Consider the following 56,077-nt stretch of genomic DNA (forward strand, 5'->3'; position numbering starts at 1 on the left):
CGCGCGGCTGCGGCGGGTGACGGCAGGACGCCCGCGGCCGCCGCGGGTCAGCGCCAGCCCAGGCCCGGCGCGACGTGGACCAGGATGGACTCGATGACGTGCGCGCAGTAGTCCACGCCGAGTTGGTTGGGCACGGTCAACAGCAAGGTGTCCGCTTCGGCGATGGCCTCGTCCTTGGCGAGCTGCTCGATCAGCATGTCGGGCTCGGCGGCATAGTTGCGGCCGAAGATCGCGCGCGTATTGCCTTCGAGGTAGCCGATCTGGTCCCGCTCCTGGCCGCCCTGGCCGAAGTAGAGCCGGTCCTGGTCGTCGACCAGCGCGAAGATGCTGCGGCTGACCGACACGCGCGGGGTGCCGCCGTGGCCGGCCTGCTTCCAGGCCTCGCGATAGGCGCGGATCTGCTCAGCCTGCTGGATGTGGAAGGGGCGGCCGTCCTCGTCGTTCTTGAGCGTCGAGCTCTGCAGGTGCATGCCCAGCTTCGCGGCCCAGACCGCGGTCGCGTTGGAACCCGCGCCCCACCAGATGCGATCGCGCAGGCCCGGCGAATGCGGCTCGAGCCGGAGCAGGCCCGGCGGATTGGGGAACATCGGCTGCGGGTTGGGCTCGGCGAAGCCCTCGCCTTCCAGCGCCTGCAGCAGCACTTCGGCGTGGCGCCGCGCCATGTCGGCGTCGCTCTCGCCTTCGGCCGGCACGTAGCCGAAGTAGCGCCAGCCCTCGATCACCTGTTCGGGCGAGCCGCGGCTGATGCCCAGCTGCAGGCGTCCTCCCGAGATCAGGTCGGCCGCGCCGGCGTCCTCGGCCATGTACAGCGGGTTCTCGTAGCGCATGTCGATCACCGCCGTGCCGATCTCGATGCGCCGGGTCTTCGCGCCGATCGCCGCGAGCAGCGGGAACGGCGAGCCCAGCTGGCGCGCGAAGTGGTGCACCCGGAAGAACGCGCCGTCGGCGCCGAGCGCCTCGGCGGCCACGGCCAGTTCGATGGATTGCAGCAGGGCGTCGGAGGCCGAGCGCGTCTGCGACTGCTGCGACGGCGCCCAATGGCCGAAGGAAAGGAATCCGATCTTCTTCATGCGTGGCCCTGGCGGCGCCGGCTGGCGTTGGATGCCGCGATTGTAGGGCGGGCACGGAGAGGTGGCCGTTTCCCGGGCCGCCGGAACGGATTCCGAATGCCCGGCGGCCGCGTGCCGCGCCGCCGGGACGCGCCCTAGGCCTCCTCGCCGAAGCCGCGGCTCGACTGCGCCGCCGGTGCGGCCACGGCCGGGCCGGGCGCGCCCCCGGCCAGCGCGTCGCCGTGGGGCGGCGTGGTTTCGCGCCGGTCGACGCTGGCCGGCGCGGGCTGCGCTCCGGCCTGGCGCCGCTGCCAGGCCTTGTAGGCGAACACGCCGGCGGCGCCCACGGCCGCCCATTTGAGGATGCTCATCGCGGTACTCCTTCGTCGGTCCGGACCGGCACCGTAGGACGCGGCGGGTTAGCCGCGCGTGCGGCGCGCATCAACGCGCCGTGGGAATGCACATGCCCGCCACATTTCCTGGCGACGGCATTAACGCGGGCGCATGGACAGTGGACGTCCCTTCCCCCGCCAGGAGTCGCGCATGCTGGCCCTGAACTACCACGGCGCCCGGGACGTCCGGGTCGAACGCGTCCCCGACCCCGTCCTGGTCGACGCCGACGACATCATCCTGCGCGTGACCGCCACCGCGATCTGCGGCTCGGACCTGCACCTGTACCACGGCAAGATCCCGGCGCTGAAGCAGGGCGACATCCTGGGCCACGAATTCATGGGCATCGTCGAGGAGACCGGGCCGGCGGTCACCCGCGTGCGCCGCGGCGACCGCGTGGTCGTCCCGTTCGTGATCGCGTGCGGGCAATGCTTCCACTGCCTGCTGCAGGAATACTCGGCCTGCGAGACCACCAACCCGGACCGGGGCGCCACGCTCAACCGCAAGGGCCTGCGCCCGCCGGCCGCGCTGTTCGGCTACAGCCACCTGTATGGCGGCGTTTCCGGCGGGCAGGCCGAGTTCGTGCGCGTGCCCAAGGCCAACGTCGGGCCGCTGGCGATACCGGACGCGCTGCCCGACGAACAGGTGCTGTTCCTGTCGGACATCCTGCCGACCGGCTACCAGGCGGTCGTGGATGCCGGGGTCGGGCCCCGTTCCAGCGTGGCCATCTACGGCGCCGGCCCGGTCGGCCTGATGGCCGCGGCGTGCTGCCGCATGCTGGGCGCGGGCCGCATCTTCATGGTGGATCGCCATGCCTACCGCCTGGAGTACGCAGTGCAGGCCTACGACGCGATCCCGATCGACGCCGGCCAGGTCGACGACCCGGCCGACATCATCGTCGCGGAAACCGACGGGCGCGGCGTGGACGCGGCGATCGATGCGGTGGGTTTCGAGGCCGAGGGCAGCGCCATCGAGACCGCGATGACCACGCTGAAGCTCGAAGGCAGCAGCGGCGTGGTGCTGCGCCAGTGCATCGCCGCGGTTCGACGCGGGGGCACGGTGAGCGTGCCGGGCGTGTACGCCGGCTTCATCCATGCCTTCATGTTCGGCGACGCCTTCGACAAGGGCGTGACCTTCAAGATGGGGCAGACCCACGTGCAAAGGCACATGGCCCACCTGCTGGAGCGCATTGGCGACGGCGAGCTCAACCCGGCCTCGATCATCACCCATCGCCTGCCGCTGTCCGAAGCCGCGCGCGGCTACGAGATCTTCGACCGCAAGGAAGAGGACTGCCGCAAGGTGGTGCTGGTGCCGTAGCGGAGCCGGTCGCGCCGGCTCCGCCATGGCCATGCTGCTACTGCACCACCGGCCAGCCGCTGCCGTCGTAGCCGAGCCGGTTGATGCCCAGCCGCTCGGTGCCGGCGTCGTCGTAGTAGTGGTAGACGAGGATGTCGCCGTCGGCATCGGCGATCACCGACTGCCCGCCCGGCCCGTGCATGCTGCCCTGGCTGGAATGGATCACGGTGCCGCCGCCGGAACGCATGTCCACGCCGGACCTGTCCAGGTACGGGCCGGTGATCTGGCTCGCCCGGCCGACCGCGATCTTGTACGTGCTGGACGCGCCCTGGCAGCAGGCATCGAAGGAGACGAACAGGTAGTACCAGCCGTTGGCGCGATGGATGAACGGCGCTTCCACCGCGCCGGGGCTCGGGCGCGAGGCCAGGCTGTAGCGGGTGGTGTTGCCGGCGAGCTGCTTGCCGGTGGACGGATCGATCTGGATCAGCTTGATGCCGGTCCAGTAGGAACCGAACGCCAGCCACCAGCGGTTGGATGCGTCCACGACGAGGTTGCCGTCGATGGCGTTGAAGTCGTTGCTGGTGGTGGAGCTGTAGACGATGCCCTGGTCGGTCCAGGAGCCCGGCGCGCCGGTGCTGCTGGTGGCCAGCGCGATCGCCGACTTGTTCGAGCCGAAGCTGGAGGCGGTGTAGTACATCAGGTACTTGCCGCCGCGGTAGGACACGTCCGGCGCCCAGATGTCGCCGTCGCTGTTGTAGTTGTAGACCCAGCCGGGAATGCTGGAGAACGCCGCGCCGGCGTTGCTGAAGGCGGTGCGGTCGGTGCTGGTGAGGGTGACGTTGTGCGAGCCGTAGACGTAGTAGCGGCCATCGCCGCGCTTGATCATCGAGGGATCGTGGACGCGGGTCTCGCCGGTGACCACGCCCGGTCCGACCGCGAAGGCGGTGCCCGGGCCGAGCAGCAGTGCGGCCAGCCAGGCCAGCCTCAGGCGATGCTTGCTTGTAGCGCGTGTTGCCATTGGTTTCCTCCCATGTAGGTCCCGGTCGGGACGTGTCGTGCTTCGTGCGGGCGCGCGCCGGGCCGCCCGGCGGGAACGCGCGTGGCGTCGCCGGGTGTTCGATCGGCTGGATGGAACGGGGGGATGCCATCCGCACCGCGGTGCGGTCCGTCCGCGGCATTCCCCCGACGGCCCCGCGCCGCGAGGCGCATATCACGCTCTAACGGCGCGGCCTGACCCCGACCGCGGTCGCACTTCGCAAGAAACGCCGCGAGGGATGCCTTAATGGTTATCGCGCACGCGTTCCATGCGGCCTTGTATGATGCGGACCGCCAGCGGGCGTCGCCGCCGCCATCGCGTCGCGGCACTCTTCCTTCCCGTTCGGAGTCCTCGCGTGTCTTCCCAACCGTTGTCGCCGGTCGGCCGGCTGTTCGCCGTGGCCGCGTTCCTCGAAGCCTTGACCTGGGCAGGCCTGCTGGCCGGCATGTGGCTCAAGTACGGCCTGCAGACCACCGAGCTGGGCGTATGGCTGTTCGGCCGCCTGCACGGCGCGGCGTTCCTGTTCTACGTCGCGGCCAGCCTGGTGGCCGCGGTGCGGCTGCGCTGGCCGTGGTGGGCATGGGTGCTGGGCCTGCTCGCGGCGCTGCCGCCGCTGGTTACGGTGCCGGTGGAAATGGGCTTCCGGCGCGCCGGCTTGCTCGGGCGCGCGCCCGCGCGCTGAGCCCCGCCGGCGCCGTCACTTCGCCATGCAGCGTTTCCAGCGCTCGTCCACGCGCCCGGCGAACCAGGCCGTGGTGAGATTGCGGGTGATCTTGGGGCTCTCCAGCCTGATGCCCGGGAGCACCGCACGTGGCAAGGCGCGTCCGGCATCGCGTTCGGCCAGCGCGAACACCTGCCGGTAGAGGTCGGTGCGCTCGAAATCGAGCGTGTCGCCTTGCGCGAGCGCCTGGCGGATGGCGCGGTCGTCCAGGCCGAGCACGCCGCCGAGGCTGCGTGCGGCGCGCTCGGTCGCCCCGGGGGCATCCAGCGCGGCGCCGGGCACCAGCAGGTCCCCGTCGAGGGCGAGCGCGATGCCGCTGGCCTTCGACAACGCCGCCTGGAACGCCGCATTGCGGCTGGCATACCAGCCGGCGTTGAAATCGGCGAAGCGATAGCGCGGCGCATCGTAGCGGGCGGGATAGCCGAGCAGGTGGCGCGTGCCGAACCACACGCCGCCGCGCCGCGTGAAGACCTCGTTCCGGATCGAGCCGGACGGCGTGTAGGGATAGCCGTCGTCGTGGGCTTCGGCGAAGGCGATGCTCACCTGCATCGGCCCAGCGGTATGCACCGGGTTGAGGCGGCCGAACAGGGTCTTGCCGAGCGGCACGCTGCCGATGAAATCCTCGAAGACGTCGCTGAGTTCCTTCTCGGTGCGCGCCCTGGCGATGCGGTCGCGATAGGACACGCCGTCCGGCGACTTGAGCTTCAGTGCGGTGTCCACCACGAACGCCGGCACGTGGCGGGCGCCCGCGCGCCGGACGATCTCCTCGTGCGCGATCCTGCCCAGGTTCGGCACCGGCGGGTTGGCCTGGTAGGTGGATTCCTGCTCGATCACGGCCAGCACCGCGCAGATGTTCTCGGCGCTGGTCTCGAGCCGCTGCGAGGCCAGCGCCACGTAGACGTCGTTCGCCCAGCCGCTGCGATCGCCGATGCCGGCCGGGATGCGCCGCGCGATGTCCGCCTTGACGTCGGCGGGCGTGCGCTCCGGCATGCGGGGGGCGGAGGTCGCGCAGGCGCCGAGCAGCAGCGCGAGGCCGGACGGAAGCAGCCAGCGGGCGCGGGCGCCGGTGCGGATGGCGGTGGACGGGCATGTAGGCATGCGCCATCAATACCGCGCCCGCGCGACGGCAACAAGCCGAGCCCCGGCATCGGTGGCGTGGCCGGGACGGGGGCACGCGACGATACGCCGGCTATGGGCTCCGACAAATTTCCGACCTTCCGTAGCCGGCGCTGACTGAGCGGCGGCGGCGGGATATGGGCTGCGATTTTTTTCGGCTAGTGTCTGCGCGGCCTGTTTTCACGCCCCCCCCACCATGTCCAATCCAGGTTCCGCGTCGCGGCACGCGTGCTGCGTCTGTTTGCTGTTGCTGTTGTTCGCCGGCGGCTGTTCCTCGCCCAAGCAGGTCGCCCCGGGACCGGTGCGGGTCGGCACGATCACGCTGGCGGCGCGATCGATGCCGGTGGAGCGCACGCTGTCGGGCCGCACGGTCGCCTACGAGATCTCGGAAGTCCGTCCGCAAGTGGGCGGGGTGCTGCGCAAGCGGCTGTTCGAGGAAGGCCAGGAGGTGCAGCAGGGCCAGCCGCTATACGAGATCGACCCGGCGCCGTACCAGGCGGCCTACGACACGGCCAGGGGCCAGCTCGCGCAGGCCGAGGCCGCGGTGATCTCCGCGCGGCCCAAGGCCGAGCGCTATCGCACGCTGGTAGGCCAGGACGCGGCGAGCAAGCAGGACGCCGACGATGCGGAATCGGCGCTCAAGCAGGCCGAGGCCGCGGTGGTGGCGGCGCGCGCGGCGGTACGGTCCGCGCGCATCAACCTGGACTACACGCGCATCGTCGCGCCGATCGCCGGCCACATCGGCACCTCGGCGTTCACCGCCGGCGCGCTGGTCACCGCCGAGCAGGACGCGGCGCTCACCACCATCCAGCGCCTGGACCCGATCTACCTCGACGTGAGCCAGACCAGCGCGCAGGCGCTGGCGCTGCGCAAGGCGCTGGCCTCGGGCCGGATCAAGGCGGTGGACGGCAAGGCGCAGCTGCGCGTGCAGCTGGAGGACGGCACGCCCTACGACCATCCGGGCACGCTGGAGTTCGTCGGCACCTCGGTGGATGCCGGCACAGGCAACCTCACGCTGCGCGCGGTGATCCCCAATCCCGAGCACCTGCTGATGCCGGGCATGTACCTGCGCGCGGTGCTGCCGGTGGCGGTGGACGAGGCGGCGATCCTGGTGCCGCAGCAGGCGGTCACGCGCGATTCCAAGGGCCAGCCGCGGGTGCAGGTGGTGGGCGCGGACGACAAGGTCGTCGAGCGCCGCATCCGCACCGGCGACGTGGTCGGCCACGACTGGGTGGTGACCGCCGGGCTGAAGCCCGGCGAACGGGTCGTGGTGCTCAACGGCAGCGGCCTGGAAGTCGGGCAGAAGGTGCAGCCGTACCCCGTCTCGGAGGCGCAGCTGGCGACGCCGGCCTTGAGCAGCGCCGCGGACGGCGACGACGCCGGCGACGCCGGCGACCAGGCGAACTGAGGACCTGCCATGCTGTCTCGGTTCTTCGTCCACCGCCCGATCTTCGCCTGGGTGATCGCGATCGTGATCGTGCTGATGGGCACGCTCGCGATCTGGGTGCTGCCGGTGGAGCGCTATCCCGACATCGCCCCGCCCACGATCACGGTGCGCGCGACCTATACCGGCGCCTCGGCCGAGACGGTGGAGGACTCGGTCACCCAGGTGATCGAGCAGTCCCAGCAAAGCCTGGACCACCTGCTGTACATGACCTCCACCAGCGCGTCCGACGGTTCCTCGCAGGTCAACCTGGTGTTCAAGACCGGCACCGACCCGGACACCGCGCAGGTGCAGGTGCAGAACCAGTTGCAGGCGGCGATGGCCACGCTGCCGCAATCGGTGCAGCAGAACGGCCTGACCATCACCAAGTCCAGCGGCTCGGTGTTCGAGGTGATCGCCTTCACCTCCGACGACGGCAGCATGGACAACTTCGACGTCGCCAACTACATGGAGTCCAACATCGACGACCAGATCAGCCGGGTCAGCGGTGTCGGCAACATCCAGCCGATGGGCTCGGAGTACGCGATGCGCATCTGGCTGGACCCGGAGAAGATGCGCAAGTTCGGGCTGATGCCCTCGGACGTGGAGACGGCGCTGCAGGCGCAGAACGCCGACGTGTCCGCCGGCGAACTGGGCGGGCAGCCGGCGGTGCGCGGCCAGCGCCTCGACGCCACCGTCACCGCGCGCAGCCGCCTGCAGACGCCGGAGCAGTTCGGCCGCGTGGTGCTCAAGAGCGACGCCGGCGGCGCCTCGGTGCACCTGTCCGATGTCGCCCGGATCGGGCTGGGGCCGGAGACCTACGACAGCATCACCAACTTCAACGGCAAGCCTTCGGCCTCGCTGGGCATCGAGCTGAACTCCGGCGCCAACGCGGTGGCGGTATCCACCGCGATCGACGCGCGCCTGCGCGAGCTGCGCCAGTACTGGCCGCACGGGTTCGACTACCACGTCGCCTTCAGCACCACGCCGTTCGTGAAGGTGTCGATCAAGGAAGTGGCGATCACCCTGCTCGAGGCGATCGCGCTGGTGGTGGCGGTGATGTACCTGTTCCTGCAGAACTGGCGCGCCACGCTGATCCCGACCATCGCGGTGCCGGTGGTGCTGATGGGCACGTTCGGCGTGCTGGCGGCGTTCGGCTATTCGATCAACACGCTGTCGATGTTCGCGATGGTGCTGGCGATCGGCCTGCTGGTGGACGATGCGATCGTGGTGGTGGAGAACGTCGAGCGCGTGATGGGCCAGGAGGGACTGGATCCCAGGCAGGCCACGCTGCGGTCGATGGAGCAGATCTCCGGCGCGCTGGTCGGCATCGTGATGGTGCTGACCGCGGTATTCGTGCCGATGGCGTTCTTCGACGGCGTGACCGGCGTGATCTACCGCCAGTTCTCGGTGACGATCGCCGCCTCGATGATCCTGTCGGTGCTGGTGGCGATGACGATCACCCCGGCACTGTGCGCGACCATGCTCAAGCCGATCCACAAGGGCGATTCCCCCGCGGGATCGAGCGGTTGGGTGGCGTGGTTCTTCGTCTGGTTCAACCGCCGCTTCTACCACCTGTCCAACCGCTACCGCGGCCTGGTGGAGCGGGTGCTGGGCCGGCGCGCGCTGGGCATGGCGGCGTACGCGGCGATCGTGGTGGCCACCGCGTTGCTGATGATGCGCCTGCCGGAGGCGTTCCTGCCCGACGAGGACCAGGGCATGCTCAACGCGCTGATCAAGCTGCCGGCCGGCGCGACCCTGGAGCAGACCGCCGCGGTGACCGACCGGCTGACCCGGGCGGCCCTGAAGGACCCGGGCGTGGCGTCGATCCTCACTTCGGCCGGCTTCAGCGTGACCGGCAGCGGCCAGAACGTGGGCATGGCCTACATCCGCCTGAAGGACTGGGACGAGCGCAAGGACGATGCCGAGACCATCGCCGCGCACCTCACCCGGGCGCTGGCCGACGTCCCGGACGCGCGCATCTTCATCACCTCGCCGCCGGCGATCACCGGCCTCGGCGACGGCAACGGTTTCACCTTCGAGCTGCAGGACTACGGCGGCGCCGGCCACGTGGCGCTGGCGGCCGCGCGCGACAGGCTGCTCAAGCTGGCGGCGCAGGACCCGCGGCTGGCCAACGTGCGCTATGCCAGCCTCGAGGACGCGCCGGTGTACGCGCTCAGGATCGACGACGACAAGGCCAAGGCGCAGGGCGTCGATCCGGGCGACATCAACGACACGCTCAACATCGCGCTGGGCGGCGATTTCGTCAACAACTTCATCTACAAGGGCCGCATCAAGAAGGTCTACGTGCAGGGCACGGCCGGCGCGCGCATGGCGCCGGAGGACCTGGAGCGCTGGACCGTGCGCAACGGCAACGGCGACATGGTGCCGCTGCCGTCGCTCGCGTCCGCGAAATGGTCGAGCGCGCCGGCGGCGCTGGAGCGCTACGACGGCGTGTCGGCGATGGAGATCACCGGCCAGGCGGCGCCGGGCGTCAGCTCGGGCGCGGCGATGGACGAGATGGCCAAGCTGAGCGCGCAGTTGCCGCACGGCTTCGGCTACTCGTGGTCGGACATGGCCTACCAGGAACAAATGTCGGGCCACCAGGCGCCGATGCTGTACGCGATCTCGCTGCTGTTCGTGTTCCTGTGCCTGGCGGCGCTGTACGAGAGCTGGTCGGTGCCGTTCGCGGTGATGCTGGCGGTGCCGGTCGGCGTGTTCGGCTCGGCGCTGCTGATGAACCTGCGCGGGTTGAGCAACGACGTGTACTTCCAGGTCGGCCTGTTGACCACGGTCGGCCTGGCGGCCAAGAACGGCGTGCTGATCGTGGAGTTCGCGCGCGAGCTGGAACAGCGCGGCGAGGGCGTGATGGAGGCGATCCTGCATGCGGCGCAGCTGCGGCTGCGGCCGATCCTGATGACCTCGCTGGCGTTCCTGCTCGGCGTGTTCCCGCTGCTGGTCGGCAGCGGCGCCGGCTCGGCCGCGCATCATTCGCTCGGCACCGCGGTGACCGGCGGCACGCTGGCCTCGATCACGCTGGGCATCTTCTTCGTGCCGCTGTTCTACGTGGCGGTGCGCAGGCTGTTCCCGCGCCAGCCGGCCGTGGCTGGGCAGGAGGTGCAGGCATGAGCAGGCGATGGAACGCGCGCCGCGCGCTGGCGGCGGCGAGCCTGGCGGCGTTGGCCGGCTGCACGATGATGCCGCACTACGTGCGGCCGCAAGCGCCGGTGCCGGCCAGCCTGGGCGCCGACGCCAACACGGCCCAGGCCACGCCGGTGCTGATGCCGGACTGGCCGCAGGTATTCCTCGATCCCAAGCTGCGCCAGGTGATCGACCTGGCACTGGCCAACAACCGCGACCTGCGCGTGGCGATGCTCGATATCGACAAGGCGCGCGCGCAATTCCGCATCCAGCGCGCCGCCTTGCTGCCGTCGGTGGATGCCAGCGCCAGCCTCGATCGCGAGCGCGTCGCGCGCCAGGACGTGAACGCCGGGCAATCGCCGGTGGACACCGACCACAACCTGCAAGTGGGCCTGAGCAGCTGGGAACTGGACCTGTTCGGCCGGTTGCGCAGCCTGAAGAAGGAAGCGCTGGAGAACTGGCTGTCCACCGCCGAGACGCAGCGCAGCGTGCGCCTGAGCCTGGTCGGCGAAGTCGCCGCCGACTGGCTGGCCGTCGCCGCCGACCAGCAGCTGCTGGAGCTGGCCCGGCAGACGGCGGCGAGTCGCGAGCAGACGCTCGAGCGCATCGCCCGCCGGCACGACCAGGGCCTCGCTTCGGGCCTGGACCTGGCGCAGGCGCAAGGCGACGTGGAGGCGGCGCGGGTGGACGCGGCGCGCTATGCCACGCAACTGGCGCAGGCCAGGGACGCGCTGCAGCTGGTGGCCGGTGCGCCGGTGAGCGACGCGTTGATGCCGGATGCCGGTGCGATGGAACAGGGCGTGGTGCTGGCGCCGCTGCCGGCACGACTGGACTCGAGCGTGCTGCTGCAACGACCGGACGTACTGTCCGCCGAGCATGCGTTGATGGCGGCCAACGCCGATATCGGCGCGGCACGCGCGGCGTTCTTCCCGACCTTGGCGCTGACCGCCTCCACCGGCCGCAGCAGCGATGCGCTGTCGTCGCTGTTCGCCGCCGGTTCGCGCACGTGGTCGTTCGTGCCGAGCATCACCCTGCCGATCTTCCACGCCGGTGCGCTGAAGGCGTCGCTGGACGTCTCGAAGATAAGCAAGGACATCGCGGTGGCGCAGTACGAGAAGGCGATCCAGGCCGCGTTCGCGGAGACGGCGGATGCGCTGGCCGAGCGGGACCACCTGGGGGAGCAGATGGCCGCGCAGCAGGCGCGGGTGGATGCGGCGCAACGCACCTACACGTTGGCGGATGCGCGCTATCGGGCGGGAACGGACGATTTCCTGCAGGTGCTGGATGCGCAGCGGTCGTTGTATTCGGCGCGGCAGGATCTGATTTCGCTGCGACTGGAGGATGCGGGCAATCGGGTGACGTTGTACAAGGTGTTGGGGGGTGGGGCGGATGCGCAGGCGGATGAGTGAGGGGCTTGGTTTTGCGGCATGGGTGTGCCCGCCATCCGTCGGATCTCCGCTAACCCACTACCGTCATCCCCGCGAAGGCGGGAAACGCTTCTCGGCAGCCGAATGGCTGATCATCCAGCGACTTTTCCGCCCTCTATCCGACCCACGTTATCTTTCTACCGTCGTCCCCGTGCAGGCGGGGACCCAGTGTCTTTCCCACTCCGTATCCGGCCAACGCTATCTCTCTATCGTCATTCCCGCGAAAGCGGGAGGCGCTTTTCAGCAGCCGAACGGCTGATCATCTATGGACGTTGCTGTTGGGGCTTCTCGCAATAGCAATAAAGGCAAAAGCTTTCGCCTTTGGCGAGTTACTTTTCTTTGCTTGTGCAAAGAAAAGTAACCAAAAGAAGCGCTTCACAGCAGCCGAATGGCTGATCAAGCACACCCCGCCTTCGCGCCCGCAGCTGCGCTGCGGGTCCGCGGAGCCGGCGGATTTTTCGACGCGACATCCTGTCGCGGCGAAAAACGACGTGCTCGTCCGCTACGCGGCCGAGTCCGGGGCATTCGCCGCGCGGCGAATGCCCGCCCGCCGGGGCGAAGCAGTGCTTCGCCCCGGCGAGCCCATGCACGTCGCCCTTCGGGTGTTTCCCGCCGGCTCCGCCGCTTCGGAGGGGGCCGCGCCGCAGTGACATTCGTAGGCCATAGTGGTTGGCGCGCCGCCGCGCGAGGAAGTGTTGCCCAATCCAGAGCAAAATCACGAGCAACAGCAACAGCAACAGCAACAGCAACAGCAACAGCAGCAATTGCGGTGATTACCGCTGCCTCACGACCATTCAATCCTTCGGCATCGGCTTCATCGCGTAGTCGCGCGGTGGCACGGCACCCATCAGGTGTTGGACGAAGTAGTCCCAGCGGCGCCGGGTGACGTAGGGGGCGTATTCCTCGCCGTAGGCGTGGCGGGCGTTCGGCAGCATCAGCATGTCGAAGTCCTTGTTCGCCTTGATCAGCGCCTGCGCCATCAGCAGGGTGTGGTCCGGGGGGACGTTGTCGTCGAGGGTACCGTGCACCAGCATCAGGCGGCCCTTGAGCCGGTCCGCCAGCGCCGGGTTGGACTGGTTGTCGTAGTTGGTCTTGCCGTCCCTGTCCGTGGTCAGCAGGCCCTGGTATTTCTCGCCCCAGGCGTCTTCGTAGAGGCGGTTGTCGTGGTTGCCGCTCTCGGACCAGGCGACCTTGAAGAAGTCCGGGTAGCGCAGCATCGCGGTGGTCGAGGCGTTGCCGCCGCCGGAATGGCCCCAGATGCCGACCCGCGTCAGGTCGATCCACGGATGGCGCCGGCCCAGTTCCTTCAGCCCGGCGACCTGGTCGGGCAGGGTGTTGTCGCCCATGTCGCCGTACCAGGTGTCGTGGAACGACTTGGAGCGCCATGGCGTGCCCATGCCGTCGATCGCGACCACGATGAAGCCCAGCTCGGCCAGCGCCTGGTTGCCGCTGTGGTCGACCAGGAAACCGCGGCCGCGCACCGAGCCGGTCTGCGGGCCGGGATAGATGTAGTCGACGATCGGGTACTTCTTCGACGGATCGAAATGGGAAGGCTTGAACAGCGTGCCGTACAGGTCGGTCTTGCCGTCGCGCGCCTTCACCGTGATCGGTTCCGGCGGCACCCAGCCGATCGCCTTCAGCCGGCCGATGTCGGCCTTGGCCACGGTGGCGAGGGTGCGGCCGTCGTCGGCGGCGCGCAGCACCGCGACCGGCGGGGCGGCGTTGGTCGAGTAGCTGTCGACGAAGTGCGTGCCGTCCGGCGACAGGCTGATGACGTGGTCGGCCGGCTCCGGCGAGAGCAGCACCGGCGCGCCGCCGTCCAGTCCCACCTTCCACAGCTGCTGGTAATAGGGATCCAACCCCGGCGTGCGGCCGACGGCGCGGAACCAGGCGGTGCGCGTGGCCGGGTCCACCCGCAGCAGCTCGGTGACGTTGCCTTCGCCGGTGGTGATGGCGTGCTTGGGCTTGCCGGTGTCCAGGTCGTACAGGTACAGCTGGCCCCAGTCGCTGCGCTCGGAGAACCAGATCGCCTCGCGGCTCTCGGGCAGGTAGGCCCAGTTGGCGCCGACCTGGCCGCTCTCGTAGTAGGTCGGCACGGTCTCGTCGAACACGGTGCGCACCGCGCCGGTGGCCGCGTCGGCGATGCGGAACCAGGCCCGCTTGTAGTCGCGTGACACCGACACGAAGGCAAAGCTGGCGCCGTCGCCGGCCCACTTCACGTCGGTCAGCACGCCGTCCGGCGCGCAGGCCAGGTCGTCGCAGAGCGTGGAGCGGCGCTGGTCGGGATCCATCCGCAAGCGCACTACCTTGCGCGCAGGCACGTCGACCACCACGCGCTCGATCGTCGCCACGTGCTCGTCGCCGGCCAGCGGGTACTTCCACGCTTCCAGTTCCGGATGGCCGAGCCTGCTCTTGACCATGTACATGTCGCCGACCTGGCGCTGGTCCTGGCGATAGGTGGCGATCTTCCGCGAATCCGGCGACCACGCGACGATGGCCTTGTCGCTGTGCGACCAGCCGGCGTTGTCGGTCGCGTAGCCGTGGTTCTCGGTGCCATCGGTGGTGAGCTGCGTTTCCCGGCCGGTGGCGAGTTCGCGCACCCACAGGTTCCAGTCGCGCACGAAGGCTTCCAGGCGCCCGTCCGGCGAGGGCGTGCCGGGTTCCGGCTTGTCCTTGGCGTAGACCTTGGCGCAACGCGCCCGGGTGTCGCAGAACACCGCAGTGCCGCGCACGCTGAACCGGTAGCGGCCGTCGGCCGCCCGGCGGATGCCGCGGATCGGCAGCCTGTCCGGGTCCAGCGGCCGCTCGCCGGTGCGGAGCAGCCGGTCGAGCGTCCTGGCCAGCGCCTTCTGGTCGAACAAGGGCGTGGCCCGGCCGGTGGCGACGTCCATGCGCATGAGGCGATCGCCGCCGGCATCGTGGTCGATGTAGGCGAAATGGCCGGCGTCGAGCCAATCGACCCGGGTCACCGCGTGGTCCACCAGCGGTTGCGCCAGGTAGCCGAGCATCCGCTCGGCGCGGGCGTAGTCGGCTTCGCCGATGGCGGGGGGCTGGGCGGCGGCCAGCGCCGGCAGCACGGCGAAGGCGAGGGCACCGAGCAGGCGGTGCATGACGGAGGATGCGGGCATCGATGGTTCCAGGAGCGAAGGGCGCCGCGCTCGCGCGCGAGCGCCCGATGCTACCGGCTGCCGGGGTGCCGATACCCTGCCGGAAGTCGTGGCGCGGCCGCTCAGCGCAGGTGCGCGGCGAAACCTTCGACGCCGGGGGCGAGGTCGTCGCGCAGGGTCAGCGCCGGGATCGCGTAGTCGCCACCGTTCTGGCGCCGGAACGGGATGGGCGCCGTGGTCGCCAGCGTGTCCAGGCGCTGGCCGAGTTCGTCCTTCACCTGCGCCAGCCGCTGCGCGTCCATGCGGCCGCTGCGATAGACCACGTACGGCGGCAGCACGTCGAAGCCGGGGTAGTAGAGGATGCCGTGCTGGATCGGGAACAGCAGGTCGTCGATCGGGCCGTTGATGCCGCGCGCGGCGTAGTGCGATGGCCAGCCGCCGGCGGTGACGAGCAGCATCGCGCGCTTGCCCGCCAGCATGCCCTCGCCGTAGCGGTCGCCCCAATGCGTGTCCGAATGCTCGCCCACGCCGTAGGCGAAGCCATAGGCATACACGCGCTCGACCCAGCCCTTGAGGATCGCCGGCATCGAGAACCACCACAGCGGGAACTGCAGGATCACCGCATCGGCCCAGCGCAGCTTGTCCTGCTCGGCGGCGATGTCCGGGCTCTGGCGGCCGTGCAGGAACGCGTGCTGCGAGTCCAGCGAGGGATGGAAGTGCGCGCCGACCGGCGGGTCGAGGCTGTCGGCGGCGTCGAGCGTGGCCTTCCAGCCCATCGCATAGAGATCGGACACCTGCACCGCATGGCCGTTGCGGCGCAGCCGTTCGACGGCGAAGTCGCGCAACGTGCCGTTCAGCGAATGGGGCTCGGGATGGGCATGGACCAACAGGACGTTCATGGGGGCGTTCTCGTGGAGGGAGGCGCCCAGCCTGCGCACCACGGCACTATAGTGGAAATGAATTCTCGAAATTGCAGCCATTGCCATGGTTAATTTCAGGCGGCTCGACCTCAACCTGCTGCTGACGCTGGACACCTTGCTGGAGGAGCGCAACGTCACCCGCGCGGCCGAGCGCCTGCACCTGTCGCAGCCCTCGGTCAGCGTGCAGCTGGCCAAGCTGCGCGATGCGCTCGGCGACCCGCTGTTGCTGCCGGGACCGCGCGGCATGCGCCCCACCGCGCGCGCCGAGCAGTTGCGGGCGCCGCTGCGCGAGGCGCTGGATGCGTTGCAGCAGGCGGTGGCGGCGGAGGCTCCGTTCGATCCCGCGCGCGCGAAGGACACCTGGCGGGTGGCCGCGACCGACTACGGCGCATCGACCATCGTGCAGCCGGCATTGCAGCGGTTGCGCCACGCCGCGCCCGGTACGCGCCTGGCGGTGGTGGACATGGTGCCGGCGCGGATCGCGCGGCAGGCCGAGCAGGGCGAGATCGAGCTGGCGTTCCACATCGCCAGCGACGCGCCGCCGACGCTGCGCAGCCGCAGCCTGTTCACCGAGCGCTACGTGCTGGCCGGGCGCGCCGGCCATCCGCGGCTGCGGCGCAGGCCGACATTGGCGCAGTTCTGCCGGCTGGAACACGCGATCGTCTCGCCCGACGGCGGCGGCTTCCGGGGGGCGACCGACGAGGCGCTGGCCGCGCTCGGGTTGGCGCGCGAGGTGGTGCTGTCGGGGCCGCACTTCCTGTTCCTGGTGGATGCGCTGGCGGGCAGCGACCTGGTGGCGATGCTGCCGGAGCGGCTGGTGCGGGGCAGCCGTCGTTGAAGGCGGTCGAGGCGCCGCTGGAGGTGGCGGGATTCGAGATGGTGATGTTGTGGCCCGAGCGGGTGCACCGCGATCCGGCGCACCGTTGGTTGCGCGAGTGCATTGCGTCCTCGGTCTAGGCGGTTCTGCCTTCCTCGCTCGGATAGAAGCTTTCGCCTTCGGCGAGCCGATGTGGCCAGCACGGAATCGCGAGCAACGGCAGGGCGCCGGGATCGGGTGGGCTCAACGGCGAACGGCCAGCACGCCATCTAGTGCGAGCTGTGCCTTGAAGCCTGCCTTTTCCAGCCGTCGCGCCACTTCGCGCGGGACGTCGCGGCCGCTGGTGAGCTTGTTGGGGCTGCCGGTGTAGTGGAACAGGCGGCCGCCCTTGCGCAGGACGCGGGCGAGGTGGTCGTAGAAGACCTGCGAGTACAGTTCGCCGGCGATGCCGAAGCGGGGCGGGTCGTGCAGCACGGTGTCCACGGAGGCGTCGGCCAGCCGCGCGATCGCCTGCGAGACGTCGGCGTGCTGCAGGTGCAGGCGCCCGCCGCTCGCGGGGGCCTCAGGGTCCGGTGACCAGGGGTTGAGGGTGCGCAGCCACAGCACGTCGGCGTTCTTCTCGAACGACTGGATCCGCGCCGTGCCGGCCTCCAGGCAGCAGGCGGCGAAATAGCCCAGCCCGCCGCAGGTGTCCAGCACCGTCCTGCCGCGCGGCTCGACCAGCGCGACCTTGCGGCGGGCGTCCTCGAGCGGGGATTCCTTCATCGTCGGCAGCATCTTGATGCCGTCGATCTCGAAGGTCGGGGCTCCCCATTCTGTCGGCACCAGCTTGATCAGCGAGCCGGAGAAGCGCGAGACCGGGCTGAAGTCCTCCCCGTCCCAGTAGTGGATCGTGCGGTCCCTGAGCTTGCCCGGGTAGGGATAGGGCTGGCCTTGCCACGTCCATCGTTCCGCCCCGAGCAGGGCGGTACCGGTCGAGCGGCCGAGGTCGAGCGAGCCCTGCCAGTCGGGGGCGCCGCCGTCGCGGGCGGCATGCAGGGCGTCGGCGAGCGGCCGGGTCAGCAACGGGCCGGTGTAGTGGGGCACGTGGTCGGGCCTGGGCGGGAGGGGGCGCATCGTAACCGACCGACCCGTCCGGGGGCTGTACCTGAGACGCCTCCGGCCGGGGAGGGCAGGGCCGAAAGTCTTGTCCAGCGGTTGTCCGGCCGGGGTCGTACCAGGTCCCGGAAGCGCCCGGGTGCTTGCATTCCATGGTCCAGATGTTGTTCATTTGACTGAACGCTACATGCTGCGGACGGAAAAGTTCAGATCGGATTCACCCCGAAAAATCAAGAATTTGCCTCGCATTTCAGGGTCTGCGGCAGTTTCGGGAGCCCCTGCGTTTCACGACTTTTGAACCACCCTGAACACTCCGCTAGGATTTCCGGCTGTGACCCATCCCATCCACCGTCTTCGCATCGTCACCGTGGCCGCCGCCCTGGCGTCCGCCGTGGCGGTGCCGGCGTGGGCGCAGGATCCGGGCCTCCCCCCGGAGGCGCGGCCGATCATGCCGCAGGCCGCGCGCAGCGACGGCGGCCGTTCGCTGTCGGAGGCGATCCGGCGGGTGCAGCGTTCGACCGGCGGGCAGATCCTGGGCGCCGAGCGGGTACCGTTCGACGGCCGCAGCATCAATCGCGTGAAGTACCTGGACGATCGCGGTCGCGTCCGCTACATGGACGACCCCACGCCGGAGCGCCCGGCACCGCGCGCGCCGCGTCCTTCGGAGATGCCGGACGTCCGGCTGCCACTACGCGGCGATAACCGGTGAATGCCGATAGTCTGCCGTTACCGACACATCCCAGGCCTGACGGCCACCAACGTAACTAGGGAGAGTTCATGCGTATCCTTCTGGTCGAAGACGAAGCCCCGCTGCGCGAGACCCTGGCCGCGCGCCTGAAGCGTGAAGGCTTTGCGGTCGACGCCGCGCAGGACGGCGAGGAAGGCCTCTACATGGGCCGCGAAGTACCGTTCGACGTCGGCATCATCGACCTGGGCCTGCCCAAGATGTCGGGCATGGAACTGATCAAGGCCCTGCGCGACGAGGGCAAGAAGTTCCCGGTGCTGATCCTGACCGCGCGTTCGAGCTGGCAGGACAAGGTCGAGGGCCTCAAGCAGGGCGCCGACGACTACCTGGTCAAGCCGTTCCACGTCGAGGAGCTGCTGGCCCGCGTCAACGCGCTGCTGCGCCGCGCCGCCGGCTGGAGCAAGCCCACCCTCGAGTGCGGCCCGGTCGCGCTGGACCTGGCGGCGCAGACCGTCAGCGTGGGCGGCAGCAACGTCGACCTGACCAGCTACGAGTACAAGGTGCTCGAGTACCTGATGATGCATGCCGGCGAGCTGGTCTCGAAGGCCGACCTGACCGAGCACATCTACCAGCAGGACTTCGACCGCGACTCCAACGTGCTGGAAGTCTTCATCGGCCGCCTGCGCAAGAAGCTCGACCCGGACGGCGAGCTGAAGCCGATCGAGACCGTGCGCGGCCGCGGCTACCGTTTCGCGATCCCGCGCAACGAAGGCTGACCCTGGCGGCAGGACAGGACACAACGTGGTCGCCCGTTTCTGGTCCGTCCGGCGCTGGCGGCCGCGCTCGCTGCAGGCGCGCCAGCTGCTGGCCGCCAGCCTCAGCCTGCTCGCCTTCCTGGCCCTGGCCGGCTACGCGCTGGACGCGGTGTTCGCCGACACCGCCGAGAGCAACCTGCGCGAGCGGCTGAAGAACTACGCCACCAGCTACGTCAAGAGCATCGAGTTCGTCCGCGACGGCTCGCTCTACATCGGCGAGCAGCCGCCGGATCCGCGCTTCGACGTGCCCGGCGGCGGCGTGTACGCCGAAGTGGTGCGCCCCAGCGAGCGCTGGACCTCGATGTCGGCCGAGGGGCCGGTGCTGCCGCAGAGCGGCGGCATGCTGCGCCCGCGCGAGGAGCGCTTCGAGGGCCCGCTGCCGATGCTGCAGATCGACGGCAGCCAGGGCGAGGTGTACCGCTACGGCATGGGCGTGAGCTACGTCGAGCGCGAGCACGGCAACGAGATCCCCTACACGATCTACGTGATGGAGGACGCGCGCGGCCTCGGCGCGCAGCTGCGCCGGTTCCGCGGCAGCGTGTGGTTCTGGCTCGGCAGCGCCGGCGTGGTGCTGCTGCTGCTGCAGGCCTTCATCCTGCAGTGGAGCCTGCGCCCGCTGCGGCGCGTGGTGAACGAGCTGACCAAGGTCCAGCGCGGCATGGCCCAGCGCATGAGCGAGAACCACCCGCGCGAGCTGGAGCCGCTGACCGACAGTATCAACGCCTTCATCGAGAGCGAGCGCGAGAACCTGGACCGGCAGCGCAACACGCTGGCCGACCTGGCGCACAGCCTGAAGACGCCGCTGGCGGTGCTGCGCACCCAGCTCGACAGCGGCGGGCCCGAGAAGGAGCTGCGCGAGGAACTGGACGTGCAGCTGCGGCGCATGAACAACCTCGTCTCCTACCAGCTGGCGCGGGCCGCCTCGAGCGGGCACACGCTGTTCGCCGCGCCGCTGCCGATCGAGTCCAACGCCGAGGAGATCGTGCGCGGCCTGGAGAAGGTCTACGCCGCCAAGGGCGTGCTGTGCGAGTTCGACATCGACGAGGACGCGCGCTTCCACGGCGAGCCGGGCGACCTGCAGGAACTGCTCGGCAACCTGCTGGAGAACGCCTTCAAGTGGGCGCGCCATCGCGTGCTGCTGACCGCGCGCGTGACCGGCTCCAGCGGCACGCGCCGGGCCGGCCTGGTGCTGGCGGTGGACGACGACGGCCCCGGCATCGCGCCGGAGGACGTGGCCAAGATCCTGCAGCGCGGCGTGCGCGGCGACGAGCGCGTGCAGGGCCACGGCATCGGCCTGTCGATCGTGCAGGACCTGGTCAAGGGCTATCGCGGCGAGCTGCAGGTCAAGCGCTCGGAAGAGCTCGGTGGCGCGCGCTTCGAGGTCACGCTGCCGCCGGGGCTGTGACCCGGCGCCTGCTCCTGCGCGATTGCCCCGAAGTCCGCGAAGCTTCCGGCATCCATTCGATGCGGCCGCGTAGGCGCCGAGGATACGCGCACGTTGTCCGCGTTCCGATCGAGATGGCCATGCAGCTATCCGTTGGAAACCGTGCGCAGTCCTCGGCCGTTGTGAGGGACCTCGGCTGCTGAAAAGCGCTTCCCGCGTTCGCGGAAATGGCGTCGGCAAGGATCCTGGGCTTCGCTCGCGTCCTCGTCCGCCCTGCGGGCACCTTCTTCCGTATACGGGGGAAGGAAACGGCTGCTGCTCAAACAAGACCGGCAAAGCCCGTCGGGATCGAAGTCCTTCCCGCAGAATCCCTCCCGCAAAGTCCTCCCTGCAAAGGACGATCCGCTTCGCAGACAGCCACGCTCAAGCGAACGGCGAAGGACCGTAGAAACGCTCCAGGTGCGCCGCCACGTCCGGCATCTCCTCGCGCAACAACCCCGGCGCCGAAAAATGGTATTCGCTGGCGACGGCGAAGAACTCCTCCGGCGCCTCGGCCGCATAGGCGTCGATCGACGTATCGCGGCCGGCGTCCACCCGTCTGCAGAACGCGTCGTAGCTGCGCTGGAAATCGCGCGCCCACTCGCGCTGCCACTCGCGCGGCAGCAGCGGCGTGCCGTCGAGCACCCCATCGAGCGCATCGAGCTTGTGCGCCATCTCGTGCACCACCACGTTGTAGCCGGCGTTCGGGTCGGCGATGTCGGCGCGCACGTCGGCCCACGATACGATCAACGGTCCCTGCTCCCAGGCCTCGCCGATCAGCTCGTCCTCCCACTCGTGCAGCACGCCCGCCGCATCGACATGGCTGCGATGCACGCGGAACGCGTCCGGATAGACGATCAGCTGCGACCAGCCGCGCCAGCCGCCCGGTCCGAGTTCCAGCAGCGGCAGGCAGCAGGTCGCGGCCAGCAACACCCGGTCGGCGTCCTCCAGCACGAGCCCGCCGATCGGCGAGAGGGTCTTTTCGCGGAGGAAGGCGGCGGTGAGCGCGCGCAGGCGTTCGGCGCGCGCCTCGTCGAGCGCGTGCAGCCACGCGCAACCTTCGCGGGCCGCGCGCCAGAGGGTCTCGTCGATCGTCGCCGGCCTGCGCCGGAACCAGCCGAACACGCCTTGGACTCAGCGCAACACGCCCTGGCTCAGCGGAACATGCCCGGCAGGAAGCTGTGCCAGCGCGGCATGCGCATGCGCGGCACGACCAGGTCGCCGTCGTTGCCGCCGCCCTGGGTGGTGGAGCTGCGCGAGCGCGTGCCGTTGGCGTGCGCCGGCGGGGCGGAGTCGGTGTCGGGAGCGGCGCCGCGCGCGGCCGAGTGCGGTGCGTCCACGCAGGGGCCACGGTCGGGATCGGCATAGCTGCCCGACGCCGCCCAAGCCAGCGTCGGGGCCAGCAACAGGATCAAGCAGGGAGCAACTCGGCGCATCGCGGACATCCGGGTGGCAGGTAAGCGCCCGATTCTAGCGCGGTTTTCGCCCCTGGCGGCAAGCCGGTCGGGGCGGATCGGGGCCTGCGGTCCGCCAGGGCGGCCGCATCGCGCATAATTTCCCGATTCATCTGTGGATAGAACGCCTAGTGGACGATCGCGCACTGCTGGCAAGACTCGCCGCCGGACGCACGTCGGGGGACGCGCTCGCGCGCGAGTTCGGGCTGACCCGGGCCGCGGTCTGGAAGCGGATCCAGAACCTGCGGGCGGCCGGGGTCGAGATCGAGGGCCGGGCCGGGGACGGCTACGGCCTGGCGCATCCGCTCGAACTGCTGGATGCGCAGGCCATCACCGCCCGGTTGCCGGCCGCCGCGCGGGCCTCGCTGGCCGGGCTGGAGATCGCCTGGACGCTGGAGTCGACCAATACCGAGCTGTTGCGCCGGCCGGTACCGGCGCAGGGCGCGCAGGTGCTGCTGGCCGAGCGCCAGACCGGCGGCCGGGGGCGCCGGGGCCGCCAATGGGCGTCGCCGCTGGCTTCGCACATCTACCTCTCGCTGTCGCGGGGCTTCGCCGGCGGCCTGGCGCAGCTGGCCGGGCTCAGCCTGGCGGTGGGCGTGGCCGCGGCCGAGGCGCTGCGCGCGGCGGGGTTCGCCCAGGTCGGGCTGAAGTGGCCCAACGACCTGCTCGCCGGGGGCGCCAAGCTGGGCGGGCTGCTGGTCGAGGGCGGCGGCGAGGTGGCCGGGCCGGCGCGGGCGGTGATCGGGCTGGGCCTCAACGTGCACATGCCGGCGGCGTTCGCGACCGGGATCGGCCAGGCCTGGACCGACCTGGACACGCTGGCCGGGCAAGCGGTGTCGCGCAACCGCATCGTCGCCATGCTGCTGGCGGCCTTGCTGCCGGCGCTGGACGAGTTCGACGCCGGGGGACTGGCCCCGTTCCTGCCGCGCTATGCGGCGCTGGACCTGCTGGCCGGGCGAGCCGTGCGCATCGAGGAAGCGGGCGCGCTGTCCGAGGGCATCGCGCGCGGCCTGGCCGACGATGGCGCGTTGCGCATCGAGACGCCCGGTGGCATGCGCCACGTCCATGCCGGCGAAGTCAGCGTGAGGGCGCAATGAGCCAGTGGTTGTTCGACCTGGGGAATTCCCGTTTCAAGTTCGCGCCGCTGCAGGGCGATCGCGCCGGCGACGTGCAGGCGTGGGCGCACGGTGCCGAGGCGATGGACGCCGGCCTGCTCGCGGCGCTGCCGACCGGCGAGGTGGCGTACGTCGCCAGCGTGGCCTCGGCCGCGCTCACGGCGCGCATGCTGCAGGTGCTCGGCGAGCGCTTCGGCGAAGTGCGCGTGGCGCGCACCGCCGCCGAATGCGCCGGGGTGCGCATCGCCTACGCCGAGCCTGCGCGCTTCGGCGTGGACCGTTTCCTGGCGCTGCTGGGCGTGCGTGGCGAAGGCCCGGTGCTGGTGGCCGGCGTCGGCACCGCGCTGACGATCGACGTGCTGGATGCCGACGGGCTGCATCGCGGCGGTCGCATTTCCGCCTCGCCCACGACGATGCGCGAAGCCCTGCACGCGCGCGCGGCGCAGTTGCCGGCGCAGGGCGGCGAGTACGCCGAGTTCGCCAACGACACGGCCGACGCGCTGGCGTCGGGGTGCGACGGCGCGGCGGTCGCGCTGGTCGAGCGCAGCCTGGCGCAAGCCGAGGCGCTGCTGCAGGCGCCGGTGCGGCTGGTGCTGCACGGCGGCGGCGCGCCGGCGCTGCTGCCGTTGCTGCCGCAGGCCATGCATCGCCCGCCGCTGGTACTGGACGGACTGGCGACCTGGGCGGGCTACCACCCTGCGCCACGCGGCTAGCGGCCGGTATCCGCGCCCCAAGGTCCCGCAACACGCTCTAGAATCCGCCGATGCTCGTACGCGCCCTCATCGTCGTTCTGGCCATCCTCAACCTGGGCGTGGCGCTGTGGTGGTTGTCGCGCCCGGACGCTGCGCCGGCCGTGCCGCCGGTCGCAGGCCATCCCGCCGGCGTGGCGACGCTGGAGCTTGCCGGTCCCGCCGATGCGTCCGCGACGCCTGCCGTGGAGGCGCCCGCCGCGACCGCGCAGGCGGAACCGGCGCCACCGCCGGCGGCCAATGCCGCGCCGCCGGCCGAACCGGAGGCGCGTTGCCTGAGCCTGGGCCCCTATGCGACGCAGGCCGAGGCGCAGGCTGCGCTGGGCCGCGCCGGTGCGTTGCTGGAGAAAGGCCGCCTGCGCGAGGAACACGCCGACGCCAGCGGCGGCTACCGGGTGCTGATGCCGTCGGTCGGCGATCGCGCCATGGCGCAGGCGATCGCCAAGCGCATCGCCGAAGCGGGACTGGGCGATTACTACGTGATCAGCAAGGGCGAGGACAACACCGTCGCCCTCGGCCAGTACCGCAGTCGCGAAGGCGCCGAGCGGCGATTGGCCGAGCTGAAGGCGAAGGGGTTCTCGGCCGAACTGGTCGTCAACGGCCAATCGCGCTGGTGGATCGACGCGCGCACCCGCGCGCCGGGCAAGTCCTTGCCGGCGGCGCTGGGCGCGCCGCGCCAGCGTTCGCTGGATTGCGCGGCCATGCGCTAGAATGCCGGGCTCCCGTGCCGGTATAGCTCAGTCGGTAGAGCAACCGCCTTGTAAGCGGTAGGTCCCCAGTTCGAATCCGGGTGCCGGCACCATCTTCTCCCAGGCCGCGCGCCCCGCCGCGATCTCCAGGGCCGGCGAGCGTCATCGACTCGCTCACGATCGCGCAACATCTTCCTAACAGTCGTTCGCGCATGCTTCGCCTACCAGCTGTGCAGCCGTAGGGGCGTGACCCAAGGCGGCTTAAAGGATGCAGGTATCCGCAGCTGGACCACATTCCCGGCGCGTGCGCGGTGGCTGACGCCACCGCGCACGCGCCGTGCTGTTGCGCTGCCGCAGGAGCCTGCGTATCGCCATCGCTAGACTGCGCTCCTTTGTTTGTTCCGGAAGGAGCCCAGATGACCATGCGATATCCCCCCGTTTCCCTGATCGGTGTGCCGACCGACATCGGCGCAGGCCATCGCGGCGCGCGGATGGGGCCCGAGGCGCTGCGCATCGCCGGCCTGGCCGAAGCGCTTTCCGCGCGCGGCGTGGAGGTGCGCGACGTGGGCAACCTCGATGGCCCGCGCAATCCCTGGCAGGCGCCGGTCGGCGGCTACCGGCACCTCGACGAGGTCGTCGAATGGAACCGCGCGCTGATGCAGGCCAGCTATCGTGAGCTGCAGCAGGGGCGCATGCCGATCATGCTCGGCGGCGACCATTGCCTGGCGATCGGTTCGATCACCGCGGTGTCGCGCTGGTGCCGCGAGCAGGGCAAGACGTTGCGGGTGCTGTGGCTGGACGCGCACTCGGATTTCAACACCAGCGAGGTCACGCCTTCGGGCAACGTGCACGGCATGCCGGTGGCGTGCCTGTGCGGGCTGGGGCCGCGTTCGCTGACCCACCTGGGCGGCGACGCGCCCGCGCTGCGGCCGGACCAGGTACGCCAGATCGGCATCCGCTCGGTCGACCCGGACGAGAAGCGCTTGATCAAGCAGCACCGCATCGACGTGTACGACATGCGCCACATCGACGAGGTGGGCATGAAGAAGACCGTGGAGGCGGCCTTGGAGGGACTCGACGAGGGCACCCACCTGCACGTGAGCTTCGACGTCGATTTCCTCGATCCGAGCATCGCGCCGGGCGTGGGCACCACGGTGCCGGGCGGCCCGAACTACCGCGAGGCGCAGCTGGTGATGGAGATGATCGCCGACACCGGCCGGATGGGATCGCTGGACATCGTCGAGCTGAACCCGGTGATCGACAACCGCAACCTGACCGCGGAACTGGCGGTGGACCTGGTGGAAAGCCTGTTCGGCAAGTCGACCCTAATGCGGGATTGATCGCTGCCTGAACGGTACCGTGGGCGTTCACGCCGATTCGACGGACGCGCAGTCAGATTTGTCGCCAAGCGGCAGGCGTGTGAGCGCCTGCCGCGCCGAAAGAGGATCAAGCCGATGAAACGACTGCTTACGATGACGATGCTGGGCCTGTTCGCCGCAGGCATGCTGAGCGGGTGCAATACCGTGGCCGGCGCGGGCAAGGACATGCAGGGGGCGGGCCAGAAGGTGGAAAACACGGCGGAGAAGTGCAGCGACGGCAAGTGCTGATGCCGTGCTCGGCGGTGGAGAGGCGCCGGTGCGGCGTGCCGCGCCGGCATACGACGACATGACCTGAGGGAATGATGCGATGAAGCGTGCAATGGTTCTGCTGATGCTGGGGCTGTTCTCGGTCGCAACGCTGTCCGGCTGCAACACCGTGGCCGGCGCGGGCAAGGACATCAAGGGCGCGGGCGACAAGATCGAGGACGCCGCGAAGAAGTAGGAGCCTCCCTGCTGTCGACGAGGAAAACGGGCCTTCGGGCCCGTTTTTTTTGCCGATGGCCGACGGCGTTCATGGCGGTGAAAGAGGCCTCGACGCGCGTTGATGCGATGCCAACGCGCGCGGCCGCACCGTGCCACGGGGCGCGACGATGCGCGCCTCGTTTGCTCACCAACGGGAGTTCGCGATGAACAAAGACATCATTTCCGGCAAGTGGACCCAGCTCAAGGGCAGGATGCAGGCGAAGTGGGGCGGCCTGACCGACGACGATTTCGACGTCGTCGAGGGCAATGCGAAGTACCTCTCGGGCAAGCTCCAGGAACGCTATGGCTGGGACCGCGACCGTGCCGAGCGGGAGGTGCGCGACTTCGAGGCGTCCCTGCGCACGGACTACCGCGAGTGACCGCCCGGCGGGGCCGGAACGGGTGGCCGGCCCCGCCGTAGCGGGCCGGTCGCCCCCGGGGAGCGGCCAGGGCGCGGGCAGCGGGTAAACTTCACCGGTTGAAACCCGCCAGTCCCCACCGCATGACCACCCGCGTCCTTACCGGCATCACCCCTTCCGGCACCCCCCACCTGGGCAACTACGTCGGCGCGATCCGCCCGGCGATCGCCGCCAGCCGGAACGCCGGCACCGAGAGCTTCTACTTCCTGGCCGACCTGCACAGCCTGATCAAGGCGCAGGACCCGGACCGCACCCAGCGCTCGACGCTGGAGATCGCCGCCAGCTGGCTGGCCTGCGGGCTGGACCCGGACAAGGTGTGGTTCTACCGGCAGAGCGACGTGCCGGAGACCACCGAGCTGATGTGGCTGCTGACCTGCGTGGCCGGCAAGGGCATCCTCAACCGCGCGCACGCCTACAAGGCGGCGGTGGACAAGAACACCGCCGAGGGCGAGGACGCCGATGCGGGCGTCACCGCCGGGCTGTTCATGTACCCGGTGCTGATGGCGGCCGACATCCTGATCTTCAACGCGCACCAGGTGCCGGTGGGCCGCGACCAGGTCCAGCACATCGAGATGGCGCGCGACTTCGCGCAGCGCTTCAACCACGTCTACGGCAAGGACTACTTCGTGCTGCCGGAGGCGGCGATCGACGAGAACGTGGCGACCTTGCCGGGCCTGGACGGCCGCAAGATGAGCAAGAGCTACGGCAACACGATCCCGATGTTCGCCCCGCGCGAGGAGCTCAGGAAGCTGGTGTTCTCGATCGTGACCGACTCGCGCGCGCCGGGCGAGCCGAAGGACACCGAGGGCTCCGCGCTGTTCCAGCTCTACCAGGCGTTCGCCACCCCCGAGGAAACCGCCGCGTTCGCGCGCGCCTTCGCCGAGGGCATCGGCTGGGGCGACGCCAAGCAGCAGCTGTTCGAGCGCATCGACCGCGAGATCGCGCCGCTGCGCGAGCGCTACGAGGCATTGATGGCCGACCCGGCCGGGATCGAGGCGATCCTGCGCGCCGGCGGCGCGAAGTTGCGCGAGAAGTACGCCAAGCCGCTGCTGGCGCAGCTGCGCGACGCGGTGGGCCTGCGCGACCTGGCGCGGCAGCCCGGGGCGGCCAGGCGCGATAGCGCGGCCAAGGCGGCGCTGCCGGTGTTCAAGCAGTACCGCGAGAAGGACGGGCGCTTCTACTTCAAGCTGCTCGATGGCGAGGGCGCGCTGCTGCTGCAGAGCGAGGGCTTCGATTCGCCGCGCGATGCCGGCCAGCTGATCGGCGTGCTCAAGCAGGCCGAGCGCGGCGACCAGCTGGAGACCCCGCTGGTCAAGGTCGAGGCCGAGGTCGCGAGGGTGCTGGACGCGTTGCGCGCATTGCGCGAGGCGGCCGAAGGGTAAATATCGCCCTGGTCTTGGCGGGAGCGGCTTCAGCCGCGATTCGGAAGCACCATCGCGGCTGAAGCCGCTCCCGCAAGTCCGCTTGCCTGGCCGCTTGCGACCAAAGCCGCATCGAAGCGGCGCGGCGCCTCTCCTAGAATCGGGCGGTCGCTACACGAGCCCGCCACGATGCCCCGCGATCCGAGCATCCACACCATCGACACCGGCTTCCAGCGCGCGCAGTTCGATGCGGCCTACCTGGTGGTCGAGCAGGGGCGCGGCGCCTTCATCGATTGCGGTACCAGCCTGTCGGTGCCGGCGATGCTGGCGGCGCTGCGGGATGCGGGGTTGGCGCCGGAGGACGTGGACTGGCTGATCCTCACCCACGTGCACCTCGACCACGCCGGCGGGGCGGGCCGGTTGCTGCGGTTGCTGCCGTCGGCGCGCTTGCACGTGCATCCGCGCGGGGCGCCGCACATGATCGACCCGGCGCGCCTGATCGCCGGCGCCACCGAGGTGTACGGCGCGGAGGAAATGGCGCGCAGCTACGGCGAGATCGCGGCGGTGCCGCAGGCGCGGGTGGCGGTGGCCAACGACGGCGATGCGCTGTCGCTGGCGGGGCGCACGCTGCTGTGCGTGGAGACGCCCGGACATGCGCGCCACCACCAGTGCGTATGGGACGAGCGCAGCCGCTGCTGGTTCACCGGCGATGCGTTCGGCATCTCCTACCGCGAACTCGACAACGCCCGCGGCGAGGCGTTCGTGATCCCCACGTCCTCGCCGGTGCAGTTCGATCCGGACGCGATGCGCGGCTCGATCGAGCGGATGATGGCGTACCGGCCCGAGGCGATGTACCTGACCCACTACGGCCGCGTGGAGGGCGTCGAGCGGCTCGCGCAGGCGCTTTACGAGCAGATCGAGGCGATGGTGGCGATCGCGCGGGGATGCGAGGGGCGCGCCGACCGCCATCGCTGCCTGGTGGCGGCATTGGGCGAACTGTACCGGGAGCGCGCGCGCCTGCATGGCTGCCTGCTCGACGAGCAGGGCGTGGAGCGCGTGCTGGCGGCGGACATCGAACTCAACGCGCAAGGATTGGGCTGCTGGCTGGACCGGCCGCGGCGGTGAGCCGCCGCGAGCGGCGGAGCGGCCCGCGCCGTGGATGTAAACTGGGCGGCCACTCCGTCGAAAAGGTCCTGTCGTGAACCCGATGCGCATCCTGCTCCTGTCCGCCTGCCTGTTCGTGGGGGGCATCGCGCAGGCGGCCAACGACGTGCCGGGCGGCGGGATCGATGCCGAGGCGCTGTCGCGGCACGTGCGCGTGCTGGCGTCGGACGAGTACGAAGGGCGCGCCCCGGCCAGCGCCGGCGAGCAGCGCACGGTCGATTACCTGGTCGACCAGTTCAAGCGGGCCGGCTTGCAGCCCGGCGGCGACAAGGGCGGCTGGACGCAGGCGGTGCCGCTGGTGCGGGCGCAGGTCGAAGGCCCGGTCGAGGCGACCTTGAAGGTCGCCGGGCAGAGCCAGGCGCTGGCCAACGGCGAAGACATCACCCTGCAGAGCCTGCGCCCGCTGTCGCGGGTGTCGTTCAAGGATGCGCCGCTGGTGTTCGTCGGCTACGGCATCGCCGCGCCGGAACGGCACTGGGACGACTACAAGGGCGTGGACCTGCGCGGCAAGATCGCGGTGGTGCTGATCAACGACGCGGATTTCGAGGCCGTCCAGCCGGGCGCGTTCGACGGCAAGGCGGTGACCTACTACGGGCGCTGGACCTACAAGTTCGAGGAGGCCGCGCGCCGCGGCGCCGCCGGCGTGCTGATCGTGCACGAGACCGCGCCGGCCGCCTATGGCTGGAACACGGTGCGCAGCTCGGGCCTGTCGCCGGTGTTCGACATCGAGCGCACCGTGGCCGACGCCAAGGCGCAGCACGTGCCGGCGCGCGGCTGGATGCAGCGCGAGCTGGCGGTGTCGCTGTTCAAACGCGCCGGGCTGGACTTCGAGGCCGCCAAGCGCAGCGCGCAGCGCGCCGACTTCAAGCCGGTGCCGCTGGGCGATGCGACGCTGTCGGTGGATTTCCGGGTCAAGCGCGAACGCGTGGTCACCCACAACGTGGTGGCGAAGATCGAAGGCAGCGCGCATCCGGACGAGACGGTGATCTTCTCCGCGCACTGGGACGCCTTCGGCGTGGCCGACGGCGCCGGCGCCGGCGGCGACCGCATCCGCCGCGGCGCGGTCGACAACGCCACCGGCGTGGCCAGCGTGCTGGAACTGGCGCGCGTGTTCGCCGCCGGGCCGCGCCCGCAGCGCACGCTGTACTTCATCGCGCTGACCGCCGAGGAGAAGGGCCTGCTCGGCGCCAGCTACTACGCCGCCCATCCGCTGGCGCCGCTGGACAGGACCGTGGCGGTGCTCAACATGGAGATGTTCAGCCCGGACGGCCCGACCCGCGACATCGCGTCCTGGGGCAAGGGCCGGGTGTCGCTGGAAGGCGACCTGGAGAAGGCGGCGCAGGCGCGCGGGCGCAGCTACTCGCCGGACCCGAACCTGGAAGCCGGCTTCTTCTACCGGGCCGACCATTTCGCGTTCGCGCGGATGGGCGTGCCGTCGATCACGATCGGACCCGGCCTGGACAAGTACGAGGGCGGCGTCGCCGCCGGCAAGGCCTTGCGCGAGAAGTACTTCGCCGACTGCTACCACCAGCCGTGCGACCGCTGGACGCCGCAATGGGACGCCAGCGGCCATGCCGCCGACACCACCCTGGTCTACGACCTCGGCGAGCGGCTGGCCAACAGCCGCGAGTGGCCGAGCTGGCAGGACGGGTCGGAATTCAAGGCGGCGCGCGATGCCAGCGAGGCCGCGCGGCGCTGAAGAGAATGTGTGGGGGGCTTCAGTCCCGGCGGGTTTCCCGTTAGAGCCCGTCGGGACTGGGCTCCCTCCCGCAAGGTGCATTAGTGGGAAGTCCTTCGGCGGGGGCCATCGCGATGCTGGTATTGGCGCCGTTGTTGGGCGGTGTAGTCTGCGTTTTCCGTTGGGGGCAGCTTCTGCGGGAGCGGCTTCAGCCGCGATGAAGCTCTACCGGTAAGGCCTGTCGCGGCTGAAGCCGCTCCCACAGGGTGGGTTCTCCGCTCCAGTAGGCCTGGAATCTTCTTTCTGTCTTGCGATCCTTCTATGTCATCTCCCGTTCCCGCGCCGGCCTCGCGCGCCGCCGTCGTCCTCGCCCTGTTGCTGGTCTACGTGGTTTGGGGCTCCACCTATCTTGCGATCCGCTTCGCGCTGGAAGGCGGCGCATTGCCGCTGACGATGGTGTCCGGCACGCGTTTCATCGTGGCCGGCACGCTGCTGTACGCGGTGCTGCGCTGGCGCGGCGTGCCGGCGCCGACGCGCGCGCAATGGCCGAACGTGGCGATGATGGGCGGCACGTTGCTGCTGCTCGGCAACGGCATGGTGGTGCTGGCCGAGCGCAGCGTGTCCTCCGGGCTGGCGGCGACCGCCGTGGCCTCGGTGCCGTTGTGGATGGCGCTGTTCGGCGCGATGCGCGGCCAGCACTTCAGCCGCGGCGAGTGGATCGGCGTGGTGATCGGCTTCCTCGGCGTGGTCTGGCTCAACGCCGGCAGCAGCCTGACCGCGACGCCCATCGGGCTGGTGCTGCTGTTGATCGCGCCGGTCGGCTGGGCGTTCGGTTCGGTGTGGTCGCGCGGCCGCGACCTGCCTTCGCCGTTCATGACCGCCGCCGGTCAGATGCTGTGCGGCGGCGTGCTGCTGGTGCTGGCCGGCCTGGCGATCGGCGAGCGGCCGCAGGCGCTGCCGACGCCGCACGGGCTGGCCGCGGTGGCGTACCTGTGCGTGTTCGGATCGATCGTCGCGTTCACCGCCTACGTCTGGCTGCTGCACCACGTGCGGCCGGCGCTGGCCGGCAGCTACGCCTACGTCAACCCGGTGATCGCGGTGGCGCTGGGGGCGTGGCTGGCGCACGAGCGGTTCACCGCGCACGACCTCGGCGCGATGGCGGTGATCCTGGCCGGCGTGGCGGTGGTCACCCTGGCGAAGGCGCGCAAATGAGCGCGACCGACGCGCGCGAGGCGCGCCGCGGCCTGGCGATGAGCGCCGGGGCCTTCGTGATCTGGGGCCTGGTGCCGATGTACTGGCACCTGCTCAAGTCGGTGCCGTCGTTCCAGATCATCGCCCACCGCATCATCTGGAGCACGGTGTTCGTGGTGGCCTGGCTGCTGTTCTCCTCGCGCCTGCGCTGGTGGCGGCAGGTCGCCGCGCAGCCGCGCGCGCTGGGCGTCCTGGCGCTGAGCAGCTGCGCGATCGCGTTCAACTGGGGCCTGTACATATGGGCGATCAACGCCGGCCACGTGATCGAGAGCAGCCTGGGCTACTTCATCAACCCGTTGGTCAACGTGGTGCTCGGCGTGCTGGTGCTGAAGGAGCGGCTGCGCGGCGTGCAGTGGCTGGCGGTGGCGTTCGCCGCGGCCGGCGTGGCCTGGATCACGATCGACGCGGGCGCGCCGCCGTGGATCGCGCTGGGCTTGGCCATGTCGTTCGGGCTGTACGGGTTGCTGCGCAAGCGGGTGGCGGTGGATGCCGTGGCCGGCCTGGCGGTGGAGAGCCTATACCTGTTCCTGCCGGCGCTGGCATTCGCGGTCTGGAGCGAGCTGGGCCACGTCGGCGCGTTCCTGCACGGCTGGGGCTGGCGCGACGACCTGCTGCTGGTGCTCGGCGGCCTGGTCACGGCGGTGCCGCTGATCGCCTTCGCCTACGGGGTGCGCCGCGTCGCGTTGTCGCTGGTCGGCATCCTGCAGTACATCGCGCCGAGCCTGCAGTTGCTGCTGGGCGTGTGGTTCTTCCACGAGCCGTTCGACCGGGCGCGGGCGATCGGCTTCGGCGCGATCTGGATCGGCTTGCTGCTGTTCGTCGGCGACAGCCTGTGGCGTGCGCGCCGCGCCGCCCCGTAGGCGGGGGTATCAACTGCGCGGCGGATCCGGCAGGTCCTGCTGCAGGGCCAGGATGTTGGCCTCCCGCGGCATTTCCGGGGCGGGGCAACCCGCGCGGCCCGAACCGTCCCGGGACAGCCAGTCGTCGACCACGCCGCCGAGCAGGTCCAGCCGCAGCGGCAGGCTCAGGTGGTTCTCGCCGCGCATCTCGATGTAGTGCACGCGCTGGCTGGCGCGGGCGAGCCTGCGGCCGTGCGCGACCGGGATGTGCTGGTCGGCGTCGCCGTGCAGCAGCAGCACGCAGGCCTGGGTATCGGCGAGCGCGCGGGTCACGTCGATGCGGTCCAGGTTCAGGCGCAGGCGCTGGTCGGCGGCGGCGATCACCGCGTCGAGGTCCTGGTTGCCGTAGCGCCACCGCGCATAGGTGGCCACGGCCTGCGCCTTCCAGCCGCTGGGCCGGCTGGCCAGCATGTGCGGGACCATGTCGCGGATGCCGCGCCCGGCGTTGGCGAAGGATTCCATGGCGACCACGCCGGCGACCTGCGGGCCGAGCTTGTCGGCGGTGAACAGCGCGGTGGCGGCGCCGTAGGAAATGCCGAACAGGTACAGCGGCCCGGCGACCTCGCCGCGGGCGCGCAGGGCGTCGATGACGTCGATGACGTCGTCGGATTCGCGGGTGCCGTAGCCGGCCGGGCCGCCGCCGGAATGGCCGTGGTTGCGCAGGTCGATGGTGACCACGCGGTAGCCGGCCTGGGCCAGCTGCAGCGACCAGGGCAGCAGCGAGTCGCCGTCCATCATCCAGCCGTGCAGCAGGACCACGGTGCCGCGCGGCGCCAGGGGCCGGAATGGCCGCGGCAGCGTGAAGGAGAAGTCCACGTCCAGCGGCTGGCCGGCGTCGTGGCGCTGGCCGAGGTAGCGGTAGCGCAGGCCGTACTGGCCGGGATCGAAGGCGCGCCAGAAGATCGGCACGCCGTCGCGGGTGACGACGTGGCCGTTGCGGTTGGGGATCGCGGCGATGGTGGCGGCGATCTGCTCTTCGTCGAGCAGCGGCGATACGCCGCCGGGAGCGACCAGGCGGTCGCTGAGCGAGGTGGATGAACAGGCGGCCAGCCACAGGCAGGCGCAGGCCAGGATCAGCAGGCGCATCATGGCGGTGGGGGAATGCGGGTAATGGCCGGGCAGGCTACGCCGTCATGGGGCGGTCATCTACCGCGTTTCGATGACGGTTGGATGACAGGTGGAGTTTGTTCAGGCTGGAGGTCCAAGATCCAGGAGCTTTGCTTTTGCTTTTTTGTTTAGGGCAAAAGCTTTCGTCTTGCGGCGAGTCACTTTTCTTTGCTTGTGCACGCGCGCTGCAGGAGCAGCGCCGCACGGCGACGCCGCCCGAAGGGCGCGGCACAGGGATGTGCCGCGTAAAGAAAAGTAACCAAAAGAAGCGCTTCACGGCAGCCGAAGCGCTTCACAACAGCCGAATGGCTGGTCATGGCTGATCAAGCACACCCCGCCTGCGCGCCCGCAGCTTTGCTGCGGGTCCGCGGAGCCAATGAGATTTTCGGACGCGACTCGTCCGCTATGCGGCCGAGCCCGGGGCATTCGCCGCGCGGCGAATGCCCGCCCGCCGGGGCGAAGCAGTGCTTCGCCCCGGCGAGCCCCTGTGCGCCGCCCTTCGGGTTTTCCCCGCCGGCTCCGCCGCTTGGGAGGGGCCGCGCCGCAGTGATATTCGTAGGCCATGGAGGTTGGCGCACCGCCGCGCGAGGAAGCGTCACCCAGCCCAAAGCAAAATCACGGGCAGCAGCAACAACCGCTATACCTCGCGCAGTGCGGCGGTGATCGGCAGCCTTGCCGCGCGCAGTGCCGGGAACAGGCCGCCCACCAGGCCGATGCCCAGGGACCATTTCAGGCCGGTCCACAGCAATTCGGGGGAGACCTTGAACTGGAATACCACCTGGCTGAAGTTGCTGCCCAGGGTGGAGGCGCTGTAGCCATTGAAGATCGACCAGGCGATCAGGCCGCCGAGCACGCCGCCGAGCAGGGCCAGCAGCATCGTCTCCAGCATCACCGCCATCACCACCGGCAGGCCGCGGAAGCCGATCGCGCGCATCGTGGCGATCTCGCGCGCGCGCGTGGCCACCGCCGCGTACATGGTGTTGAGCGCGCCGAACACCGCGCCGAAGGCCATGATCGTGCCGATGAACTTGCCCAGCACCTCGAGCACGGTGCTCAGGTTGCCGCCCTGCTTGCGGTAGTACTCGCGGGTGGTGAACACGTCCAGCTTCAGGCGCGGGTCGGCCGCCATCGCGGTCTTGAACTGCTGGAAGCCGCCGGTGCCTTCGGTACGCACGCTGATCGACTGGTAGGCGCTGCGGTTGTAGGTCGTGGCCAGGGTCTGCGTGTCGGTCCACAGCTCCGAATCGTGCGCGTCGCCGGTGGCGAACACGCCGACCACGGTCCACGTCTGGTTGCCGAGGGCGATGGTCTTGCCCACGTCCAGGCCGCGGAACTGCGCGCGCGCGCCCTTGCCGACCACGATCTCGCGCAGGCCGGGATTGAACTTGCGGCCTTCCACGATTTTCACCCGGTCGTGCACGGCCCAGGCCTGCTCGCCGACGCCGCGGAACTGCGCGTTGACGTCGGTGCCGTCGGCCTTGGACAGCAGGTTCACCACCTGCGACAGTTCCGGCGAGACCAGCGGCCGGTTGTCCGCGCCGCGCGCCACGCCCGGCAGGCTGGCGATCAGCGGCACCTGGTCGCGCATGATCACCGAGTTGGTCTCGGCCTGCGATCCGCCGCGCAGGACGATCGCGGTGGTGTCGTCGCCGGTGCTCTCCAGCGTGGCCTGGAAGCCCTGGCCCATCGCCAGCATCGCCACCAACACGCCGACCACGCCGGCGATGCCGACCACGATCACCGAGCTGGCACCCCAGCGCTGCGGCAGGCTGGCGATGCCGATGCGCGCCGCCGCCAGCGACAGCCGGCCGCTGCGGGTCAGCAGCAGCCACAGCGCCAGCAGCGCCGCCACCGCCAGCACCGCGTACCAGGGCAGCGCGATCCAGACCGCCAGGCCGACCACCAGCAGCACGACCGAGAGCAGGTTCCACATCCATTGCTTCTTCATGAGCTATCTCCCGTTAGCGTCCGGCCAGCGCGTCGACGATCTTCAACCGCCGCGCCCGCAGGGCCGGCAGCAGGCCGACCACGATGCCGATGACGGCCATCAATCCCAGCCCGACCAGCCAGGTCTGGCCCGGCACGCGATGCACCGGCAGCGCGCCGCCGCTGGCGCCGGCCAGCACCGGGATGGCGGCCGAGGCCAGCAGCATGCCGATCAAACCGCCCAGCACGATCAGCAGCACCGACTCCACCATCACCAGCGACAGCACGGTGCGGTCCTGGAAGCCCAGGGTCTTGAGCGTGGCCAGTTCCGGGATGCGCTCGCGCACCGCCTGCGCCATGGTGTTGCCGGTCAGCAGCAGCAGCGTGAAGAACACCGCGCCCATGATCGAGGTGACGATCAGGCCGATGTCGGCGAACTGCTTGACGAAGGCCTGCTGGAACGCCGACTCGGTCTGGGTCTTGGTCTCGTGGTCGGAGTTGGCCGACAGCGCGTCGATGGCCTGCGCCACGCGCGAGGCGTGGGCGGGGTCGTCCAGCCGCACGGTGTACCAGCTGACCTGGCCCTTGATGTAGTCGTTGCTCTCGTCGAAGTACTTCCAGTTCATCATCAACTGCTGCTCGGACTGCGCGTTGGCGCGGTCCTTGGCGCGGAAGATCGCCTTCAGTTCCAGCGGCCAGTCGTTGCTGCCGCCGCGCGGGAAGATCGTGGCCTGCAGCGGGATGGTGTCGCCGATCTTCCAGCCGTACTTCTTCGCCAGCGCCTCGCCGACGATCGCGCCGGTGCGGGTGTCCTGGAACGCCTTCAGCTGGTCCGGCGGCACCTCGTACTCGGTGTACACGTCGAAGAAGTTGGGCGCGATGGAGAAGTTGGCGAAGAACTCCTTCGGGTCCCGGTAGATGCCGCCGAACCACATCGCGTAGGTCACGTCGCGCACGCCGGGGATGGTGCGGATCTGCGATTCCAGGCGCACCGGCAGCGATTGGGTGATCGACAGGCGCGAGGCGACCACCAGGCGGTTGACGCCCTCCACCGAGCCGCCGGAGGTGAACGCCACGCGCACCGAGTCCAGCAGGCCGAACAGCAGGAACGCGACCACCACCGAGAACAGGGTCAGCAGCGTCCGCGTCTTGCTGCGGAACAGCTGCGCCCAGATGAGCGAGAAATATTTCATGTCGCCTCCCGATCAGTAGGCGACCGGCGCATCGGCCAGTTCGCCCTTGTCCAGGTGCACGGTGTGGGTGGCGTACTCGGCCGCCTTCGGGTCGTGGGTGACCATGATGATGGTCTTGCCGTGCTCGCGGTTGAGCTGCTGCAGCAGCTTGAGGATCTCCTCGGCGTTGTGGCGGTCCAGGTCGCCGGTGGGCTCGTCGCAGATCAGGAAGGTCGGGTCGGAGACGATCGCGCGGGCGATCGCCACGCGCTGCTGCTGGCCGCCGGACAGTTCGTTGGGCTTGTGGTTGCGGCGCTCGGCCAGGCCGACCAGGGTCAGCGCGATCTCGGCGTTGCGCTTGCGCTGGGCGGCGCCGAGCGGGGTGAGCAGCAGCGGCAGTTCGACGTTCTTCTGCGCGGTGAGCATCGGCATCAGGTTGTAGAACTGGAACACGAAGCCGACATGGTGGCTGCGCCAGGTGGCGAGCTGGCTGGCGCTCATGCGGTCGATGCGCTGGTCCTCGATCTCGATCTCGCCGCCGCTGGGGGAGTCCAGGCCGCCGATGAGGTTGAGCAGGGTGGTCTTGCCGGAGCCGGAGGGTCCCATCAGGGCGACGAAGTCGCCGCGCTCGATCTGCAGGTCGATGCCGTGCAGGACCTGGACTTTCTCCGGGCCGCGCTGGTAGGTCTTGGTGACGTTGCGGAGGGTGACGAGGGCGGTCATTGCGGTTTCCTCTGCGGTTCGATGGATGCTGGTGCGAAGAATTTTTGTGCTTCTGGTATGCGGTGCGGCGCTTCGTGTTGTTCGTGTTCGTGTTTCAGCCGTTGCCCCGAAGGCGGGGCTCTGCGAATTTCACGTTGTTCACTTGGCTCATATGCCCCACTCCCTCAGCAAACTCTCTACCGTCATCCCCGCGAAGGCGGGGATCCAGGGACGTTGCTTTTGGCCTTTTGGGCTTTGGCGAGAAAGGCAAAAGCTTTCGCCTTTGGCGAGTTACTTTTCTTTGCTTGTGCAAAGAAAAGTAACCAAAAGAAAGCACACCCCGCCTGCGCGCCCGCAGCTTTGCTGCGGGTCCGCGGAGCCGGTGGGATTTTTCGACGGGGCATCCTGCCCCGGCGAAAAACGACGTGCATCCATGCACGTCGCCCTGCGGGTTTTTCCCGCCGACTCCGCCGCTTCGGAGGGGCCCCCGGGAAAAGCGGACATCAAAAGCAAAAGCAACAGCGCAAGCAAAAGCTACTGCATCGCACCGACCACGGGATGAGAGTCACATGCCGTCACGGCCTCGGCGACCTCAATTGGCCTGGGCCAGCTTCACCTTGTCGCCATCCTTCAGCGCCTCCGGCGGTTCCACCACCACCGTGTCGCCTGCGGCCAGGCCCGACAACACCTGCTTGTCGTTGCCCATGTCGATGCCGGTCTTCACCTCGCGCAGCTCGACCCGGTCCTCGGCGCCGAGCGCGAACACCTGGGTCTTGCCGTCGCGCTGGACCAGCGCGCCGCCGGGCACGCGCACGCCTTGCGGCTTGCTCTGTTCCTGCGGCTGCGCCTTCTCCAGGAAGCTCACCCGCACGCCCATCTCCGGTACGATGCGCGGATCCTTCACCTGCATCGCCACGCGGACCTTCACCGTCGCCTTGCCGCGGTCGGCGGTGGGGATGATCGCGATCACCTCGCCCGGGATGCGCCAGTCCGGGTACGCGTTCAGCACCACCTCCACCGGCATCTTCGGCTGCACCCGGCCGATGTAGGCCTCGCCGACCTCGACCTCCACTTCCAGCGAATCCATGTCCACGATCGTGCCGATGCCGGTGCGGGTGAAGCCGCCGGTCGCCAGCGGCGAGACGATCTCGCCCGGCTGCGCGGCCTTGGCCGTCACCACGCCGGCGAACGGCGCGCGCACCACGGTGTTGTCCACGCCGATGTCGGAGATCGCCAGCTGGTCGCTGGAGACCTTGACGTTGCGCTGCGCGTTCTGCAGCTGCGCGCGCAGCGCATCGCGCTGCGCCACGGCCTGGTCGTACTGCGAGCGCGACACCAGTTGCTGGCCGACCAGCGCCTGCAGCCGCGCCGCTTCGGCCTCGGCCTGCTTGAGCTGGGCCTGCGTGTTGTCGACCAGGCTGCGCGCGGCGGACAGCTGCGAGGCCGACAGGCTGCGCTGCGCATCCGCGTCTATCGGGTCGAGCGTGGCCATGACCTGGCCTTCCTCCACGCGCATGCCTTCCTCGATCATCACCTCGCGCACCTTGCCGGTGATCTTGGCCGACACCGTCGCCATGCGCCGCGCGACCACGTAGCCGCTGGCATCGAGCACCGAGGACGAGGCGCCGCCGGCGCTGATCGCCACCGCCGGGGCCGTGCGCACCTCCACCGGCCGGGCGCGGCCGAACAGCCACGCCGCGGCGGCCAGCAACAGCAGCAGCACCACCACGCCGATCGCGATCCACAGCCAGCGCCGCGAAGGCGGCTCGCTGGGGGCGGCTTTACGGTCGATGCGGAGTTCCTTCAGCAGATCGGCGGATGTGTTCATCGTGGACACAAGGACGTAAAGAGGGACGAAATGTGACCGCAAGGCATGGCGGCCGCAAGCTGCCGGAAGTCACCAGAACGCCGGCCGTCCCCGAAGATGCCGGCCAGCATGCCTCCACGGCGCCGCGGAAGCCAGTGACAGGTGTCATCGAGGATCGCTGACGCCGGCGACTGCCGGGGCCGCGGCCGGGACTCCAGGCTACCCGCATGTTCCGGTCCGGCGTCGTGCTGCACCGCACGCGGCATCGGTGCGGGTGCCGCCCGGCCCGCGGCGGCACCCGCGGGCGCGCGGGGCCGGGACCGGTATCCATCGCGGCGGTATGCTTCGCGCTCGCGCCGCGGGGGTCGCGGCGCCTTCTTGATCCAGGAACGCGGGACCATGCACTTCCTCGAACCCAGCCACGATTCGATCATCGGCCGTCGCATCGACCGCGGCGGCGGCGAGCGCTCGCGCTGGTTCCCGGTGCTGATGCTGGGGTGGTCGGTATGGATCTTCGTCACGCCGCTGTACGAGTCGAAGTATTTCCCGGACTGGCTGTGGCCCACGGTGGCCAGCTACGCGGCGTTCCTGGTGCTGTACTGGATTGCCTACTACCGGAGCCGGCGCTTCGTCCTGGCCTGCGCGCTGGGCATCGCTGCCCTGGCCTACGCCACCACGCCGTTCAATCCAGGGGCGCAGGGATACGTCGTCTACGCCTGCGCGTTCCTGTCGTTCTGCGGCGGCACGCGGGTGGCGATCGCGTGGATGCTGGGGGTCCTGGTCCCCTACGTCGTGGTCTGGCTGCTGATCGGCTGGCCCAATATCTACCTGTTCAGCACGGTGCTGGTCAGCTTCATGGTCGGGCTGCTGAACATCATCATGGTCCAGCGGATGCAGGCCGACAGCGCGTTGCGGCTCAGCCACGAGGAGGTCCGGCGCCTGGCCGCCACCGCCGAGCGCGAGCGCATCGGGCGCGACCTGCACGATCTGCTCGGCCATACCCTGTCGCTGGTCGCGCTGAAGGCCGACCTGGCCGGAAAGTTGGTCGAGCGCGATCCGCAGGCCGCGCGCCGCGAGATCGGCGAGGTCGCGCGGGTGTCGCGCGAGGCGCTGGCGCAGGTGCGGCACGCGGTGACCGGTATCCGCGCGGCCGAACTCGCGGCCGAACTGGCTTCGGCGCACCTGCTGCTGGAGACCGACGGGGTCCTGCTGTCCTACACGTTGCCGGAAATGCCGCTGCCGCCGGAACTGGAAACGGTGTTCGCGCTGGTGGTGCGCGAGGCGGTCACCAACATCCAGCGGCATGCGCGTGCGCAGCGGGTGCGGATCTCGCTGGCCTGCGAGCGCCAGCAGGCGGTGCTGGAGATCTGCGACGACGGCCGCGGCGGCGACATCGTCCAGGGCAACGGATTGCGCGGCATGTGCGAGCGCCTGCAGGCGCTGGGCGGCGAACTGCGGGTCGACGCCCGGCGCGGGCAGGGCACGCGCCTGCAGGCACGACTGCCGCTGCCGCACGCGCCGCAGCCGGTCGCGGCCGGCGGCATGCCGTCCGACAGCGTGCCCGTCGTCCGCGCCGCCGGCCCTGTTTGCTAGCCCGGGAGACCGAAGTGCCGATGCGCGTGTTGCTGGCCGAAGACCAGGCGATGTTGCGCGGCGCGCTGACCGCGCTGCTCAACCTGGAGGACGACATCGAGGTGGTCGGCAATGCCGGTGACGGCGAGAGCGCCTGGCGCGAACTGCAGCGCCTGCAGCCGGACCTGCTGGTCACCGATATCGAGATGCCGGGCCTGACCGGGCTGGAACTGGCGCTGCGCATCCAGCGCCAGCAACTGCCGGTGCGGGTGGTGATCGTCACCACCTTCGCGCGTCCGGGCTTCCTGCGCCGCGCGCTGGACGCGGGCGTGTCCGGCTACCTGCTCAAGGATGCGCCGGCCGAGCAGCTGGCCGAAGCGCTGCGCCGCGTGCATCGCGGCGGCCGCGCGATCGACCCGCAACTGGCGGTGGAAGCCTGGGCCGAGGCCGATCCGCTCAGCGAGCGTGAGCGCAGCGTGCTGCGCCTGGCGGGCGAAGGCCGCTCGGCCAGCGAGATCGCCGAGCGGCTGGGCCTCTCGCACGGCACCGTGCGCAACTACCTGTCCGAGTGCATCGGCAAGCTCGGCGTGGCCAACCGCATCGAGGCGTATCGGCTGGCGCGGCAGAAGGGATGGCTGTAGGCGCGAAAGTCCTGCCGCGGCTGGCGAGCCGGCGCGGCCCCGGCGGGAGCAGGCCGAGGCGAACGAGCCATCGTGCGGCGCGCCCAGGCGCCGTGGGGCGATCGCGGGTATGTCGTCCTGGCAAACGTCTATGAAATTACCGCGGCCCGCGTCGCGGAGGACAGGGCGGCGGCTATCCTCGCCGGAACGTTTCGAGGGGAGCCGACATGAAGTGGATGCGCGCGTTGCTGCTGGGGTCGCTGCTGCTGGCCTGCGGCGGCGCCTGGGCGCAGCAGTTCAAGGTGCTGGTCGCGGCGATACCGAACCAGTACCACCACGACTACATCCCGGTGGCCAAGCCGCGCTTCGAGGCGATGGCGCGGCAGCACTACTTCGAGCTGGTGTGGGCCTGGAACACCGCCGCCTTCGACCAGGACCTGTCGCAGTACGCGGCGATCGTGCTGCTCAACACGCCGGCCACCGACCTCAATCCCGCCCAGCGCGCCAGGTTCCAGCAGTACGTGCGCAACGGCGGCGGCGTCGTCGCGGTGCACAAGGCCTTCGCGATCAAGCGCGGCGAGTGGGACTGGTACGACCGGATGATCGGCCGTTCGTTCCGGACCCACCCCTACATGCAGACCGCGATGGTCGACGTCGTCGACCGCAACTTCCCGGCCACCGCCGGCCTGCCGCAGCGTTGGGTCTGGACCGACGAGTGGTACGAGTACGACCCGCCGTACAGCGACGACCTGGTCACGCTGATGACGGTGGACGAATCCAGCTACGACCCGACCCTGATCTGGCCGGGCCAGGTCGCCAAGGGCATGGGCAAGGACCATCCGGTGGCCTGGTACCACCGCTTCGAGGGCGGTCGCGTGTTTGCCACCGCGCTGGGCCACCTGGCCGAGGCCTACAACGACCCGCGCTACCTCGACCATCTCTACGGCGGCATCTACTGGGCCGCCACCGGGCGCGGCCTGCGCTGAGGACAGGACTTGCCTGGTCTCGGGTGGGGCTCCGAACCCTCCAGCACGCTTGCCTGCAGCGCCCTCATCCGCCCCCGCTTTCGCGGGGGCAGGCTCTCGGGCACCTCGCCCCGCGCGCCGGACGTTCAGACGTGCGCGAGCCAATGGCCCGCAAGCCGCACGTCTTCATCCCGCAAGCGGGGCGCCGCAAGAAACCCATGGCCGCATTGCGGACGCCACGCGCCAGCCAAGACAAGCCATCGTGGAACAGGCTTGCAAATAGTTCGTCTGATGGGGCATGGCGATATTTTTTTCACGGCCGCTTCTTGTTTAAAGCACCCTCATCCGCCCTTCGGGCACCTTCTCCCGCAAGCGGGAGAAGGGAGGTTTCCGAACTTTCCTGGGGGGACATGACGATGGCGCCCCTGCTTTCCCTTCTCCCGCAAATGGGAGATGGGAGGTTTCCGAACTTTCCTGGGGGCATGACGATGGCGCCCCTGCTTTCCCTTCTCCCGCTTGCGGGAGAAGGTGGCGCGCAGCGCCGGATGAGGGGCGCCGTAATAAGAGCGGCTAACAAAACCCGGGAAGATGGCGAAGACAGATGACCGAGCAGGCGAGAGACAGCAGGGCCAGATGGATATCGATCCGGCGTTCGAAACGGATGCGCAGCTTGCCCATGCCCGCGAACCAAGCATGAGTGCGCTCGACTACCCAACGATAGCGTCCCAGCCTATCGTTGCGTTCTATCCCCTTGCGGGCGATACGCGGGGTGATACCTCGCTGGTTGAGGTGATCGCGGCAGCGGTCGATGTCGTAGGCCTTGTCGGCGTGCAGCTTGCCCGGCCAGCGTTGCGGACGCCCCGGCTTGCCAGCGATCGGGGGCAGTGCATCAACCAACTCCTCGAATACCACCGAGTCGTGCCGGTGGGCTCCGGTGACACAGAACGCCAAGGGAATGCCGTTGCAGTCGGTGATCAGGTGCCGCTTGCTACCGAGCTTACCGCGATCGGTCGGGTTCGGCCCGGTGTAGGCGCCCCCCGGGGGGCGGCCACACTGGCCGCGTCCAGGCTGGCTCGACTCAGGTCCAGCTTGTCGGCCCGGCGCAGTTCGGCCAACAGGACCTGATGCAGACGATGCCAGACCCCGGCGGCTTGCCAGTCGCGCAACCGCCGCCAGCAGGTCATGCCGCTGCCGTAGCCCAGTTCCTGGGGCAACTCCTCCCACGGGATGCCGGTGCGCAGGACATAGACGATACCGTTGAGGGCTTGTTGGTCGCTCACGCGCGGTCGCCCTCCCTTGGGCGAGGGCTTCACGGGCGGGATCAAAGGTTCGATGCGCTTCCACAGCGCGGCGGGAATCTCTTTGCGACGTGCCATGCAGGCGATTTTGTCATCACCGCTCAGGTGTACAAGGCGGTTTTGTTAGCCGCTCTAAACCCACGGCCGCATTGCAGATGAACGCGTCGCCGCTTTAAAGCACCCTCATCTGTCCTTCGGGCACCTTCTCCCGCAAATGGGAGATGGGAGGTTTCCGAACTTTCCTGGGGGGACATGACGATGGCGCCCCTGCTTTCCCTTCTCCCGCTTGCGGGAGAAGGTGGCGCGCAGCGCCGGATGAGGGGCGCCGTAATAAACCCACGGCCGCATTGCGGACGAACGCGTCGCCGCTTTAAAGCACCCTCATCTGTCCCTTCGGGCACCTTCTCCCGCAAATGGGAGATGGAAGGTTTCCGAACTTTCCTGAGGGGCATGACGATGGCGCCCCTGCTTTCCCTTCTCCCGCTTGCGGGAGAAGGTGGCGCGCAGCGCCGGATGAGGGGCGCCGCAAGAAACCCTCGGCCGCATTGCGGATGAACGCGTCGCCGCGCGGCAGCCAAGGCAAACCATCATGAAAACAGGCCTGGATGAGCACTTTCCTCGCAAACGGGGGAAAGCGCCGATTCCCGGCCTCCCCGCGCCAGCGGCGCGCACTGCGTTACGTGCCGAACCGCGATTTGAGCATCTCCCACGCCGAACGCAACGCCAGCGCCTCGCCGCCGGCCGGCCGGCCCGGGCGGTCGCTGTCGTTCCAGGCGTACACGTCCAGGTGCGCCCACTTCAGGCCGGTGGCGACGAAACGCTCCAGGTACAGCGCGGCGGTGACCGCGCCGGCCATGCGCGAGCCGGCGTTGGCCATGTCGGCGACGTGGCTGTTGAGGTAGCGCAGGTACGGGCGCCACAGCGGCATGCGCCAGACCGGATCGCGGGTACGCTCGCCGGCGGCCAGCCAGTCGTTGGCCAGCGCGTCGTCGTTGGCGAACAGCGCCGGCAGGTCAGGGCCGAGCGCAATGCGCGCCGCGCCGGTGAGCGTGGCGAAATCGAGGATCAGCGAGGGCTTGGCCTCGCTCGCGTAGGCCAGTGCGTCGCACAGGATCAAGCGGCCCTCGGCGTCGGTGTTGTCGATCTCGACGCTGACGCCGGCGCGGGTGACCACCACCTCGCCGGGGCGGAAGGCGTCCGGCCCGACCGCATTCTCCACCGCCGGCACCAGCAGCGTCAGCCGCACCGGCAGCTTGCGCGCCATCACCAGCCCGGCCAGCGCCAGCGCGTGCGCGGCGCCGCCCATGTCCTTCTTCATGTTGCGCATGCCGTCGGCCGGCTTGAGGTCCAGCCCGCCGGTATCGAAGCACACGCCCTTGCCGACCAGCACGAGGTGCGGGTGCGCCGCATCGCCCCAGTGCAGCTCGATCAGGCGCGGCGCGCGGTGCGAGGCGCGGCCCACCGCATGGATGGTCGGGAAGTTGTTCGCCAGCAGGGCGTCGCCGGCGACCACCCCGATGCGGGCGCCGTGCTCCTCGGCCAGCGCGCGCGCGGCGGCCTCGAGTTGCTCGGGGCCCATGTCCTCGGTCGGCGTGTTGACCCAGTCGCGCACGCGCAGGCAGGCCTCGATCAGCGCGGCGGTCTCCGCATCGGGCGTGGCCGCCAGCAGCGCCGGCGTGCGCACCGGCTTGCGATAGCGGGCGAAACGGTAGCTGCCCAGGCCCCAGCCGAGTTCGAGCGCGCGCCGTGTCGCGTCGTCCAACGCCGTGGCCGGCTGCCAGTGCGTGTCGGCCGGCAGCGCGAACGGGCCATGCGCATAGGCGTAGGCGTCGCCGCGATCGCCCACCGCGAGCAATGCGCCGGCCAGGCCGTGCTCGCCCGGCAGCAGCAGTACCGAGCCGGGGGCGGCGGCGAAGTGCTGCGCCTGCACCCAGGCGGCCACGCCGGCCGGCTGCCGCGCGCACCAGTCCGCCAGGCCTTCGCGGTCGACGACGTGCAGCGGCAGCGCGCGGGAGGTATCGGAGGTGAAGCCTTGCGGTAACGACATGGTGGGTTCCTGTGGGGAGGCGCTCGGCATGGCGCGGCGGTGGATGGGAAGGGCGGGCGCTCAGGCGCAGCGGCGCCCGCCACCGGGCTCGGCGAAGTCCGGATGGGCGTCCAGCCAGTCGGCCAGCCCGGTCAAGGTATCGAAATGCAGGTCGGGGGCGAGCGTGGCGTGTTCCCACGCGCGGTTCTCCCGGTTGATCCAGCAGCTGCGCAATCCGGCGTTGATCGCGCCGAGCACGTCCATCTCGACGTGGTCGCCGACGTGCAGCACCTGCGCGGGCGCGACGCCCAGCCGTTCGCAGGCGGCATGGAAGATGCTCGCCGCCGGCTTGGCGGCGCCGTGCTCGCGCGAGCCGAGCGAGAACGCGAAGTGGTGCATCAGCCCGATGCGTTCCAGGTCGGCGTTGCCGTTGCTGAGCGCCGCCACCGGCACGCGCGCGGCGATGCGCGCCAGCGCGTCGAGCGCATCCGGGTAGCACTCGACCTGGTTGCGGGCGGCGTAGAACACCTCGAAGGCCGGCTCGATCAAGGCGAGGTCGCCGCCGCTCTCCTCGAGCGCCTGGCGGATCGTCAGCCGGCGCAACGCGCTGAGGTCGTGGTGGAGATGCGGGTTCTCGGCGAAGCTGCGTTCGCGCAGCTGGCGCATCGCCTGCACCGGGAAGCGCTGCGCGGTGACCGGGCTATGGATGCTCAGCCAGTCGTGCAGCACCTGGTCGATGCGGGCGCCGATCGGCGCGAAGGGCCACAGCGTGTCGTCGAGGTCGAGGGTGATGGCGCGGATCGGGAAAGTCATCCGGGGATTTTACGGCAGTGGGGCGGGGGAAGCCGGGACCCGGGGCCAAGGGCCGGGGCTCGAAAAGCGACGGCCCCGTTCGGGTCGGATGTTGTCGTGGGAGGGACTTCAGTCCCGACAGGCTTTGCCGAAGAAGCCGGGACTCTGGTGGAGGCTGGGGCTCGGAAAGCGACCAGCCTGCTCCGGATCGAGTGTTGTTTGTGGGAGGGACTTCAGTCCCGACAAGGCTTTGCCGGCCCTCGGTCGGCACTGAAGTCCCTCCCACGGACAGCGAAAAACCGCAAGAAAGCATCGCGTCGCTCGACAGGGCGAACCCAGGCAAAGACGCTTTTCCCGAATCCCGAATCCCGAATCCCCGCTACTCCAGCAACCGCGCCCAGCGCTGCATGCCCTCCAGCCGGTTGAGCACCATCTTGATACAGACCAGCAACGGCACCGCCAGCAGCAGTCCGATCATTCCCCACAGCCAGCCGAACAGCATCAGGCCGAGGATCAGCATCAGCGGCGAGATCGCCATGCGCCGGCCGAGCACGATCGGGGTGACCACCTGGCCCTCGACGGTGTGCAGCAGCAGGTAGATCAGGGCCGGCAGCAGCGATTCCAGGGGCGCGTGGAAGTTCACGAAGCCCATCAGCAGCATCAGCATCACGCCGATCAGCGGGCCGACGTAGGGCGCGAAGTTCAACAGCGCCACCACCGTGCCCCACAGCAGCGCTTCCTGCAGGGGGATCGACAGCAGCGCGTTGAGGATGCCGGCGAAGACCAGGCCGACCGTCGTGTTGATCAGGCTGATCGTCAGCACGTAGCGCGAGACCTCGCGCTCGATGTCGCGCAATATCTCCGCGGTGAAGCGCTGTTTCTGCTGGCTGGGCAGCAACGCGATCGCATTGCGCTGCAGGTTCTCCCCGTAGACCATGAAGAAGAAGGTCAGCAGCACCACCGCCAGCACCGACGCGGCCAATTTGGGCGTGCGTACCAGCGCCCTGTAGGGATCGTCCAGCTGGGTGCGCACGATCTGCACCTGCCGCCCGCTCTCGCCGCCCGCGGCGCGCGCGAAGCTCTCGGCGGCCTGGTTGGCCTGCTGCACCGGCTTGGTCAGGTTGCGCAGCTCGCGCGAGATCTGCCGCATCTGCGACGGGGCCTGCTGGAACCACTCGCTGGCCGGGCCGGCCAGCTGCATCGCCAGCGCCACGGTCGCCGACAGGCCCAGCAGCAGCACCAGCAGCGCAGCGATGAAGCGCGGCAGGTGCAGCTTGCGCAGCAGGCGGATGATCGGGTTGCCGACCAACGCGAAGAACATGGCCAGCATGACCGGCAGGACCACCGTCTGCGCCGCCCACAGCGTGTAGCCGACCGCGAGCGTCGCCAGCACCACCAGCGAGGTGGGCGCGCGCGGGCGCGGGGCAGGGGGCAAGGGGGCACCGGTGGACGGGGCCGACGATTCTGCGGGAAGGCTCATGCGGACATTGGCGGGCCCGGCCTGCGCCGGCGGAGCGCCATTATCGGCCCACTGTGCGGTGGCGAGTAGGGTGGACGGCTCCGGGAGGGCTGGATCGTCGTCCCTTGCTGCCCGGCGTTTACCGCCATTTTCGCTTTCGCGGGAATGACCGTCCGAAAAGCGGGAAGGGCGATCCCAATCCGGTAGAGCGCCCCATTCGTCCCGGTATCGAGAGCAGGAAGCGTCCCGGCCACGCCTCAGCGTTCGGAAACCTCGGTGGCGGCCTCCGCCGGATGCGGCGGCGCCGGACTGGCGGGGGGCGCGGTGCCGCGAGGAGCCGCCGTGCGGACCGGTTCCGCCGGCGGCGCGGCGGTGCCCGTGGCGCCCTCGCGGGCCACGTCCTCCGCCTTCCCGGCGGCGCGCTCGGCCTGTTGCGAGGCTTCCTGGGCCTGGGTGGCGGTGAACAGCGCCGATATCGCGCTGATCGTCTGCAGCAGCTTGGGCACCGCCCCGACCTTGCCGGCCAGGCTGTTCAACGCCGTCCTCGGCTCGCTGATGCCGGCGGCGAAGCCGAGGCCCAGCCCAGCCAGCACGATCCGGCCCGGCGTCCACGCCGCGCGCCACAGCTGACGCAGCGTGCCCCATTGCTGCACGAGCTGGTGCTCGCGCCCTTCCAGCACCGCCTCGGCGCGGGCGATGCGGTGCTGCAGCTGTTCGAGTTTCATGGGTCCTCCTTCGGCGCGGGCACGTCTTCGTCGTCGCCGCCGATGCCGAGGCGGGCGAGCTGGCGCCGGGTGGCGTCGAGCTTGCTCATCTCGAAGTAGCGCATCGCCTGCCAGGCGCCCAGCGCGGTCACGGCCAGGCTCAGCAGGGCCATCAGCGAGGTCGCGGCCAGCCATGTCAGCCCGAAGTAGTGCAGCAGCGCGATGCCGGCCGCCACGATCAGCAGCCAGGCCGAGGCGCCGAACGCCACCGCCACGGTGAGCCACACCAGCGCATGCGCGAGCGCGGCGCGCGCCAGCGCGAGGTCGGCGGCGAACAGCCGCCGCAACGCCCGCAGCGCGTCCAGCCCGGCATCGAGGCCTTCGCGGCCGGCCTTGCCGAACTCGCCGATCGCCTCTTCGAGCGAAGGCGTGCGCGGGGCTTCGGCCTGGCCGCTGTCCTTGTCCGTATCGGCCACGGACCCGGCTTACTTGTCGCCGCTGCGTGCGAGCTTGGCGATGATCCAGCCGGCGGCGAAGGCGACGCCGAACGAGGCCAGCGGGCGCTCGCGGATCAGCTCGGCGGCGCTGTCGATCAGGTCCTTGCCCTTGTCCATCAAGGCATCGACCTGCTCCTTGGCGGCGGCACCGCCGAATTCGGCGGCGTTCAGGCCGGCCAGCGCGCTGTCGGAAAGTTCGGCCTTGATGTTGGCCTTGCCGAGCTTGAGCTCGTCGCCCGCCGCGGCGGCGGCACCCTTGACCGCCTCGCCGGCGGCGCTGGCGGCGGACTTCAGGTGGGAGCCGGCTTCGCTCAGGTTGTCCTTCAGCTGCTCGGTGTTGGTGGGGCTCATGCGGATCTCCTTGTCGTCGTGGCGGCCGCCGACGCGGCCGATGAAGCCTAGCAATAACATCGCGCAGGTGCAGGCGACGTTACGGCTGGCGGGCCGCCGGCGCTCAGCGCATCAAGGCATCGACCTGCACGTTCCCGCGCACGACCCGCAGCACCAGCTGTTGCGGCTTGCGCTGGAAATTGGCGCGCCAGCTCGCCAGGTCGGCGAACTCGCCGGCGGTGGCGGCCACGATCACGTCGCCGCTGGCCAGGCCGTTGGCGGCGGCGCGGCTGCCGCGCTTGACCTCGCTCACCAGCACGCCGTTGAGGCCGGACTGGCGCAGCGATTCGGGCAGGTCGGTGAAGGTCGCGCCGGACAGCCGCGGGTCGAGCGCGTCGCCGCTGACCGAGCGCGGCAGTTCCTTGAGCTTGGCGCTGAGCCTGAGCGGCTTGCCGTCGCGGCGCACGTCCAGCACCACCGTGCTGCCGACGGGCTGCAGGCCCTCGTAGTTGTGCAGCGCCTCGGCGCTGTCCACGCGCTGGTCGTTGGCGCCGACGATCACGTCGCCCGGCTGCACGCCCGCGGCCGCGGCCGCCGAGCCGGCGAGCACGCGCGAGACCAGCGCGCCGCGCACGCTGTCCAGGCCCAGCCCCTGCGCCATCTGCGAGGTCAGGTTCTGCGCCTCCAGCCCGAGCGTGCCGCGGATCACCACGCCGTTGTTCTTCAACAGCTGCTCGACCACGTTGCGGGCCAGGTTGGACGGGATCGCCAGGCCCAGGCCGATGTTGCCTGCCATGCTGCCCTGCGGGTTGAAGCTGGCGGTGTTGATGCCGACCAGCCTGCCTTCCAGGTCGACCAGCGCGCCGCCGGAATTGCCCGGGTTGATCGAGGCGTCGGTCTGGATGAAGTTCTGGTAGCCGAGCCCGCGGATGCCGCTGCGGCCGACCGCCGAGACGATGCCCGAGGTCACCGTCTGGGTGAAGCCGAACGGGTTGCCGATGGCGACCACGAAGTCGCCCACGCGCAGCTGGTTGCTGTCGGCGAGCTTGATCTCGGTGAGCTTGTCGGCCGGGATCCTGATCAGGGCGATGTCGGTGTCGGCGTCGGAGCCGAGGAACTCGGCCTTCACCGTGCGGCCGTCGGCCAGCGTGACCTGCACGTCGTCGGCGTTGTCGATCACGTGGTGGTTGGTCAGCACGTAGCCGTTCCTGGCGTCGATGATCACGCCCGAGCCGAGCGACTCGTTGATCCGCTCCTGCGGGATGTCCGGGAACAGCCGGCGGAAGAACGGGTCGGAGAAGAACGGGTTGCGCACCCGCACCACCTGCTTGGTGTTGATGCTGACCACCGCCGGCATCACCCGTTCCAGCATCGGCGCCAGCGTCGGCAGCGGCTGCCCGGCGACCGAGGCCGGCAGCGCCGCGGTGGCCGGCACCGACAACGCGGTCGGGACCGGGGCCGGCGCGGCCTCGGCGCGGTTGTCCAGCCACTCGTGGATGCCGGTGGCGGCGAAGCCGCCGAACGCGGCGGCGAGCGAGAGGGTCAGCAGGGTCGGGAGCGGTCGCATGAGGGTTCGTGGGTTGTGCGATCGGATGCGGGAAGAGATGGCGGTCGGTCCGCGTAAATCAAGCTGAACGAGCTTGCCGCGCGCTGATTTAACTATCGGTGAAAAGCCGCCCGGCCGGGACGCGCCGGCGCCGGCACGCCGGCGCCGCGCGCGTTTGACAGGTTCGGCCGCGTGGCGTTAGCGTGCGGCCTACGCGATGCCACTAGATATTGCGGGCATCGTATTAAGGAAGCCCAACATTTGGATGTTTCAGGGGCACCTTCGCTCGAGGGATGTGCATGACCGTCGCCGCAGACTACCGCCGTAACCGTTTCCTGCCGCACTGGCCGTTGCAGGGACGCGTCCGCGGCGCGATGGCGCGTGCCCGCGCCTGATTCCGTCTCCACCATCTACATGGCACCCACCCAGGGAGAGTCCCACACCATGAGCACGGTACGTCTGGAAGTGGTTTCCAACGGCACCCGATCCGACCAGGTCCCGATGCAGCCCGCCTCGCAGGACATCTGGGACAAGAAGTACCGGCTCAAGACCAAGCAGGGCGAGGCGCTGGACGCGGACATCGACGGCACCTACCGCCGCGTCGCGCGCGCGCTGGCCGACGCCGAGTCCACGCCGGACAAGCGCGAGTACTGGTACGAGCGCTTCCTGTGGGCGCTGCGCCGCGGCGCGATCCCGGCCGGGCGCATCACCTCCAACGCCGGCGCCCAGGAGCACAAGCCGGCCACCAGCACGATCAACTGCACCGTCTCCGGCACCATCGTCGATTCGATGGACGGCATCCTGGAGAAGGTCCACGAGGCCGGCCTCACGCTCAAGGCCGGCTGCGGCATCGGCTACGAGTTCTCCACGCTGCGCCCCAAGGGCGCGTTCGTGGCCGGCGCCGGCGCCTACACCTCCGGGCCGATGTCCTTCATGGATATCTACGACAAGATGTGCTTCACGGTGTCCTCGGCCGGCGGCCGGCGCGGCGCGCAGATGGGCACCTTCGACGTGTCGCACCCGGACGTGAAGGACTTCATCCGCGCCAAGCGCGAGGATGGGCGCCTGCGCCAGTTCAACCTGTCGCTGCTGATCACCGACGGCTTCATGCAGGCGGTGGAGAACGACGCCGACTGGCCGCTGGTGTTCCCGCTCGGCCGCCACGAGGCCGCCGACATCGACCTGGCCGACGCCGACGCGGTGGTCTGGCGCGACTGGCCCAGCCACGAGGGCTACGTCGTGCGCGACGACGGCCTGGTGGCCTGCAAGGTGTACGGGCACATCCGCGCCCGCCACCTGTGGGACATGATCATGGTCTCCACCTACGACTACGCCGAGCCGGGCTTCATCCTGATCGACCGGGTCAACGAGATGAACAACAACTGGTGGTGCGAGAACATCCGCGCGACCAATCCCTGCGGCGAACAGCCGCTGCCGCCCTACGGCGCCTGCCTGCTCGGCTCGGTCAACCTGACCACCTTCGTGCGCGACCCGTTCACCGACAAGGCGCGCTTCGACTGGGAGGAATACAAGGAAGTGGTGCGGGTGTTCACCCGCATGCTCGACAACGTGGTCGAGGTCAACGGCCTGCCGCTGCAGCGCCAGCGCGAGGAGATCCTGCGCAAGCGCCGGCACGGCATGGGCTTCCTCGGCCTGGGCAGCACCCTGACCATGCTGAAGATGAAGTACGGCTCGCCCGAGTCGTGCGACTTCACCGAGGCGATCGCCCGCGAGATGGCCATCGCCGGCTGGGAGACCGGCCTGGCGCTGGCGCGCGAGAAGGGCCCGGCGCCGATCATGAGCGAGACCTTCGAGGTCACCGCCGAGATGTTGCGCAAGCGCCCCGAGATGGCGAGGGACGGCTGGCGGGCCGGGCAGCGGATCGAGGGCAAGGTGCTGCATGCGCGCTACAGCCGCTACATGCAGCGCATCGCCGAGGTCGCCCCGGAGCTGGTGGACGAGCTGGCCGAGACCGGCGCGCGCTTCACCCACCACAGCTCGATCGCGCCGACCGGCACGATCTCGTTGAGCCTGGCCAACAACGCCTCCAACGGCATCGAGCCGAGCTTCGCCCACCACTACAGCCGCAACGTGATCCGCGAAGGCAAGAAGACCAAGGAGAAGGTGGACGTGTTCTCCTTCGAGCTGCTCGCCTACCGCCACCTGGTCAACCCCAAGGCGATGCCGTTCGCCGAGGACCCGGAGGCGCGCCTGCCCGACTACTTCATCGCCGCCGACGACATCAGCCCGAAGGAACACGTCGACGTGCAGGCCGCCGCCCAGAAGTGGGTGGACAGCTCGATCTCCAAGACCGCCAACGTCCCCACCGACTATCCCTACGAGCAGTTCAAGGACATCTACCGCTACGCCTACCAGCAGGGCCTGAAGGGGTGCACCACGTTCCGCTTCAACCCGGCCGCCTTCCAGGGCGTGCTGGTCAAGGAAGCGGACCTGGAGAACACCACCTATCGCTTCGAGCTGGAGGACGGCTCGGTGGTGGAGGTCAAGGGCAACGAGCAGATCGAATACGACGGCGAACTGCATACCGCCGCCAACCTGTTCGACGCGCTCAAGGAAGGCTACTACGGCAAGTTCTGAGCGGCGGCGGCGCCGTCCTGCGGTGCCGCCGCCCCGCGTTCCTGCGCATGCGGCGAGGGGTGCCCGACGTTCCGCCCGCCGCCGCGCGTTTACCCCGTTCCACGCTTCATTCCGTCGGTATAGCATCGCCAGCGTTTCAACACTGACGCCCTGAAGGAGGGCATATGAGCAACGGTAATGGTGTGACGGCGACCATCTCCCAGGCCGCCGAGAACGTGAAGGAAAAGGCGGCCAACCTGGGCGAGACCCTTGCCAGCACCGCCAGCGAAGCGGTGGCCGCCACCCAGCAGACCGTCGAGAAGGCCAGGGCCGAGGTCAAGCAGCGCGTCGCCAAGGCCAGGAAGACCGTCAAGAAAGCCGGCAAGACCGTTGCCAAGAAAGCCAGCAAGGCCGCCAAGTCGGTGAAGAAGTCGGTCAGCGGCACCGTCGCCAAGGCCCGCCAGAAGCTGGAAGCCGCCAAGGCCAACGCCAAGGCCGAAGCCGCCGCGCTGGCCAGGAAGAAGGCGGCCAAGAAAACCGCCAAGAAGGCCACCGTGAAGAAGGCGGCGAAGAAGACGGTCGCCAAGAAAGCCGTGGCCAAGAAGGCCGCGACCAAGAAAGTGGCCAAGCGCAGCGCGGTGAAGAAGGCCCCGGCCCGCAAGACCGTCGCCAAGAAGGCGGTGGCGAAGAAGGCCGTCGCCAGGAAGGTCGCCAAGAAGAGCGCGACCAAGAAGACCGCCAGCAAGAAGTAGGCCTCCCCGTTCCCCTCTCCCGCATGCGGGAGAGGGGCCGGAGGGCGAGCGACACCGTCCAGCGTCCCAACCGAGCAAGCGCCATGGCCGTCAAGATCGACAAGAAGATCAAGGGATATTCCGTCCTCACCCCCGAGGACAAGGCGCGCGAGGCCGCGCCGGTCGTGCCCGCGGCATCGATCGAGCGCGCCACCGCCGAGGCCGAGATCCCCGGCGACAACATCATCCAGATGCACGAGCGCATCGAGCGCCCGGACATCCTGGTGGGATCGACCTACAAGATCAAATCGCCGCTGGTGGAGCACGCCATCTACGTGACCATCAACGACATCGTGCTCAACGCCGGCACCGAGCACGAGCAGCGCCGTCCCTTCGAGATCTTCATCAACTCCAAGTCGATGGAGCATTTCCAGTGGATCGTCGCGCTGACCCGCATCATCTCGGCGGTGTTCCGCAAGGGCGGCGACGTCACCTTCCTGGTGGACGAGATGAAGGCGGTGTTCGACCCCAAGGGCGGCTACTTCAAGGCCGGCGGCGTCTACATGCCCTCGCTGGTGGCCGAGCTCGGCAGCATCGTCGAGGAGCACCTCAAGACCATCGGCCTGCTGCACGACCCGGAAATGAGCGAGCACCAGCGCGCCATCCTCGCCGAGAAGCGCCGCCAGTACGAGGAACGCTCAAAAAAAAACGCTGAAGTGAGCCCCGCCGTCCCTTCTCCCGGCAAAGCGGGGGAAGGCGCCCGCAGGGCGGATGAGGGCGCTTCCGCCAGCCTCACCAGCTCCGCCGACCACGAGGAAGACATCGCCGTCACCGGCGACGGCACCAGCTTCCCGCCCAGCGCGACCATGTGCCACAAGTGCCACACCAAGGCGCTGGTGATCATGGACGGGTGCGCGACCTGCCTCAATTGCGGCTACAGCAAGTGTGGCTGAGCGCGCCGCCGGTGCGCGCAGGATCGACCTGAAGCGCGAGCTCAAGCATCTCTATCGCCCTCCGGCCACGCATGTGGTCCAGGTCGAGGTGCCGGCCTTGCGCTTCCTGATGGTCGATGGCCAGGGCGACCCCAATGCGTCGCCCGCGTATGCGGCGGCGGTCGAGGCGCTGTTCTCGGTGTCCTATGCGGCCAAGTTCGTGATGAAGA

General features: G+C 69.7%; 52 protein-coding genes, 1 tRNA gene and 1 pseudogene (2 of these 54 only partly in view). 30 read left to right on the top strand and 24 right to left on the bottom strand.

The features are described from left to right. Nucleotides 1-20 carry the 3' end of an RNA polymerase sigma factor gene (locus tag M3M27_RS02810; RefSeq protein WP_434027089.1) on the top strand. It extends 1,246 nt beyond the left edge of the window, so the window shows 20 of its 1,266 coding nt (coding positions 1,247-1,266); the start codon falls outside the window, past its left edge; its stop codon occupies nt 18-20. A gap of 27 nt (nt 21-47) precedes the next feature. Here the strand turns inward: M3M27_RS02810 and M3M27_RS02815 are convergent, their stop codons facing one another. Next, nucleotides 48-1,070 (bottom strand): LLM class flavin-dependent oxidoreductase, encoded by a 1,023-nt coding sequence (locus M3M27_RS02815; RefSeq protein WP_434027090.1) that lies wholly within the window; start codon nt 1,068-1,070, stop codon nt 48-50. Nucleotides 1,071-1,204: 134 nt separating this feature from the next. Further along, a complete protein-coding gene (locus tag M3M27_RS02820) occupies nt 1,205-1,420 on the bottom strand; it encodes a hypothetical protein (protein ID WP_434027091.1) in 216 nt (71 codons plus the stop codon). A 172-nt stretch (nt 1,421-1,592) separates the two neighbouring features. Here M3M27_RS02820 and M3M27_RS02825 point away from each other — a divergent pair, with 172 nt between their 5' ends. After that, on the top strand, nt 1,593-2,756 hold the full coding sequence (locus M3M27_RS02825) for a zinc-dependent alcohol dehydrogenase (RefSeq protein ID WP_140725924.1): 1,164 nt from the start codon (nt 1,593-1,595) through the stop codon (nt 2,754-2,756). Between the two features lie 37 nt (nt 2,757-2,793). Here M3M27_RS02825 and M3M27_RS02830 read toward each other — a convergent pair whose 3' ends face one another. Continuing rightward, nucleotides 2,794-3,753, bottom strand: a complete 960-nt coding sequence (locus M3M27_RS02830) for an arabinan endo-1,5-alpha-L-arabinosidase (protein ID WP_434027092.1) — start codon at nt 3,751-3,753, stop codon at nt 2,794-2,796. A gap of 388 nt (nt 3,754-4,141) precedes the next feature. Here M3M27_RS02830 and M3M27_RS02835 point away from each other — a divergent pair, with 388 nt between their 5' ends. After that, nucleotides 4,142-4,453, top strand: coding sequence for a DUF3817 domain-containing protein (locus M3M27_RS02835; protein ID WP_140726206.1), 312 nt, complete (start codon nt 4,142-4,144; stop codon nt 4,451-4,453). A gap of 15 nt (nt 4,454-4,468) precedes the next feature. Here the strand turns inward: M3M27_RS02835 and M3M27_RS02840 are convergent, their stop codons facing one another. Then, nucleotides 4,469-5,590 carry a DUF1615 domain-containing protein gene (locus M3M27_RS02840; RefSeq protein ID WP_434027093.1) on the bottom strand — a complete coding sequence of 374 codons (1,122 nt, stop codon included), beginning with the start codon at nt 5,588-5,590 and terminating at the stop codon, nt 4,469-4,471. Between the two features lie 214 nt (nt 5,591-5,804). Between M3M27_RS02840 and M3M27_RS02845 the strand changes: the two genes are divergently transcribed. Genes M3M27_RS02845 through M3M27_RS02855 form a run of 3 tightly spaced genes read left to right on the top strand, consistent with a single transcriptional unit; the run spans nt 5,805 to nt 11,581 of the window. Beyond that, entirely contained in the window at nt 5,805-7,016 is a 1,212-nt protein-coding gene (locus M3M27_RS02845) for an efflux RND transporter periplasmic adaptor subunit (protein WP_434027094.1), read from the top strand. A 12-nt stretch (nt 7,017-7,028) separates the two neighbouring features. Further along, a complete protein-coding gene (locus M3M27_RS02850) occupies nt 7,029-10,160 on the top strand; it encodes a multidrug efflux RND transporter permease subunit (RefSeq protein ID WP_434027942.1) in 3,132 nt (1,043 codons plus the stop codon). After that, nucleotides 10,157-11,581 carry an efflux transporter outer membrane subunit gene (locus M3M27_RS02855; RefSeq protein WP_434027095.1) on the top strand — a complete coding sequence of 475 codons (1,425 nt, stop codon included), beginning with the start codon at nt 10,157-10,159 and terminating at the stop codon, nt 11,579-11,581. The genes M3M27_RS02850 and M3M27_RS02855 overlap by 4 nt, the downstream gene beginning before the upstream one ends. Nucleotides 11,582-11,928: 347 nt before the next feature. Here M3M27_RS02855 and M3M27_RS02860 read toward each other — a convergent pair whose 3' ends face one another. The 3 genes from M3M27_RS02860 to M3M27_RS02870 form a co-directional block, all read right to left on the bottom strand. Then, nucleotides 11,929-12,363, bottom strand: coding sequence for a hypothetical protein (locus M3M27_RS02860; protein ID WP_434027096.1), 435 nt, complete (start codon nt 12,361-12,363; stop codon nt 11,929-11,931). Between the two features lie 30 nt (nt 12,364-12,393). Continuing rightward, on the bottom strand, nt 12,394-14,727 hold the full coding sequence (locus M3M27_RS02865; protein ID WP_434027098.1) for a DPP IV N-terminal domain-containing protein: 2,334 nt from the start codon (nt 14,725-14,727) through the stop codon (nt 12,394-12,396). Nucleotides 14,728-14,828: 101 nt separating this feature from the next. Next, a complete protein-coding gene (locus tag M3M27_RS02870) occupies nt 14,829-15,605 on the bottom strand; it encodes an NAD(P)H-dependent oxidoreductase (protein ID WP_434027099.1) in 777 nt (258 codons plus the stop codon). An 85-nt stretch (nt 15,606-15,690) separates the two neighbouring features. Here M3M27_RS02870 and M3M27_RS02875 point away from each other — a divergent pair, with 85 nt between their 5' ends. Continuing rightward, a complete protein-coding gene (locus M3M27_RS02875; RefSeq protein WP_434027100.1) occupies nt 15,691-16,464 on the top strand; it encodes a LysR family transcriptional regulator in 774 nt (257 codons plus the stop codon). 222 nt (nt 16,465-16,686) lie between these two features. On the opposite strand, the gene M3M27_RS02880 is transcribed toward M3M27_RS02875, so the two are convergent. After that, nucleotides 16,687-17,529, bottom strand: coding sequence for a class I SAM-dependent methyltransferase (locus M3M27_RS02880; protein ID WP_434027943.1), 843 nt, complete (start codon nt 17,527-17,529; stop codon nt 16,687-16,689). Nucleotides 17,530-17,872: 343 nt separating this feature from the next. Between M3M27_RS02880 and M3M27_RS02885 the strand changes: the two genes are divergently transcribed. The 3 genes from M3M27_RS02885 (at nt 17,873) to M3M27_RS02895 (ending at nt 20,446) form a co-directional block, all read left to right on the top strand. Then, nucleotides 17,873-18,250, top strand: coding sequence for a PepSY domain-containing protein (locus tag M3M27_RS02885; RefSeq protein ID WP_140725974.1), 378 nt, complete (start codon nt 17,873-17,875; stop codon nt 18,248-18,250). Between the two features lie 68 nt (nt 18,251-18,318). Continuing rightward, a complete protein-coding gene (locus M3M27_RS02890; protein ID WP_140725978.1) occupies nt 18,319-19,002 on the top strand; it encodes a response regulator transcription factor in 684 nt (227 codons plus the stop codon). A 70-nt stretch (nt 19,003-19,072) separates the two neighbouring features. Then, the gene (locus tag M3M27_RS02895) at nt 19,073-20,446 is read left to right on the top strand and encodes an ATP-binding protein (protein ID WP_434027944.1); all 1,374 of its coding nucleotides are present in this window, start codon (nt 19,073-19,075) and stop codon (nt 20,444-20,446) included. A 402-nt stretch (nt 20,447-20,848) separates the two neighbouring features. On the opposite strand, the gene M3M27_RS02900 is transcribed toward M3M27_RS02895, so the two are convergent. After that, nucleotides 20,849-21,589 (bottom strand): zinc-dependent peptidase, encoded by a 741-nt coding sequence (locus M3M27_RS02900; RefSeq protein ID WP_140725981.1) that lies wholly within the window; start codon nt 21,587-21,589, stop codon nt 20,849-20,851. Between the two features lie 29 nt (nt 21,590-21,618). Beyond that, nucleotides 21,619-21,909, bottom strand: a complete 291-nt coding sequence (locus tag M3M27_RS02905; protein ID WP_434027102.1) for a hypothetical protein — start codon at nt 21,907-21,909, stop codon at nt 21,619-21,621. A 140-nt stretch (nt 21,910-22,049) separates the two neighbouring features. Between M3M27_RS02905 and birA the strand changes: the two genes are divergently transcribed. The 13 genes from birA (at nt 22,050) to rarD (ending at nt 33,045) form a co-directional block, all read left to right on the top strand. Further along, nucleotides 22,050-23,015: a bifunctional biotin--[acetyl-CoA-carboxylase] ligase/biotin operon repressor BirA gene (gene birA / locus M3M27_RS02910; protein ID WP_140725987.1), complete on the top strand. Its 966-nt coding sequence runs from the start codon at nt 22,050-22,052 to the stop codon at nt 23,013-23,015. Then, a complete protein-coding gene (locus tag M3M27_RS02915) occupies nt 23,012-23,746 on the top strand; it encodes a type III pantothenate kinase (RefSeq protein WP_140725989.1) in 735 nt (244 codons plus the stop codon). The genes birA and M3M27_RS02915 overlap by 4 nt, the downstream gene beginning before the upstream one ends. Nucleotides 23,747-23,796: 50 nt before the next feature. Continuing rightward, nucleotides 23,797-24,492: an SPOR domain-containing protein gene (locus M3M27_RS02920; protein WP_434027103.1), complete on the top strand. Its 696-nt coding sequence runs from the start codon at nt 23,797-23,799 to the stop codon at nt 24,490-24,492. A 16-nt stretch (nt 24,493-24,508) separates the two neighbouring features. Then, nucleotides 24,509-24,584 (top strand) — tRNA-Thr (locus M3M27_RS02925). Between the two features lie 303 nt (nt 24,585-24,887). After that, nucleotides 24,888-25,811: an arginase gene (gene rocF / locus M3M27_RS02930; protein WP_140725996.1), complete on the top strand. Its 924-nt coding sequence runs from the start codon at nt 24,888-24,890 to the stop codon at nt 25,809-25,811. Between the two features lie 114 nt (nt 25,812-25,925). Next, on the top strand, nt 25,926-26,078 hold the full coding sequence (locus M3M27_RS02935; protein ID WP_140726000.1) for an entericidin A/B family lipoprotein: 153 nt from the start codon (nt 25,926-25,928) through the stop codon (nt 26,076-26,078). A 79-nt stretch (nt 26,079-26,157) separates the two neighbouring features. Beyond that, nucleotides 26,158-26,292 carry an entericidin A/B family lipoprotein gene (locus M3M27_RS02940; protein WP_140726003.1) on the top strand — a complete coding sequence of 45 codons (135 nt, stop codon included), beginning with the start codon at nt 26,158-26,160 and terminating at the stop codon, nt 26,290-26,292. A 184-nt stretch (nt 26,293-26,476) separates the two neighbouring features. Next, the gene (locus M3M27_RS02945; RefSeq protein ID WP_434027104.1) at nt 26,477-26,692 is read left to right on the top strand and encodes a CsbD family protein; all 216 of its coding nucleotides are present in this window, start codon (nt 26,477-26,479) and stop codon (nt 26,690-26,692) included. Nucleotides 26,693-26,814: 122 nt separating this feature from the next. Beyond that, entirely contained in the window at nt 26,815-28,113 is a 1,299-nt protein-coding gene (locus tag M3M27_RS02950; RefSeq protein ID WP_434027105.1) for a tryptophan--tRNA ligase, read from the top strand. A gap of 168 nt (nt 28,114-28,281) precedes the next feature. After that, complete coding sequence (locus tag M3M27_RS02955; protein WP_140726012.1) at nt 28,282-29,217, top strand: MBL fold metallo-hydrolase; 936 nt, start codon at nt 28,282-28,284, stop codon at nt 29,215-29,217. 82 nt (nt 29,218-29,299) lie between these two features. Further along, nucleotides 29,300-30,955, top strand: a complete 1,656-nt coding sequence (locus tag M3M27_RS02960) for a M28 family metallopeptidase (protein ID WP_434027106.1) — start codon at nt 29,300-29,302, stop codon at nt 30,953-30,955. A gap of 300 nt (nt 30,956-31,255) precedes the next feature. Continuing rightward, nucleotides 31,256-32,146 carry a drug/metabolite exporter YedA gene (gene yedA / locus M3M27_RS02965; RefSeq protein ID WP_434027107.1) on the top strand — a complete coding sequence of 297 codons (891 nt, stop codon included), beginning with the start codon at nt 31,256-31,258 and terminating at the stop codon, nt 32,144-32,146. Continuing rightward, nucleotides 32,143-33,045: an EamA family transporter RarD gene (gene rarD / locus M3M27_RS02970; RefSeq protein ID WP_434027108.1), complete on the top strand. Its 903-nt coding sequence runs from the start codon at nt 32,143-32,145 to the stop codon at nt 33,043-33,045. Before yedA ends, rarD begins: the two co-directional genes overlap by 4 nt. A 9-nt stretch (nt 33,046-33,054) precedes the next feature. On the opposite strand, the gene M3M27_RS02975 is transcribed toward rarD, so the two are convergent. The 6 genes from M3M27_RS02975 to M3M27_RS03000 all read right to left on the bottom strand — a co-directional run bounded on the left by M3M27_RS02975 (nt 33,055) and on the right by M3M27_RS03000 (nt 39,819). Then, complete coding sequence (locus M3M27_RS02975) at nt 33,055-34,173, bottom strand: alpha/beta hydrolase family protein (RefSeq protein ID WP_434027109.1); 1,119 nt, start codon at nt 34,171-34,173, stop codon at nt 33,055-33,057. A gap of 176 nt (nt 34,174-34,349) precedes the next feature. Next, the gene (locus M3M27_RS02980; protein ID WP_434027110.1) at nt 34,350-34,508 is read right to left on the bottom strand and encodes a hypothetical protein; all 159 of its coding nucleotides are present in this window, start codon (nt 34,506-34,508) and stop codon (nt 34,350-34,352) included. 320 nt (nt 34,509-34,828) lie between these two features. Beyond that, nucleotides 34,829-36,139 carry an ABC transporter permease gene (locus M3M27_RS02985; protein WP_140726028.1) on the bottom strand — a complete coding sequence of 437 codons (1,311 nt, stop codon included), beginning with the start codon at nt 36,137-36,139 and terminating at the stop codon, nt 34,829-34,831. A gap of 13 nt (nt 36,140-36,152) precedes the next feature. Next, nucleotides 36,153-37,310 carry an ABC transporter permease gene (locus tag M3M27_RS02990; RefSeq protein WP_434027111.1) on the bottom strand — a complete coding sequence of 386 codons (1,158 nt, stop codon included), beginning with the start codon at nt 37,308-37,310 and terminating at the stop codon, nt 36,153-36,155. Between the two features lie 12 nt (nt 37,311-37,322). After that, nucleotides 37,323-38,012, bottom strand: coding sequence for an ABC transporter ATP-binding protein (locus M3M27_RS02995; protein ID WP_140726035.1), 690 nt, complete (start codon nt 38,010-38,012; stop codon nt 37,323-37,325). Nucleotides 38,013-38,583: 571 nt separating this feature from the next. Further along, a complete protein-coding gene (locus M3M27_RS03000) occupies nt 38,584-39,819 on the bottom strand; it encodes an efflux RND transporter periplasmic adaptor subunit (protein ID WP_434027112.1) in 1,236 nt (411 codons plus the stop codon). 378 nt (nt 39,820-40,197) lie between these two features. Here M3M27_RS03000 and M3M27_RS03005 point away from each other — a divergent pair, with 378 nt between their 5' ends. The 3 genes from M3M27_RS03005 (at nt 40,198) to M3M27_RS03015 (ending at nt 42,976) form a co-directional block, all read left to right on the top strand. Then, nucleotides 40,198-41,391: a sensor histidine kinase gene (locus M3M27_RS03005; RefSeq protein WP_434027113.1), complete on the top strand. Its 1,194-nt coding sequence runs from the start codon at nt 40,198-40,200 to the stop codon at nt 41,389-41,391. Between the two features lie 20 nt (nt 41,392-41,411). Then, the gene (locus tag M3M27_RS03010) at nt 41,412-42,011 is read left to right on the top strand and encodes a response regulator transcription factor (protein ID WP_140726047.1); all 600 of its coding nucleotides are present in this window, start codon (nt 41,412-41,414) and stop codon (nt 42,009-42,011) included. A 215-nt stretch (nt 42,012-42,226) separates the two neighbouring features. Next, nucleotides 42,227-42,976 carry a ThuA domain-containing protein gene (locus M3M27_RS03015; RefSeq protein ID WP_434027945.1) on the top strand — a complete coding sequence of 250 codons (750 nt, stop codon included), beginning with the start codon at nt 42,227-42,229 and terminating at the stop codon, nt 42,974-42,976. 549 nt (nt 42,977-43,525) lie between these two features. Here M3M27_RS03015 and M3M27_RS03020 read toward each other — a convergent pair. The 8 genes and pseudogenes from M3M27_RS03020 to M3M27_RS03055 all read right to left on the bottom strand — a co-directional run bounded on the left by M3M27_RS03020 (nt 43,526) and on the right by M3M27_RS03055 (nt 51,628). After that, nucleotides 43,526-44,331 (bottom strand): IS5 family transposase gene (locus M3M27_RS03020; RefSeq protein WP_130531530.1). Its coding sequence is split into 2 segments (ribosomal slippage): nt 43,526-44,001 and nt 44,001-44,331, totalling 807 coding nucleotides; the frame shifts between segments, so codons are not numbered across the junction. A 598-nt stretch (nt 44,332-44,929) separates the two neighbouring features. After that, nucleotides 44,930-46,300, bottom strand: a complete 1,371-nt coding sequence (locus M3M27_RS03025; protein WP_434027114.1) for a leucyl aminopeptidase family protein — start codon at nt 46,298-46,300, stop codon at nt 44,930-44,932. A gap of 60 nt (nt 46,301-46,360) precedes the next feature. After that, nucleotides 46,361-47,092 carry an HAD family hydrolase gene (locus tag M3M27_RS03030; protein ID WP_140726053.1) on the bottom strand — a complete coding sequence of 244 codons (732 nt, stop codon included), beginning with the start codon at nt 47,090-47,092 and terminating at the stop codon, nt 46,361-46,363. Nucleotides 47,093-47,450: 358 nt separating this feature from the next. Next, entirely contained in the window at nt 47,451-48,551 is a 1,101-nt protein-coding gene (locus M3M27_RS03035; RefSeq protein WP_434027115.1) for an AI-2E family transporter, read from the bottom strand. 332 nt (nt 48,552-48,883) lie between these two features. Then, nucleotides 48,884-49,255: pseudogene (locus M3M27_RS03040) on the bottom strand (hypothetical protein); the annotation flags it as partial. Continuing rightward, nucleotides 49,252-49,710 (bottom strand): phage holin family protein, encoded by a 459-nt coding sequence (locus M3M27_RS03045; RefSeq protein ID WP_140726064.1) that lies wholly within the window; start codon nt 49,708-49,710, stop codon nt 49,252-49,254. The pseudogene M3M27_RS03040 and the gene M3M27_RS03045, both read right to left, overlap by 4 nt. Nucleotides 49,711-49,719: 9 nt before the next feature. Continuing rightward, the gene (locus M3M27_RS03050; RefSeq protein WP_140726067.1) at nt 49,720-50,082 is read right to left on the bottom strand and encodes a hypothetical protein; all 363 of its coding nucleotides are present in this window, start codon (nt 50,080-50,082) and stop codon (nt 49,720-49,722) included. 103 nt (nt 50,083-50,185) lie between these two features. Continuing rightward, on the bottom strand, nt 50,186-51,628 hold the full coding sequence (locus M3M27_RS03055; RefSeq protein ID WP_140726070.1) for a Do family serine endopeptidase: 1,443 nt from the start codon (nt 51,626-51,628) through the stop codon (nt 50,186-50,188). A gap of 423 nt (nt 51,629-52,051) precedes the next feature. On the opposite strand from M3M27_RS03055, the gene M3M27_RS03060 reads away from it, so the two are divergent. From M3M27_RS03060 to M3M27_RS03075, 4 genes are all read left to right on the top strand, one after another. Further along, nucleotides 52,052-54,205, top strand: a complete 2,154-nt coding sequence (locus M3M27_RS03060) for an adenosylcobalamin-dependent ribonucleoside-diphosphate reductase (RefSeq protein WP_434027116.1) — start codon at nt 52,052-52,054, stop codon at nt 54,203-54,205. A gap of 164 nt (nt 54,206-54,369) precedes the next feature. Next, nucleotides 54,370-54,936 (top strand): hypothetical protein, encoded by a 567-nt coding sequence (locus M3M27_RS03065; protein WP_434027117.1) that lies wholly within the window; start codon nt 54,370-54,372, stop codon nt 54,934-54,936. An 83-nt stretch (nt 54,937-55,019) separates the two neighbouring features. Continuing rightward, nucleotides 55,020-55,868 (top strand): NrdJb, encoded by an 849-nt coding sequence (locus tag M3M27_RS03070; RefSeq protein ID WP_434027118.1) that lies wholly within the window; start codon nt 55,020-55,022, stop codon nt 55,866-55,868. Then, nucleotides 55,861-56,077, top strand: the beginning of a protein-coding gene (locus M3M27_RS03075) for a GyrI-like domain-containing protein (protein ID WP_434027119.1). It continues 413 nt past the right edge of the window; only the first 217 of its 630 coding nucleotides appear in the window; the start codon lies at nt 55,861-55,863; its stop codon lies off the right edge, out of view. Before M3M27_RS03070 ends, M3M27_RS03075 begins: the two co-directional genes overlap by 8 nt.

The sequence above is a fragment of the Xanthomonas boreopolis genome, from assembly GCF_046529185.1.
GTDB classification, from domain to species: Bacteria; Pseudomonadota; Gammaproteobacteria; order Xanthomonadales; family Xanthomonadaceae; genus Pseudomonas_S; species Pseudomonas_S boreopolis.

Coding starts and splice junctions, on each gene's coding strand:
- M3M27_RS02980 (WP_434027110.1), bottom strand. CDS start 34,508: ATGACCAGCCATTCGGCTGTTGTGAAGCGCTTCGGCTGCCGTGAAGCG.
- M3M27_RS02990 (WP_434027111.1), bottom strand. CDS start 37,310: ATGAAATATTTCTCGCTCATCTGGGCGCAGCTGTTCCGCAGCAAGACG.
- M3M27_RS03000 (WP_434027112.1), bottom strand. CDS start 39,819: ATGAACACATCCGCCGATCTGCTGAAGGAACTCCGCATCGACCGTAAA.
- M3M27_RS02905 (WP_434027102.1), bottom strand. CDS start 21,909: ATGTCCGCGATGCGCCGAGTTGCTCCCTGCTTGATCCTGTTGCTGGCC.
- M3M27_RS03010 (WP_140726047.1), top strand. CDS start 41,412: ATGCGCGTGTTGCTGGCCGAAGACCAGGCGATGTTGCGCGGCGCGCTG.
- M3M27_RS03025 (WP_434027114.1), bottom strand. CDS start 46,300: ATGTCGTTACCGCAAGGCTTCACCTCCGATACCTCCCGCGCGCTGCCG.
- M3M27_RS02830 (WP_434027092.1), bottom strand. CDS start 3,753: ATGGCAACACGCGCTACAAGCAAGCATCGCCTGAGGCTGGCCTGGCTG.
- M3M27_RS03015 (WP_434027945.1), top strand. CDS start 42,227: ATGCGCGCGTTGCTGCTGGGGTCGCTGCTGCTGGCCTGCGGCGGCGCC.
- M3M27_RS03055 (WP_140726070.1), bottom strand. CDS start 51,628: ATGCGACCGCTCCCGACCCTGCTGACCCTCTCGCTCGCCGCCGCGTTC.
- yedA (WP_434027107.1), top strand. CDS start 31,256: ATGTCATCTCCCGTTCCCGCGCCGGCCTCGCGCGCCGCCGTCGTCCTC.
- M3M27_RS02865 (WP_434027098.1), bottom strand. CDS start 14,727: ATGCCCGCATCCTCCGTCATGCACCGCCTGCTCGGTGCCCTCGCCTTC.
- M3M27_RS02995 (WP_140726035.1), bottom strand. CDS start 38,012: ATGACCGCCCTCGTCACCCTCCGCAACGTCACCAAGACCTACCAGCGC.
- M3M27_RS02875 (WP_434027100.1), top strand. CDS start 15,691: ATGGTTAATTTCAGGCGGCTCGACCTCAACCTGCTGCTGACGCTGGAC.
- M3M27_RS03070 (WP_434027118.1), top strand. CDS start 55,020: ATGGCCGTCAAGATCGACAAGAAGATCAAGGGATATTCCGTCCTCACC.
- M3M27_RS02945 (WP_434027104.1), top strand. CDS start 26,477: ATGAACAAAGACATCATTTCCGGCAAGTGGACCCAGCTCAAGGGCAGG.
- M3M27_RS02920 (WP_434027103.1), top strand. CDS start 23,797: ATGCTCGTACGCGCCCTCATCGTCGTTCTGGCCATCCTCAACCTGGGC.
- M3M27_RS02940 (WP_140726003.1), top strand. CDS start 26,158: ATGAAGCGTGCAATGGTTCTGCTGATGCTGGGGCTGTTCTCGGTCGCA.
- M3M27_RS02845 (WP_434027094.1), top strand. CDS start 5,805: ATGTCCAATCCAGGTTCCGCGTCGCGGCACGCGTGCTGCGTCTGTTTG.
- M3M27_RS02870 (WP_434027099.1), bottom strand. CDS start 15,605: ATGAACGTCCTGTTGGTCCATGCCCATCCCGAGCCCCATTCGCTGAAC.
- M3M27_RS03060 (WP_434027116.1), top strand. CDS start 52,052: ATGAGCACGGTACGTCTGGAAGTGGTTTCCAACGGCACCCGATCCGAC.
- M3M27_RS03050 (WP_140726067.1), bottom strand. CDS start 50,082: ATGAGCCCCACCAACACCGAGCAGCTGAAGGACAACCTGAGCGAAGCC.
- M3M27_RS02820 (WP_434027091.1), bottom strand. CDS start 1,420: ATGAGCATCCTCAAATGGGCGGCCGTGGGCGCCGCCGGCGTGTTCGCC.
- M3M27_RS02950 (WP_434027105.1), top strand. CDS start 26,815: ATGACCACCCGCGTCCTTACCGGCATCACCCCTTCCGGCACCCCCCAC.
- M3M27_RS02935 (WP_140726000.1), top strand. CDS start 25,926: ATGAAACGACTGCTTACGATGACGATGCTGGGCCTGTTCGCCGCAGGC.
- M3M27_RS02960 (WP_434027106.1), top strand. CDS start 29,300: ATGCGCATCCTGCTCCTGTCCGCCTGCCTGTTCGTGGGGGGCATCGCG.
- M3M27_RS03035 (WP_434027115.1), bottom strand. CDS start 48,551: ATGAGCCTTCCCGCAGAATCGTCGGCCCCGTCCACCGGTGCCCCCTTG.
- rarD (WP_434027108.1), top strand. CDS start 32,143: ATGAGCGCGACCGACGCGCGCGAGGCGCGCCGCGGCCTGGCGATGAGC.
- M3M27_RS02840 (WP_434027093.1), bottom strand. CDS start 5,590: ATGCCTACATGCCCGTCCACCGCCATCCGCACCGGCGCCCGCGCCCGC.
- M3M27_RS03030 (WP_140726053.1), bottom strand. CDS start 47,092: ATGACTTTCCCGATCCGCGCCATCACCCTCGACCTCGACGACACGCTG.
- M3M27_RS02815 (WP_434027090.1), bottom strand. CDS start 1,070: ATGAAGAAGATCGGATTCCTTTCCTTCGGCCATTGGGCGCCGTCGCAG.
- rocF (WP_140725996.1), top strand. CDS start 24,888: ATGACCATGCGATATCCCCCCGTTTCCCTGATCGGTGTGCCGACCGAC.
- M3M27_RS03065 (WP_434027117.1), top strand. CDS start 54,370: ATGAGCAACGGTAATGGTGTGACGGCGACCATCTCCCAGGCCGCCGAG.
- M3M27_RS02890 (WP_140725978.1), top strand. CDS start 18,319: ATGCGTATCCTTCTGGTCGAAGACGAAGCCCCGCTGCGCGAGACCCTG.
- M3M27_RS02915 (WP_140725989.1), top strand. CDS start 23,012: ATGAGCCAGTGGTTGTTCGACCTGGGGAATTCCCGTTTCAAGTTCGCG.
- M3M27_RS02955 (WP_140726012.1), top strand. CDS start 28,282: ATGCCCCGCGATCCGAGCATCCACACCATCGACACCGGCTTCCAGCGC.
- M3M27_RS03005 (WP_434027113.1), top strand. CDS start 40,198: ATGCACTTCCTCGAACCCAGCCACGATTCGATCATCGGCCGTCGCATC.
- M3M27_RS02825 (WP_140725924.1), top strand. CDS start 1,593: ATGCTGGCCCTGAACTACCACGGCGCCCGGGACGTCCGGGTCGAACGC.
- M3M27_RS02985 (WP_140726028.1), bottom strand. CDS start 36,139: ATGAAGAAGCAATGGATGTGGAACCTGCTCTCGGTCGTGCTGCTGGTG.
- M3M27_RS02975 (WP_434027109.1), bottom strand. CDS start 34,173: ATGATGCGCCTGCTGATCCTGGCCTGCGCCTGCCTGTGGCTGGCCGCC.
- M3M27_RS02855 (WP_434027095.1), top strand. CDS start 10,157: ATGAGCAGGCGATGGAACGCGCGCCGCGCGCTGGCGGCGGCGAGCCTG.